34 protein-coding genes, 2 pseudogenes and 1 riboswitch are annotated in these 41,774 nt (G+C 64.4%); of the genes and pseudogenes, 20 read left to right on the top strand and 16 right to left on the bottom strand.

Annotated features, from left to right (window positions below):
* The 3 genes from SMD10_RS13325 to SMD10_RS13315 form a co-directional block, all read left to right on the top strand.
* A partial coding sequence (locus tag SMD10_RS13325; protein WP_331686184.1) for an ISAs1 family transposase occupies positions 1–265 on the top strand: 265 nt, incomplete at its 5' end.
* Between the two features lie 131 nt (positions 266–396).
* Positions 397–1,113 (top strand): GntR family transcriptional regulator, encoded by a 717-nt coding sequence (locus SMD10_RS13320; RefSeq protein ID WP_331686183.1) that lies wholly within the window; start codon positions 397–399, stop codon positions 1,111–1,113.
* 387 nt (positions 1,114–1,500) lie between these two features.
* Entirely contained in the window at positions 1,501–2,412 is a 912-nt protein-coding gene (locus tag SMD10_RS13315; RefSeq protein WP_331686182.1) for a dihydrodipicolinate synthase family protein, read from the top strand.
* Positions 2,413–2,645: 233 nt separating this feature from the next.
* On the opposite strand, the gene SMD10_RS13310 is transcribed toward SMD10_RS13315, so the two are convergent.
* The 5 genes from SMD10_RS13310 to SMD10_RS13290 all read right to left on the bottom strand — a co-directional run bounded on the left by SMD10_RS13310 (position 2,646) and on the right by SMD10_RS13290 (position 9,089).
* Entirely contained in the window at positions 2,646–4,586 is a 1,941-nt protein-coding gene (locus SMD10_RS13310) for a heparinase II/III domain-containing protein (RefSeq protein WP_331686181.1), read from the bottom strand.
* Between the two features lie 278 nt (positions 4,587–4,864).
* Positions 4,865–5,959: an ABC transporter ATP-binding protein gene (locus SMD10_RS13305; RefSeq protein WP_331686180.1), complete on the bottom strand. Its 1,095-nt coding sequence runs from the start codon at positions 5,957–5,959 to the stop codon at positions 4,865–4,867.
* Between the two features lie 25 nt (positions 5,960–5,984).
* The gene (locus SMD10_RS13300; protein ID WP_331686179.1) at positions 5,985–6,824 is read right to left on the bottom strand and encodes a carbohydrate ABC transporter permease; all 840 of its coding nucleotides are present in this window, start codon (positions 6,822–6,824) and stop codon (positions 5,985–5,987) included.
* A gap of 10 nt (positions 6,825–6,834) precedes the next feature.
* The gene (locus tag SMD10_RS13295) at positions 6,835–7,716 is read right to left on the bottom strand and encodes a carbohydrate ABC transporter permease (protein WP_331686178.1); all 882 of its coding nucleotides are present in this window, start codon (positions 7,714–7,716) and stop codon (positions 6,835–6,837) included.
* Between the two features lie 83 nt (positions 7,717–7,799).
* A complete protein-coding gene (locus SMD10_RS13290; protein ID WP_331686177.1) occupies positions 7,800–9,089 on the bottom strand; it encodes an ABC transporter substrate-binding protein in 1,290 nt (429 codons plus the stop codon).
* A 318-nt stretch (positions 9,090–9,407) separates the two neighbouring features.
* Here SMD10_RS13290 and SMD10_RS13285 point away from each other — a divergent pair, with 318 nt between their 5' ends.
* Positions 9,408–10,418: a LacI family DNA-binding transcriptional regulator gene (locus SMD10_RS13285; protein WP_331686176.1), complete on the top strand. Its 1,011-nt coding sequence runs from the start codon at positions 9,408–9,410 to the stop codon at positions 10,416–10,418.
* A gap of 31 nt (positions 10,419–10,449) precedes the next feature.
* Here SMD10_RS13285 and SMD10_RS13280 read toward each other — a convergent pair whose 3' ends face one another.
* The 3 genes from SMD10_RS13280 to SMD10_RS13270 all read right to left on the bottom strand — a co-directional run bounded on the left by SMD10_RS13280 (position 10,450) and on the right by SMD10_RS13270 (position 13,749).
* Complete coding sequence (locus SMD10_RS13280; protein WP_331686175.1) at positions 10,450–11,520, bottom strand: Gfo/Idh/MocA family protein; 1,071 nt, start codon at positions 11,518–11,520, stop codon at positions 10,450–10,452.
* 108 nt (positions 11,521–11,628) lie between these two features.
* Positions 11,629–12,714, bottom strand: coding sequence for a Gfo/Idh/MocA family protein (locus tag SMD10_RS13275; RefSeq protein ID WP_331686174.1), 1,086 nt, complete (start codon positions 12,712–12,714; stop codon positions 11,629–11,631).
* A gap of 24 nt (positions 12,715–12,738) precedes the next feature.
* A complete protein-coding gene (locus tag SMD10_RS13270) occupies positions 12,739–13,749 on the bottom strand; it encodes a Gfo/Idh/MocA family protein (protein WP_331686173.1) in 1,011 nt (336 codons plus the stop codon).
* Between the two features lie 336 nt (positions 13,750–14,085).
* On the opposite strand from SMD10_RS13270, the gene SMD10_RS13265 reads away from it, so the two are divergent.
* The 8 genes and pseudogenes from SMD10_RS13265 to SMD10_RS13235 all read left to right on the top strand — a co-directional run bounded on the left by SMD10_RS13265 (position 14,086) and on the right by SMD10_RS13235 (position 22,039).
* The gene (locus tag SMD10_RS13265) at positions 14,086–15,360 is read left to right on the top strand and encodes an ABC transporter substrate-binding protein (protein ID WP_331686172.1); all 1,275 of its coding nucleotides are present in this window, start codon (positions 14,086–14,088) and stop codon (positions 15,358–15,360) included.
* A 232-nt stretch (positions 15,361–15,592) separates the two neighbouring features.
* On the top strand, positions 15,593–16,873 hold the full coding sequence (locus SMD10_RS13260; RefSeq protein WP_331686171.1) for an ABC transporter substrate-binding protein: 1,281 nt from the start codon (positions 15,593–15,595) through the stop codon (positions 16,871–16,873).
* Between the two features lie 44 nt (positions 16,874–16,917).
* The gene (locus tag SMD10_RS13255) at positions 16,918–17,913 is read left to right on the top strand and encodes a carbohydrate ABC transporter permease (protein WP_331686170.1); all 996 of its coding nucleotides are present in this window, start codon (positions 16,918–16,920) and stop codon (positions 17,911–17,913) included.
* The gene (locus tag SMD10_RS13250) at positions 17,910–19,004 is read left to right on the top strand and encodes a carbohydrate ABC transporter permease (protein WP_331686169.1); all 1,095 of its coding nucleotides are present in this window, start codon (positions 17,910–17,912) and stop codon (positions 19,002–19,004) included. The genes SMD10_RS13255 and SMD10_RS13250 overlap by 4 nt, the downstream gene beginning before the upstream one ends.
* Positions 19,005–19,015: 11 nt before the next feature.
* Positions 19,016–20,104: an ABC transporter ATP-binding protein gene (locus tag SMD10_RS13245; protein WP_331686168.1), complete on the top strand. Its 1,089-nt coding sequence runs from the start codon at positions 19,016–19,018 to the stop codon at positions 20,102–20,104.
* Between the two features lie 209 nt (positions 20,105–20,313).
* A pseudogene (locus SMD10_RS25590) lies at positions 20,314–20,519 on the top strand (ABC transporter substrate-binding protein); the annotation flags it as partial.
* A 132-nt stretch (positions 20,520–20,651) separates the two neighbouring features.
* Positions 20,652–21,212, top strand: a pseudogene (locus SMD10_RS13240) (carbohydrate ABC transporter permease); the annotation flags it as partial.
* Positions 21,209–22,039 (top strand): carbohydrate ABC transporter permease, encoded by an 831-nt coding sequence (locus tag SMD10_RS13235; protein ID WP_331686167.1) that lies wholly within the window; start codon positions 21,209–21,211, stop codon positions 22,037–22,039. The pseudogene SMD10_RS13240 and the gene SMD10_RS13235, both read left to right, overlap by 4 nt.
* 69 nt (positions 22,040–22,108) lie before the next feature.
* Here SMD10_RS13235 and SMD10_RS13230 read toward each other — a convergent pair whose 3' ends face one another.
* The 3 genes from SMD10_RS13230 to SMD10_RS13220 all read right to left on the bottom strand — a co-directional run bounded on the left by SMD10_RS13230 (position 22,109) and on the right by SMD10_RS13220 (position 26,548).
* Positions 22,109–24,511 (bottom strand): glycoside hydrolase family 31 protein, encoded by a 2,403-nt coding sequence (locus tag SMD10_RS13230; protein WP_331686166.1) that lies wholly within the window; start codon positions 24,509–24,511, stop codon positions 22,109–22,111.
* Positions 24,512–24,650: 139 nt separating this feature from the next.
* Positions 24,651–25,949, bottom strand: a complete 1,299-nt coding sequence (locus tag SMD10_RS13225) for a TRAP transporter large permease (protein ID WP_331686165.1) — start codon at positions 25,947–25,949, stop codon at positions 24,651–24,653.
* The gene (locus SMD10_RS13220) at positions 25,949–26,548 is read right to left on the bottom strand and encodes a TRAP transporter small permease (protein WP_331686164.1); all 600 of its coding nucleotides are present in this window, start codon (positions 26,546–26,548) and stop codon (positions 25,949–25,951) included. The genes SMD10_RS13225 and SMD10_RS13220 overlap by 1 nt, the downstream gene beginning before the upstream one ends.
* 148 nt (positions 26,549–26,696) lie before the next feature.
* Between SMD10_RS13220 and SMD10_RS13215 the strand changes: the two genes are divergently transcribed.
* The 4 genes from SMD10_RS13215 to SMD10_RS13200 all read left to right on the top strand — a co-directional run bounded on the left by SMD10_RS13215 (position 26,697) and on the right by SMD10_RS13200 (position 30,643).
* Complete coding sequence (locus tag SMD10_RS13215) at positions 26,697–27,680, top strand: TRAP transporter substrate-binding protein (RefSeq protein ID WP_331686163.1); 984 nt, start codon at positions 26,697–26,699, stop codon at positions 27,678–27,680.
* Positions 27,681–27,836: 156 nt separating this feature from the next.
* Positions 27,837–28,604, top strand: a complete 768-nt coding sequence (locus SMD10_RS13210) for an FCD domain-containing protein (RefSeq protein WP_331686162.1) — start codon at positions 27,837–27,839, stop codon at positions 28,602–28,604.
* Positions 28,605–28,730: 126 nt separating this feature from the next.
* Positions 28,731–29,783 (top strand): mannonate dehydratase, encoded by a 1,053-nt coding sequence (gene uxuA / locus SMD10_RS13205; RefSeq protein ID WP_331686161.1) that lies wholly within the window; start codon positions 28,731–28,733, stop codon positions 29,781–29,783.
* Between the two features lie 8 nt (positions 29,784–29,791).
* Positions 29,792–30,643, top strand: a complete 852-nt coding sequence (locus SMD10_RS13200; RefSeq protein WP_331686160.1) for an SDR family oxidoreductase — start codon at positions 29,792–29,794, stop codon at positions 30,641–30,643.
* Positions 30,644–30,782: 139 nt separating this feature from the next.
* Here the strand turns inward: SMD10_RS13200 and SMD10_RS13195 are convergent, their stop codons facing one another.
* Together SMD10_RS13195 and SMD10_RS13190 are read right to left on the bottom strand one after the other, a co-directional pair.
* A complete protein-coding gene (locus tag SMD10_RS13195) occupies positions 30,783–32,357 on the bottom strand; it encodes an ATP-binding cassette domain-containing protein (protein WP_331686159.1) in 1,575 nt (524 codons plus the stop codon).
* 95 nt (positions 32,358–32,452) lie between these two features.
* Entirely contained in the window at positions 32,453–34,063 is a 1,611-nt protein-coding gene (locus SMD10_RS13190) for an ABC transporter transmembrane domain-containing protein (protein WP_331686158.1), read from the bottom strand.
* Between the two features lie 106 nt (positions 34,064–34,169).
* On the opposite strand from SMD10_RS13190, the gene SMD10_RS13185 reads away from it, so the two are divergent.
* The 4 genes from SMD10_RS13185 to SMD10_RS13170 all read left to right on the top strand — a co-directional run bounded on the left by SMD10_RS13185 (position 34,170) and on the right by SMD10_RS13170 (position 38,533).
* Positions 34,170–35,765 carry a cytochrome ubiquinol oxidase subunit I gene (locus SMD10_RS13185; protein WP_331686157.1) on the top strand — a complete coding sequence of 532 codons (1,596 nt, stop codon included), beginning with the start codon at positions 34,170–34,172 and terminating at the stop codon, positions 35,763–35,765.
* Positions 35,766–35,783: 18 nt separating this feature from the next.
* The gene (cydB, locus tag SMD10_RS13180) at positions 35,784–36,938 is read left to right on the top strand and encodes a cytochrome d ubiquinol oxidase subunit II (protein ID WP_331686156.1); all 1,155 of its coding nucleotides are present in this window, start codon (positions 35,784–35,786) and stop codon (positions 36,936–36,938) included.
* A gap of 72 nt (positions 36,939–37,010) precedes the next feature.
* Positions 37,011–37,142, top strand: a complete 132-nt coding sequence (cydX, locus tag SMD10_RS13175) for a cytochrome bd-I oxidase subunit CydX (protein ID WP_331686155.1) — start codon at positions 37,011–37,013, stop codon at positions 37,140–37,142.
* Positions 37,143–37,350: 208 nt separating this feature from the next.
* Positions 37,351–37,499, top strand: a riboswitch (FMN riboswitch).
* 104 nt (positions 37,500–37,603) lie between these two features.
* A complete protein-coding gene (locus SMD10_RS13170) occupies positions 37,604–38,533 on the top strand; it encodes a DMT family transporter (protein WP_331686154.1) in 930 nt (309 codons plus the stop codon).
* Between the two features lie 58 nt (positions 38,534–38,591).
* Here the strand turns inward: SMD10_RS13170 and SMD10_RS13165 are convergent, their stop codons facing one another.
* The 3 genes from SMD10_RS13165 to SMD10_RS13155 form a co-directional block, all read right to left on the bottom strand.
* Positions 38,592–39,560, bottom strand: a complete 969-nt coding sequence (locus tag SMD10_RS13165) for a 2-hydroxyacid dehydrogenase (RefSeq protein WP_331686153.1) — start codon at positions 39,558–39,560, stop codon at positions 38,592–38,594.
* A 228-nt stretch (positions 39,561–39,788) separates the two neighbouring features.
* A complete protein-coding gene (locus tag SMD10_RS13160; RefSeq protein WP_331686152.1) occupies positions 39,789–40,670 on the bottom strand; it encodes a dihydrodipicolinate synthase family protein in 882 nt (293 codons plus the stop codon).
* Between the two features lie 145 nt (positions 40,671–40,815).
* Entirely contained in the window at positions 40,816–41,526 is a 711-nt protein-coding gene (locus tag SMD10_RS13155; protein ID WP_331686151.1) for a GntR family transcriptional regulator, read from the bottom strand.
* Positions 41,527–41,774: the final 248 nt, after the last annotated feature.

The following is a 41,774-nucleotide window of genomic DNA, read 5'->3' as shown; positions in this document are numbered from 1 at the left end:
GCCGCTGAGCGCCGAGGCCTACCTGGCGGCGGCCCGGGCTCACTGGTCCATCGAGAACAGCCTGCATTGGGTGCTCGACATGACCTTCGACGAGGACCGCGCCCGCAACCGCAAGGACAACGGCCCGGAAAACCTCGCCATTTTGCGAAAGCTCGCCCTCAACATGCTCAAGCGCGCCAGGCCTTCAATCTCCATCCGTCGCAAGCGAAAGCGATCCGGATGGTCCAACGACTTCGCTCGTTCCATCCTCGGCCAAATGCGATAGCCCTGGCGCTGCGCAAGGCACCGATTGCCCCGGCGCGATGTTGGCGCTAGGGCGTCCTTTTCCGGCACCGAGGCCTGTCGACGACCTTGGCCGGCATGATACACCTCGGCCTAACAGCAGCGGGACCGTCGATGCCAACCAGCGAGACCAAGGCAACCCAAGGCGCCAAGACCCGCGGGTCGGGCACCCAGAGCGTCTATGCCAAGCTGCGCCATGAAATCCTGTCCATGCGGCTGGAGCCGGGCAGCCCCCTCGACGAGGTTCGGCTGTCGGAGCGCTTCGGCATGTCGCGTACTCCGGTCCGCGAGGCACTCCTCCGCCTCGCCGCCGATGGACTGGTCGCGACCCTGCCCAATCGCAACACGGTCGTGGCCGCGATCAACTTCGCGGAGTTGCCGACCTATTTCGAGGCGCTGACGCTGATGTACCGGGTCACCACCCGAGGCGCGACCCAGCGCCGGAACCCCGCGATCATGGAGCGGATCCGCAGCCATCAGCGCGATTTCACCGCAGCGGTGGAGGCCAAGGATGCCTACGCCATGATCGAGGCGAACCGGGAGTTCCACGTCGCCATCGCCGAGCTTGCCGGAAATTCCTACTACACCGCCTTCTTCATCCGCCTGCTCGACGAGGGGCGCCGCATCCTGCGCCTCTATTATTCGACCTTCGACGACCGGCTGCCGCGCCAGTATGTCGAGGAGCACGAGAAGATGATCACGGTGATCGAGTCCGGCGACACCGAGGAGGCCGACCGGCTGGCGATCGCCCACGCCGCCCAGATCGTCCGCCAGATCCAGGACTATGTCGCCCGCGACGCCGGCAAGGCGCGCGAACTCACGCTCGGGTAAGCCAGCGAAGCGTCGCCGTTCTTCACCCTCGCGGACAGGCGTCGGAGGGCTCGCGTCGACCGGTCCACGTGGTGCTCCAAGGCCTCGGTGACCGGACAAGGCCGTTGCCGAGCTACGCAGCGGTCTCCCCAACATTTCAGACGGGCGCGAACCGGTCAGTTGCGGCCGCAACCGAGCCCCGGCGTACGCCGGATAGACCGCCCATCTGCTTGGTATGGAGTGTCGCGGTGTATTCGCAGCCAAGACAAGAGGGCGCACCGCGGCGACGCCCGCCTACGTTTATGTCGACAGTTTGGCTACAAAACCGCTATGAAGGGATTCGTGCCTCACCGGCATCCGCGGCGCCGCTCGTGGCCGCACCCTTGAACGTCGAACAGGAGCCCGACAATGACGACAGGATGGCGGGGCGTCTTCCCCGCGGTGACGACCCAGTTCAAAGATGATCTATCGGTCGACTACGACGCCACGCAGAAGGTTCAGGCGGCGCTCGTCGACGATGGCGTTCACGGCCTGATCGTCCTCGGCACCTGCGGTGAGAACAATTCGCTGGATCCCGACGAGAAGCGCACGGTGCTGAAAGGGGCGGTCGAAGTCGCAGCCGGCCGCATTCCGGTGGTGGCCGGAACGTCCGAACTCGACACGCGACGAGCGGTCGCCTATGCGCGGGATGCCGAAAAGATCGGTGTCGACGGGCTGATGGTGCTGCCCGCCATGGTCTACGTTCCCAAGCCGCACGAATTGGTCGCGCATTTCAAGGCGGTGGCGGAGGCGACCGGCCTGCCGATCATGCTCTACAACAACCCGCCGGCCTATCGCGTGAACATCGACGCCGAGGTTCTGCATGAACTGGAGGGCATCGCGAACATCCAGGCGATCAAGGAAAGCGCGCCGGATTCACGCCGCTTCACCGATCTGATCAACACGTTCGGCGATCGTTTCGACATCTTTGCGGGGCTCGACGACGTTGCGCTGGAGGGCCTGATGCTCGGCGCCAAGGGCTGGGTCTCGGGTCTGACCAGCGCCTTTCCCGAGGAGTCGGTCAGTCTCGTGGCGGCCTTCGAACGAGGCGACTGGGAGGAGGCGCGCCGCATCTACCGCTGGTTCATGCCGCTCCTCCACCTCGACGCCGAGCACGACCTCGTACAATCGATCAAGCTCGCCGAAGCGATCACGGGGCGCGGCTCGGAGCGGGTCCGCATGCCGCGCCTGCCGCTGTCGGGCGCACGGCGAGCGGAGGTGACCGCCATGGTCGAGAAGGCCGCCGCGACCCGCCCCGGCCTTACCGGGAAAGCCGCATAAGGAAGAGGCACGGCTGGCGAGCCGGCTGCAACCCTTCGCTGGAAGATGGGATCGAGACGACCCTGCATCCAAAGACCCGCCAATCCGGCGGACCGGACCGTCGCGGCAGCAGGGCGTCTCGGCAGGGGCTTGAATGGACGGCAACCCGTTGAGGGCCCATCGCGCCCGACGATCGACATCGGGCGCGAATTCCACGCGGCAACGGGCCCCGTCCGGCCCATCGCCATCGACCGTCACGGCTCCCGGCGGATCGACAGAGAGAAGGTGCCCCGGCCGACGTCGACGCCCGTGAAGACCAAACGGCGGATCGCAGGGCCCCAGGTCTCGATATGCCGAGTATCGGTGATCTCCACCCGATCGACGCGATCGATTCGAAGGTTTTTCGCCCGGATCGCGACCTTGCCGTCGCCGGCTTGAAGCCGGCAAACGCCGTCATCGCCGATCGAGACGTCGCGATCGGAGACATAGATCGGAAGCTCGAACGTCGTCAGCCCTTCCTCAAGGTCGACGGCATCCTCGATCTCGATCGCGGTGCGAGCATGATCGAACGCGATCCGCCGGCGGACCCTGTTGCCGGCCGGCTCGCTGAAATAGGCCGCGGCCGCATCGAACGACAAGGTGCTTTCCGTCTCGTCCTGGGAGAACCGCACATCCGTGGCATTGGCGCCGACACCGGCCCGCTGAAGGAGGCCGTTGATCCTCGGCACGTTGTGGCCTTCCGAGCTGATGTGCCACATCTCGTATCGGGATTCGCTGAACGTCGCCTTCGAATAGGCGCCTTGCCCTAAGTCGATGATGATCGGCTCGCCGTCCAGATAGACGCTGAAATGGCCGACGTCGTTGTGGGAGTGATGATTGATCCGCGGATCGTTGCTGCCCGCGATGCAGCTGAGCGTCAGCCCCTCGCCCGGCTCCTGGCGCTCGCGGGCGATCATCACCTGCATGTCCTCCAGCCACACGGTCTTGTCGTAGAGCTGGCCGTCGGTGGCCGCCACCTGCGGCGTCCAGAACAGCAGCCGGGCGAGGTGGACGAGGACCTGCCGCGGATGGTTGGTCGCCGAATCGTGCGGCGTCTGGTGGAGTTTGCGCTGCGCCACCCGCTCGACGTCGTTCCAGATCAGATTGGCCAGAGGACCGGCATCGATCTTGGCGGCATATTTGCTCAGCAGCCCGTGGTCGAGGTCGATCTTCAGGCTGCCATCGGCAAAATTGACGAACTTGTTGTCGCCGATGTGAAGCTTGAGGATGTGCTCGCCGAAATTGCGGAACTTTTCGTCGTTCTGGAACCCGAGATCGACCCGAAAACGCGCCTCGACCAGCTCGATGAAGGCGATCAGCCGGCCGGCGCTCACGACCCAGTAGGTCGGCCCTTCGATGCAACTTCCGGTGTCCTCGAGATTGTCGAAAAACCGGTCCATCGGCAGGACGAGTTTTTCCAGGAAGCTGATCAGCCGGCTCTTGTCTTCAATGACGTAGCAGGCGGCCAGCAGGAGGTTGTGCGAACACCAAGCCGCCCAGTTGTTCTTGCCGTGATACCAGCCGTAAAGCTTCGGTCCCTCTAGCTTGGCGAACGTATGGTCTTCGATCTGGCGATGGACGAGATGGTAGAGCGCCGGCGATATCTCCATCAGGACCGGCTTGAGGAGATAGCAGGCTTCGGCAAGGATCGCCGCCGTCTCGCAGTTGAACAGATCCAGATACTCGTCGTCCGGGATCGGCAGCGGATCGTCGGCTTTCCACGGATTGGTCTGCTTGTGCATGACCATCTCGTGCTGGCCCGCGAAATTGTGCGCCGGGACACACCAGTAGACCTCGCCGAGGATCGCCCAGATATAGTCGATGATCTTGTCGAGATAGATACCCCTGTTGGTCAGGCATTCGGCGACCACCAGATGGGAGAACTGCGAGCGGCGGCGGAAGTAGCTTTCCTCGTAGTGCTGACGGTCGCCATTGCGCATGAAGTCCATGTACATGGTGGCCGTCAGGGGATCGATCTCGGCTTCCAGAGACAAGTCGGCGAACCGGAGGATCGCCTCGACCGAGCTCGCCAGCCGCGGGTCCTGCTTGACGGCCTCCCACTGCGCTCGGTCGTCGATGGCGGGGATCGGCTTCCAGTTCTGCGGACTGATATAGCCGTCATAGAGCTGCTCTAGGGAGATCCGGTCTGCAAACATGGTCGTTAACCCGAGTTGTCATCGTTGCCGGACCTGCAGCCCGGAATTCGTCGTCGGTGCGATGCCCTCGGCGTTGGAACACCGTCACGGCGGTGGCGCGATCTCTCGCGGCAGGCAGCCAACCTGCCTCGTGGCGCAAAGACCGGCCTCGCCAGGCGCGGCTCTAGCGGCCAGGCGAACCACCATCCTCGATCGAGGATCGCGCAGGGAATGCACCAAGCACTATGGAGAGGGAGCACCGCCGCCATCGTCGGCGACGGCTGGCCCTTCATTTGCCGTTACGCAGCGTTGGCGCGACGGATTCTTTGTCCTGTCGCGGCGTCGAAGATCAGCACCTTGCTCGCATCCGGAACCGCAACCACCGCCTGATCGATTGTCAGATCGCGCTGTTCCTTGAAAGCCGACGTGATCCTGAAGCCTTGCGCATCGCTGAACACCACCATGTCGGAGCCGGTGTTCTCCACCGAATGGATCGTCGCCCGAATTCCGGCCGTCTCGCTGGCGGTGGCCAGCCGAACATGTTCGGGCCGCACGCCATAGACGATCTTCTGGTCCGGCCTGAGGTCGTATCCGGGATCGAGCCTGAGCGCGCTGCCATCCGCCAGCCGCGCGAAAGCCTCCTGGCCTTCGATCTGGACCGTCGCCGGCAACAGATTGATCGACGGCGTTCCGAGGAAGCCGGCGACGAACGTGTTGACCGGATCCTCGTAGAGTTCGAGCGGCGCTCCGACCTGCTCGACCCGTCCGTCCCGCAACACGACGATCTTCTGTCCGAGCGTCATCGCCTCGATCTGGTCGTGCGTCACATAGATCGACGTGGTCTTCAGCCGGCGGTGAAGGTCGCTGATCTCGCCGCGCACCTGGACACGCAGCTTGGCGTCGAGGTTGGACAGGGGTTCGTCGAACAGGAAGACGGCCGGATTGCGGACGATCGCGCGACCCATGGAGACCCGCTGCCGCTGGCCGCCGGACAGTTCCTTCGGCAGCCGGTCGAGAAGCGGATCCAGTTCGAGCATCTTGGCCGTCGCGTTGACCTTCGCGGCGATCTCCTGCTTCGGCAGACCCGCCAGTTTCAACGCAAATCCCATGTTCTCGCGAACCGTCATCTGCGGATAGAGCGCATAGGTTTGAAACACCATCGCGATGTCGCGATGTTTCGGCGGCAGCGCCGTGACGTTTCGCCCACCGATGGAGACCTCACCCGAGGTCACCTCTTCGAGGCCTGCGATGATCCTGAGCAGCGTCGACTTTCCCGAGCCGCTCGGGCCGACCAGAACGCAGAATTCTCCTTCGTCGACCTGCAACGAGACGTCCTGGATGACCTTGACGTCGCCGAACGACTTGTCGACATTCTTGAGGCTTACCGAGCCCATGATATTCCACCCAATACTTTCGGCATCAGCCCTTGACGGCCCCGGACATCAGACCACGATTGAAGTGCTTCTGGAGTCCCAGATAGACGATGATGCAGGGGATCGTGGCGATGACGGTGAATGCGATGAAGATGTTCTGCTGCATGACCTGATCGACCCGGATGGAGCGAAGAATAACCGGGATCGTGTAGAGATCCTTGTTGTCCACCGCGATCAGCGGCAGCAGGTATTGATCCCAGATCATCAGGAAGCCGAAGATGGTCGTGGTGCCCAGAGCCGGCTTCACCAGCGGCAGGATCACGTTCCAGAAGATCTGGATCTCGCTGGCGCCGTCGACCCTGGCCGCATCCTCCAGATCCCGCGGGACGGCTGCCATGAACTCCGTGAGCAGGAAGACCGAGAAGGCCCAGCCGACGATCGGCAGGATCAGCCCCGCATAGGAGTTGTAGAGCGAGAGGCCGAGAACCGGCAGCTTGGCCTGCAGGATGAGGTAGAGCGGGATCGAGATCACCTCGTCCGGCAACATCATCGTCGACAGGATCGCCAAGCTGACGATCGCCGCACCACGGAATTTCTTGCGGGCCAGGGCGTAGGCGGCGAGCGCGCTCACCATGGTCTGCAGCGCCGTGCCGATCACTACGACGAGCAGCGAGTTGAACAGATAGAGCCAGGCCTTCAGCTGAACCCAGGCATAGACGAAATGGTCGAAGGTCGGCTCGCTCGGCCAGAGCACCAGTTGTCCCGGCTGGACCGTTCCCTTGTTGAAGGCCGTCGCGGCGATACCCCAGAACGGGCCGCAGAAGACGATCAACAGCAGCAGATAGACGCACCAGCGGCCAAGCTTCTGCAAAAATGTTTCCCTCACCGCGACCTCCTCAGAATTTTGCGATGCGGTTCTTGATGAACACGTGCGCGACGGTCAGACAGACCGTGAAGGCGAAGAGCACGAACGAGGCAGCCGCCGCGTAGCCGTAGTCCAGCCGTTCGAATCCGGTCTTGAAGATCTGCGTCATGATCGTTTCGGTGCTGCCCGCCGGACCGCCGCCGGTCGTGGTGTAGACCTCGGTGAAGACCCGGAAGCCGCGGATGAAGGACAGCATGATGACGACGGAGAATGCCGGGATCAGCCCCGGAAGCGTCACGTGCCACAGCTTTCGCCAGGCATTGGCGCCATCGACGTCGGCGGCATCGTAGAGCTCGCGGTTGATGCCGGCCAGGCCCGCGAGAAAGATCACCATGTTATAGGGAACGTTCTTCCAGACCTGCAGCAGGATCACGGTGAACAGCGCCTGATCGGGATCGGACATGAAGCCGAACGGTCCCAGGCCGACGACGCCGAAGATGCTGTTCACCACGCCCGCCGAGGCCGGATAGAACAGGATGCGCCAGATCTCGGCGAGAATGGCCACCGACGTCACCGCAGGGAAGAAGATCGCCGTTCGGATGATCTTGATGTGCGTGGCGGAGCCTTCGAGCAGAAGCGCGACGGCAAACGCCAGGATTCCTCCGGACAGCGTCGAGCCGATAACATAGATCAGCGTGTTGGCCGCCGCCGATTGCAGCGCCGCATCGGTGAAGACCCGTTCGAAGTTCGCAAACCCGACCCATTCGTCCGGCCCCACGAACTTGAGCTTGTAAAAGCTCATGATGAGGCCCTTGATGATCGGTATGAACTTGAACCACGTAAAGAAGAACAATGCCGGAGCCAGGAACAGCCATGGGGTGGCCCATTGCCAGCGGCGCGTACTGACGCCCATTTTCTGCTTCCTCTTGAGGCGTGGGTTGCCGGCCTGGCCAAATGGCAGGCCGGCAACGCCAATCGAGAACCGAGCGATCGCCTTTACTTGGCGAGAACGCCCTGCCTGTCGAGCTCGGCGTTCACCGTCTCATCCATGTCGGCCAGATTGGCGGCGATGTCGGAGGAACAATCGGCGAGAATGCGATTGAAGCCATCGGACGTCATCTGACGGATGGGCGGCCAGTTCGGCACCTGCGGGAAGTAGTGGGCGCTCGTCGCGTAGAGATCGGCGAAAGTGGCCCACCGTTCGTCGTTGCGCACCGCGAGCGTATCGACCTTCTTGTTGATCGAGAGGCGAACCGTGGGGTTGGCGCCCGTGTCGGCGGCCATGCCCAGCGTCTGCCCCTCTTCGGAGATCAGGAATTCGACGAACTTCTTGGCCTCCGGTTCGGCTTCGGTGGTGGCCATGATGAAGGCCGCCTCGCCTTCGGCGAGTTCGCCCTGACCGGCGGGGCCGGCGGGAGGAGCGACCACCTCGATGACGTCAGGTCCCGGCTCCCTGTCGAAAGCCGCGATGTGATACGGCCCCGAACGATAGATACCGGCCTGTCCGGAACTGAAGACCGGCGTCGCGTCGCCGGTGACGGAGGTGATGGCGGCCGGCTGGGCATAGCCTTCGCAGATGAAATTGCGCGCGAACTCGACCGCCTTTTCCACTTCCGGCGTGCCCAGCGACGACACGAACCCGTTTTCCTTGGGCTCGAGGATCTGACCGCCCGCCTGCCAGATCAGGTCGGAGAGGAACCAGGTCGCGTAGCCGCGCGTCGTCGACAGCGGCATGACATAGCCATAGGTGTCGGCCGCGCCGTTTCCGTCCGGATCCTCCTCGGTGAAAGCCTTGGCGAGGGCGAAGAGATCGTCCCAGGTCTTGGGGACGTCGTAGCCCAGCTTCTCGCGCCAGTCCTTGCGAATAAAGACGGCAAAGGCCTGGGCCGAGGTCGGTACGCCGAAATACTTGCCGTCGAAGGCGCGCACGCTGTCCCAGGCAACGTCGTAGATATCGTCGCCGCCGGCGATCGAAGATCGATCGATCTCCTTCAGGATCCCCATCTCCCGCATCTGCCCCATGGTCGTCGCGTCGGTCACGACGACGTCGGGCAGCGAGTCGCCGACCGTGGCGCGCGCCAGGCGCGTTTCGAAGTCGATATTGGCAAGGAACAGGTTTACCTTGATCCCGGTCTCCTCCTCGAACTTCGAGGTGATCGCCTCCAGCGTCGGCTCTTCGGCTTCACCATATCGCATCCAGACGTCGAGCGTATCCGCCGCCTGTGCCGCGGTCGCCAACGCCGAGCTCAGCAGCGCCGCGGTCAAGGTCGTTTTGATTATTCGCATGGTCTTCCTCCAACGTTTCTCCCGCCCCCGCTCGCCGGTCCGCCGACGGCGGCCCAAGGCACGGAACGGGGCGTCCACCGCGATGGACTGGCAGGACTATAGGACCGTCTGACGGCGGATGCAATAAAACGATTAACCTGCGAGCCAGACGAACAAAACCCGCGTCACAGCTGTAAAATTCGGCGTCGAGGCTGCATAAAAACGCCAAAAACGGCATCATTCGTTCGATGGCGCGGCGTTCCGACGCAGATTGCTCCCCCGTGAACCGATAGGGTATAATCGTCAAACGAGTTCAGAGAGGAAATCGTTTACCCCGCAATGATCGTTCGGAAGAGCCCGACCATTCGTGACGTCGCCGCAGCCGCCGGCGTATCGACCGCGACGGTGTCGAAATACATCAACCGTCAGCAGACCTTTTCGACCGCGGTCGAGGCCAAGCTGAAATCTGCGATCGAAGAGCTCGGCTATCGGCAGAACCCGATGGCGCGCAGCATGGTCACGGGAAAGACAGGGTCCATCGGCCTGACGGTCATGGACATCGGCAATCCGCACTATGCCAATCTCGTGAAGGGCGCCAATCGCGTGGCGCTGGCTAAGGACTATAACCTGCTGATCGTCGACCTCGAGGAAAACACGGCCTCGGCGCGGCATCTGCTCGAGGCGCTTCTGCTGCGCACCGATGGTCTTGCGGTCAGCGGGCGCATTCCCCAGGAGGCGACGGAGTGGCTGGCCGAATCAGGCAAGCCCGTCGTCTTCTTTGGCCGGCCGGCCCACGAAGGCGTTGTGTCGGTCGACACGGACAGCCACCTCGCCGCTTCGATGCTGGCCCGCTATCTCGTTCAGCAGGGGTATTCGCGGGCCGCCTATGCGGGCTTCGGCCAAGCGGCGTGGAACCCGGCTCGACTGAAAGGTCTCCAGGAAGTCTTCGACGAGGCCGGGGGAGAGTTGGTCGAATACGACGTCGGCGAGCCCGTCGTTCAGGCCGGAGAGCGAGCGGCTGCCCGCATCCTGCTCGGCCAGTATCGACCCGAAGTCGTCATCGGGTGTAACGATCTGGTGGCGATCGGGCTGATGACGCAGGCCCGGGCGCTCGGACTTCGCATCCCCGAGGACGTCGCCATCGCAGGCTTCGACGACATCCCGCCGAGCCGCTACGTGTCGCCGGCGCTCACGACCGTGGACATGCGCGGCGAGACCACGGGCGAAGCGGTGCTGGCGCAGGTCGTCGCCATGATCGAGGGACGCGAAGTGCCCCACGACCGGCTTCTCGAACCGCTTCTCGTGGTTCGCGATTCGGCAAGACGCCGCAACGGCGACCAGGGGCGTTAGCCGCGGTGCAGCGGATTGCGCCAGGGCCGCCCTACGAACGTGGGCGCCAATCCCGATACTTCGGATGGTCGGAGGCCAACGGCAAGGCCACGTCGAGACCTGTCGCTGCCGAGTGATAGCAGGCGGTCACCAGTTCCAGCGAGTGGCGCGCATCCTGCGTCGTCACCGGCAGCGGGCTGCGCCCGCAAAGCGCGTCGTGCAGCGCGTCCATCTGGCCGAGATAGCGCCGGCCGACCGGCTGGTAATCGGCGAGTTCCGCCTCGATGCGGGCCGCGATCTCCGGATTGGCCGGCAGCACGGTCCACGGCTCGTCGCCCGGCGAATAGCACCCGCCGCCGCTCTCGAAGGTGACGTTTTCGAAGCACAGCCGAAACCGGCTGATCTCGTTCTGCGAGCCGAGGGTCGCGCTGATCGTTACCAGGGCGCCGCTTTCCATCAGAAGCGATCCGGCCGCGCAATCCTCGACCTCGATCGCGTTGACGCGCGTGGCGACCCGCGCGAACACCCGCTCGATCGGCCCCATCAGGAAGGTCAGGAGATCGTGGGCATGGATGGCGTGCGAGGCGAGGACCCCGCCGAACTCGGTCTCCCATTTGCCGCGCCAGGGCACGTCGTAATAGGCGGCAGGACGCTTCCAATGGGTTTCGACGGTGCCGACGAACGGCTTGCCGGCAATCCCCGCATCGATGATCCGCTTGGCTTTTTGAGCGCCGTCGCCGGAACGGTACTGGAAGATCGGCATCAGGAGCCGCCCAGACGCCTTCTCCGCGGCGATCAACGCATCGGTATCGGCGAGCGAAGCCGTCAGCGGCTTCTCGCAAACCACGTGCTTGCCGGCTGCGAGCGCCTTCTCGACCATGGGCCGGTGGGTGGACGGCGGGGTGGCGATGTCGATGACGTCGATATCGGCGCGCCCGAGAAGGTCGTCGAAACGCGTGGTCCGGTCGGCAATCGCGAATTCGTCGCCGACGGCCTCCAGCCGGGCTTCGTCGAGATCGCAGATCGCGGCCAGACGCCAGCGATCCGGCCGCGGCGCGTAGCCCTCGGAAATATGCTTGTGGCCCACATTGAGCCCGACCACTGCGACCGACTGAACCGTCACCGCGCCCTCCTGACTTCGTTCATCGTCGAGAGGCAGCGATGCCGCATCCGCCGGAGGGAACCGGCCGATACGGCATCGCAAGCCATCGTCCTTCGCCTGATGCCCCGCTCAGGCTCTCGCATCGTCCGGCAGCCAGGAGCCGTAATACGGATGATCCTTGGCGATCGGCATTTTGACCGCCCCGCCGGTGCGGTCGGAATAATAGGCGGCCGTCACCAGTTCCATCGCCCTGCGCGCGTCGTCGAGTGTGACCGGAAGCCCGCCGTTTTCGGTGACCGCCTGATGGAAGAGCTGGAACTGGCGCGTGTAGCCGTCTTCGGTCGCCGGAACCTCGGCGAGCGCGTTGTCCACCTCCTCCTGCTGCTCCGGCGTGCCGGCAACGAAGGTCCAGGGATCGCGGCCCATCGTATAGGGTTCCAGGATGCTTTCGGCGACGAGATCGTGGAAGCAGAAGCGCAGCCGCGAGATCTCCTTGCGCGAGCCCAGCGTCATCGAGAGCGTGGCGAGCGAGCCGTTCTGCATCTTGACGGCCACCGCCGTCGTGTCCTCGAAATCGATCTGGGTCACCAGATTGGCGTTGTAGGCGAAGAGTTCGGCGCATGGCCCATGCACATGGTTCAGCATGTCGTGGGCATGGATCGCATGGCCGAGGAAGCCGCCGCCCAAAGCGCCGCCCCACTTGGCGCGCCAGTCGTACGGTGCGTCGTAATAGGCCGGGCCGCGCCACCAGTGGGTCTCGATCGTCGTCATGATCGGCCGGCCGGTCAGGCCGCGCTCCACCAGGTGCTTCAGCTTCCTCAGCCCTGTGCCGTAACGGTACTGAAAGATCGGCATGAGCCTGCGGCCGGTGCTAGCGACGGTCTCCTCCAGCCGATCGATGTCGGCCAGAGAGCCGACCATCGGCTTTTCGCAGATCACGTGTTTGCCGGACTCCAGCGCCCGCTTGGCGAGTGCGAAATGGTTATAGGGCGGGCTGCAGATGTCGATGACGTCGATATCGTCGCGCGCAAACAGCGAGTCGGTATCCTGGGTGTATTCGGTGATCCCATGCTCGCCGGCCAGAGCGCGGCCCCGCTCCTCGTCCAGGGAGCATAGGACCGGAACGTCGAACAGGTCCTTTGTCCATCCGTAGCCGGCCAGATGACGCGCGGCGATGCCGGCGCCGATGACGGCCACTCGCAACTTCTCGGTCATGGCAATGATCCTAGCTTTTCGCGGTCAGCGCGCGCCGATCAGGCCGGCCTTGGCCTGGGCTTCGAGCGACAGCCGGCAGACTTCGTAGACGTGCTCCTGGGTCATCGCGGTTTCCGACCGGTCCTGGACGTCGGCGACGAACTTCTTGAAATAGTCGAGCGGCTCCTTGCTGCAGTCGATGTACCGCATGCCCTTCTGATCGACGATGAACAGGTGGTCCTTGCCTTCGCGACCAGCGATGTCGACGTATTTGCGCAGCTCGATATAGCCTTCGGTGCCGAGGATGGTCAGCCGCCCGTCACCCCAGGTGGGCAGGCCGTCCGGCGTGTACCAGTCGACACGGACGTAGCCGGAGGCATGGTCGCTGCGCAGCATCACTTCGCCGAAATCCTGGAATTCCGCCGATTGCGGCGTCGCGAAATTGCCGACGGAACTGGCGATCACCTCGCCGCTGGTCGAGGCGGTGTAGAACAGGAACTGGTCGATCTGATGCGAGGCGATGTCGACGATGATGCCGCCGAAGGCCTCAAGCTTGAAGAACCAGTCCGGACGCGACGCCGGCGATTTGCGGTGCGGCCCGACGCCGAGCGTCTGGACCACGCGGCCAATCGCACCGTCGGCCACCAGCTTTCCGGCGGCCATCGCCGAAGGTACGCAGAAGCGCTCGGAAAAGCAGATGGAAAAGATCTTGCCGGTTTCCGCGACCGTTTTCTTGACCTCGTCGAGCTGCTCGAACGTGATCAGGCCCGGCTTGTCGACCATCACGTCCTTGCCTTCGCGCATCGCGCGGATCGCCAGGCCCGCCCGGTCGCGCGGAATGGCCGCAATACAGATCACATCGATCGTTTCGTCGGCAAACAATTGCTCGCGATCGATGGCCGGCGCGTCCGGATAGGTCTTCCGGAAGGTGTCCACCAAGCCCGGAACGGACGTCTGCGGACAATATCCGACGAATTGGGCTCCCTCGGCCAGCAGGCCGTTCACGTGCTCGAAAATGTGTCCGTGATCGATCCCGACGGCGGCAAATCTCAACATCCTGAATCCTCCCAGAGCAGGCCTCGGTCTGTCTCGCTCCCCCGAGCCATCCCCAACTCGTACGACAGGCAGACCATTGCTCAGACAAATGAGCTAAGCCAACCATACGGTGCCGTCAAGGCTGCCCTTGGTCGCGGCAAGCCGTCGCAGAAACTCGTCGCTGGCGGCGACCGAGGCGAACGGCCCTGCCCCCGACCAAGTCACACGGAAATGTGTCACATCTATTTGTCTGCGTATTGACAGTTGGGAAGTCTTGGTGACAATTTCCGTACCATACCAGTGGAGGCTGGTGATCTCCGGTTCGTTTCCGCGAACCGGAGTTGGGAGGAAGCCAAGATGAAAATTCAATCGCTTGCCGTCTCGGCAGCGGTTGGGGCCTTTCTGTTAGGTACCTCGACCGCGGACGCTCAGCAGGTTGAAATCTGGTGCGATTCGGAGGACGCCTTCTGCGGCAGCCTCGATCCGGCGCTCCAGCGCTTCAACGAGCAAAACCCCGATACGACGGTCAACCTGCAGCGCGTCAGTTACCAGACGATCCTGGAAAGCATGCCGGTGCAGATTCAATCGGGCGAAGGGCCGGATGGCGCTTTCGTCACCGATCTGGGCGGTCTCAGCGACTTCTATGTCGACCTGACGCCCTATGTCGACGCAGAGCGGTTTCGCGCCGACTACGGCCAGACCCTCGGCTGGCTGCGCGGGCTGCATCAGGACAGCGACGCGATCTACGGCCTGCCGACGGCGCTCACCGTCAACGGTCTCTACGTGGATCTGACCCTGTTCGAGCAGGCCGGCGTGCCGGTCCCCGAGGACGGCGCGACCTGGGAGGAGTGGGCCGAGGCCGCACGGCAGGTGGCGAAGGCCACGGGCACGCCGATCCCGATGGAGATGGATCGGTCCGGCCACCGCTTCGCCAGCCTCGCCATCAGCTACGGGGCGGAGATGGTCGGCGAAGACGGCCGGCCCGTCGTCGACGAGGGGCTGCGCAAGGCGATCGAGCAGTTCGTCGCCTGGCATCGCGACGGCACGATGCCGATGGACCTGTGGGGCGCGGTCGGCGGCGCCACCCACCGCGAGCTGTTCCAGGATTTCCTGAACGCCGAAGCGGTGCTCTATTTCAGCGGCTCCTGGACGCTCAATCGCCTGGATCGGGAGGTCGCCGACCTGTTCGACTGGAAGGTGGCACCGGCTCCATGCGGCCCCTCCTCGTGCACCTTGATGCCTGGCGGCGGCGCGCTCGTGGCCTTCAAGAACTCGAAGCATCCGGAAGTGGTCGGCAAGTTCATCGACTACCTGTCGCAGCCCGAGGTCATGTCCGAAATCCTGGAGAATTCCGTCCAGATTCCGGCGGCCAAGTCCTTGCAGGACAGCGGCCTCGAATATTCGGGGGCCTCGGAAAGGACCCAGCAGGCCCAGGCCACCTTCATCGCCCAGATCCCGAAGATGGCCGATGCCGCCTACCGGTTTCAGGGCTGGCGCTTCGAGCGCGCCATGATGAATTCGCTGACCACACGCATCAGCCAGGTTCTGAACGAGGAACTCGACGTCGACGCCGCTCTCGCCCGCATCGAACAGGACGTCAACCTGGCGATCGACGCCGCCCAGAGCAACTGATCGCGGGCACGGCAACAAAGGTCGCGACCCGGAGGCGGTCGGCCCGTCGCGAAGGAGCCGCCCCGCCGATCGACCGGGTCCGGATGTTCGACAGACACGGTGCGATCGAGAAGCATCTCATGCTGCCGAACGCCTTTACCCAGGCCGCCTGAGGCGGAGCCGTGCCCGAGCAAAGCATCCGACCGCGCGGCGGCAGGCCGTGCGTTCAGCCGGAATCGTTAGGGAGGAAATCATGAGGACTTATGCATCCGCCACATCCGTGGCGATCGGTGCCCTTTTGGCCGCCGGCATCGCAGGAGCCGCCTCGGCGCAGGAGGTCAGGATCTATTGCGACGATACCGGGTTCGGCTGCCAGACGATGCAGCCCGTCGCCGACCGCTTCAATGCGGAGCACCCGGGCATGACGGTCAATCTCGAACTCGTCAACTATCAGAACCTGTTGGAGAGCCTGCCGGTGCAGCTCGCTTCCGGCGAGGGGCCGGACGGGGCCATGATCAGCGATCTCGGCGGGCTCAGCCGCTACTATCTCGATCTCACGCCCTATGTCGACGCCGACCGGTTCAATCACGACTACGAGCGAACCCTGCGCTGGCTGCGCGGCCTCGATCAGGACAGCGACGCCATCAACGGCATGCCGACGCAGCTCACGGTCAACGGCGCCTATGTCAATCTGACATTGTTCGAACAGGCCGGCGTTCCGGTGCCCGAGGAAGGCGCCACCTGGGAGGAGTGGGCCGAAGCCACCCGCAAGGTCGCCGAAGCGACGGGCACCGACTTCGCCATGGAAATGGACCGCTCCGGCCATCGCTTTGCCAGCCTCGCCATCAGCTACGGCGCCGAACTGGTCGGAGACGACGGCCGCCCGGCGATCGACGACGGGTTGCGCAAGGCCGTCGAGCAGTTCGTCGCATGGCACGACGACGGTACCATGCCGATGGATCTCTGGGGCGCGGTCGGCGGCGCCACCCATCGCGAGCTGTTCTCCGACTTCCTCAACGCCGATGTGGTGTTCTACTTCGGCGGATCGTGGACGCTGAACCGGCTGGATAAGGAGATCGGCGACCTGTTCGACTGGGAGGTGGCGCCGGCCCCGTGCGGTCCCTCTTCGTGCACCGTGATGCCCGGCGGCAACGCGCTGGTCGCCTTCAAGAGCTCGCAGCACCCGGAGGTCATCGGCGCCTTCATCGACTACCTGTCGCAGCCGGAAAACCTCACCGAGGTGTTGCAGGCTTCGGTCGAACTGCCGGCGGCGCGCACGCTGCAGGACGAAGGCATCGAGTATCCCGGGGCTTCGAAACAGACCCAGGACGCACTCAAGACCTATACGGCCCAGGTGCCGAAGATGGCGGACGCCGCCTATCGCTTCCAGGGCTGGCGCTACCAGCGCGCGATGATGAACGCGCTGACCACCCGCATCAGCCAGGTGCTGAACCACGAGCTCGACGTCGACGCGGCGCTCGAACGGGTCGCGCAGGACGTGAATCTGGCGATCGACGCGGCCGAGAGCAACTGATCCCGGCCCAGGGCAGCAGAGGACGGCGGCGAGGAGAAGCTGAGATGTCGTTATGGGATCGCCTGGTGGGATGGCTCGGCGCCCTCGCCGTTCTTCCCGCACGCGTCGTAGAGCCGCTGATGAGCGGCCTGCAGCACGTGCTGGGGATCAAACGGATGCCGTGGGTCTTTCTCATCCCCAATCTTACCGCCGTCGTCCTGTTCGCGCTGTCGCCGGTGCTGATCAACGTCTTCTATTCCTTCACCGGCAGCGACCGGCTGTATCCGCAGGATCGGCCGTTCATCGGCACCGCGAACTACGACACGCTGCTCGACTGCGGCAACTATCTCGACCCGTCCACCTGCTCGCGTGATCTGTTCTGGCGGGCGATCGAAAACAGCCTCATCTTCGTGCCGCTGCAGGTGATCTGCATGATCGGCGCCGCCCTCCTGACGGCGCTGTGCCTCAACCGGCGGATCAAGGGGCGCGGCTTCTTTCGCGGCGTCTTCTTCTTTCCGGTCATGCTGTCGCCTGTGGTGGTGGCGACGACCTGGCAATGGATCCTGCAGCGCAACGGCGCGCTCAACGGCCTGCTCGAATGGGCCGGCCTGCAACCGGTGAACTGGCTCGTCTACCCCGATTCCGCGTTCTACTGGTCGGTGTTCGTGACGATCTGGGCCCATATGGGCTTCTATACGATCATCCTTCTGGCCGGGCTGCAGTCGATCCCGCGCGACGTCTACGAGGCCGCCAAGATGGATTCGGCCAGTCCCTGGCGGGTATTCACCCGGGTGACGCTGCCGCTTCTGAAGCCGGTGCTGCTCGTCGTCTTCGTGCTTTGCGTGATCCGCTCGGTCCAGACCTTCGACGAACTGTACAACCTGACCGGCGGCGGTCCCGGCTCGGCGACCACGCTGATGGTCCAGTACATCTACGAGATCGGATTCGCGATCCAGCCGCGCAACTTCGGTCTTGCGGCCGCCGCCTCGCTGCTGCTTGGCATCGTGCTGCTGCTCTTCACCGGCCTGCAACTCCGTCTGTCGAGAGGATCCCAGCAATGAGCGACGCAGGCGCGCTGAACCGACCGATCTCGGTCACCGGTTTCCTCACGGGTCGGCGCAGGGGACCTGGCCGTCCGATGGACTGGACCGACGTCCTGACCTACGCCTATTTGCTCATCGGCCTCCTGGTGATGTTCCTGCCCGTGCTTTGGGTGGTGGTGTCGTCGTTCAAGAACCCCTCGAACCTGGAGGAATTCCCGCCGACCCTGTTGCCCAACGCGTCCGACACCGCGGTGGTCGAGGGCTTCGACGAGCCACTGCCGCTGTTCGACGTGACGATGGAAAACGGCGAGGTCGTGCGGCTCGCCCAGATCCGGCGCGTCGGCCTCAACGCCCAGATGATCGACCCCACCCACCCCGAGGCGGGCAGGATGGTCGTGCGCGCCGCCGCCACACAGCCGGTCCGCCACGTCGATTTCACCATCCGGAATTACGTCAACCTGCTCGCCGCCTCGGGCAGCGACATCTGGCAGTACGTCTACAACAGCCTGTTCATCACGGTCGTGGCGACGGTGGTGACGCTGATCATGAATTCGATGGCCGCCTTCGCCCTGTCGAAATACCGGTTTCGCGGCAGCAACACGGCGCTGATCGCCATCCTGTCGACGCTGATGATCCCGGCGACCGTCGTGCTGGTGCCGACCTATCTCATCGTCGCGAGCCTTGGACTGGTCGGCAACCTGTGGGGCGTCATCCTGCCGACGGTGGCGACGCCCACCGGCGTGTTCCTGCTGCGCCAGTACATGCTGACCATTCCCGACGAGCTGATCGAGGCCGCCCGCATGGACCACGCGAGCGAGTGGCGGATCTTCTGGCGCATCATGCTGCCTCTCTCCGCGCCGGCGCTCGCCGTCGTCGCCATCTTCTCCATCCTGTCGCGCTGGAACGACTTCCTGCTGCCGCTGATCATTCTCAACCGACGCGAAGTGTTCACCCTGCAGTTGGCCCTGGCCTCCTATCAGACGCAATACGAGATCCGCTACGATCTGCTCCTGGCCATGACCACGCTCACCGCCCTGCCGCTCGCCTTCGCGTTCATCTTTCTGCAGCGCTACATCGCCAGCGGCATCGCCTCGACCGGCATCAAATAGGGGGAATCGCAATGGCCGACTTGGCATTGACGGACCTGACGAAATCCTTCGGCGCAGTCGAGGTCATCCCGGAGATGAACCTGCAGATCGAGGACGGCGAATTCGTCGTCTTCGTCGGCCCGTCGGGCTGCGGCAAGTCGACCCTCCTGCGGCTGATCGCCGGGCTGGAAGAAGTCACCTCTGGGACGATCCGCATCGACGATCAGGACGTCGTCCGGATTCCGGCCGCCGACCGGGGCGTGGCGATGGTGTTCCAGTCCTATGCGCTCTATCCGCACATGACAGTGCGGCAGAATCTCAGCTTCGGCCTGGAGAACATCCGCATGCCGAAACAGGAGATCAACCAGCGGGTGGAGAATGCGGCCCGGCTCCTGCAGATCGACATGCTGCTCGAACGCCGGCCGCGCCAGCTGTCGGGCGGTCAGCGCCAGCGCGTGGCGATCGGCCGGGCGATCACCCGCGATCCGAAGATCTTTCTCTTCGACGAGCCGCTCTCCAACCTCGATGCCGAACTGCGGGTGCGCATGCGCCTCGAGATCACCAACCTGCACGAACGCCTCGGCAACACGATGATCTACGTCACCCACGATCAGATCGAGGCCATGACCATGGCCGACAAGATCGTGGTGCTGCGCAGCGGCGTCATCGAGCAGGTCGGGGCCCCGCTCGACCTCTACAACCATCCGCGCAACACCTTCGTCGCCGGCTTCATCGGCTCGCCGCGCATGAACTTCGTCGACGGCATCATCGGATCGGTCACGAGCGATCATTTCAGCTTCCAGGGGCCGCAACTCGAGGCGCTGTCCTTCCCGGCGTCCGATCTGCCACTGGCCAACGGCCAGAAGGCGACGCTCGGCGTTCGCCCCGAGGATCTGGTCGAAGCGCCGGGGGGCGCAGCCGGCTGGCCGGTGACCGTCAACGTCGCCGAGCAGCACGGCGCGAACTGCTATCTCCACTGCGTCCTGCCGGCCGGCGAACCGATCCTGATCCACCAGCCCGGACAGAGCGCAGTGAGCCGCGGCGACGTGCTTCGGGTCGTGCCGCGCGCTGGCCACTGGCATCTGTTCGACGACGAAGGCCTCAACATCGCACGGCGCTGAGCCGTGCCCGGCGGCAACGCGGCGACGCGGCGGGACTGGCGCCGCGCCCGCTCCGGCGGCATCCCGGCCCGATCACCGGGATCGCTCGCCGGGGCCGCGCCATGCGACCGTTTTTGCACGGCGGGTCAGACCGACTGCATCCCGCTCCGCTCCGCCATCGATCCTCGGGCACCGCGCCGCACCCGCACGATCGAGCGGCGACGCACGCGAAGTCACTGATCAAGGACTTCAACGACGAGCACCCGGACATCCGGAACGCCACCACCACGCTGGAATGGGGAAATCCCTTCTAAACCAAGGTCCGGACCGCGGCCGCCGTGGGCCGGGGGCCCGACATCATGACCTACCACTGTCGCGGCTTCCTCTGGCCTTGCAGGAAAGCGTCCTGAGCGAGATCACCGACGCGGACATCGAGCCCGGCAGCGGCTGCTTGGCTCAGCCCCGCCGCGGGCCAAGCGCCGTCCTGGCATCGCGATCCGGCTCCCACGGGACCCGGATCGCCCCTGGGATAGCCTGGGAGGGTCGTCTGCAGGCCTTCGTCCTGATGGTGTTCTTCCTGCCCTACGTGCTGCCGGTCTCGGTGGTCACGCTGATTTGGAGTTGGATGCTCGATTTCCAGTTCGGCATCCTGCAGCCGGTGATCGAGCTGTTCGTCGGCAAGCCGGTCGCCGTCTTCAAGAACCCCTATTGGGTCATGCCGGTGGTGGCCGCCGTCACCATCTGGTGGACCAACGGCTTCAACGTGCTCCTGTTCATCGCCGGGCTGCGCAACATCTCCGCCGAGCTCTATGAGGCGGCGGCGCTGGACGGCGCGACCAGCTGGCAGCGCTTCTGGCGCGTCACCTGGCCGCTGTTGTGGCCGGTGACGGCGCTGGTTCTGACGCTGCAGCTGATCCTGCAGCTCAAGATCTTCGACCAGGTCTACCTGCTCAGCCAGGGCGGCCCGTTCAACTCGTCCTACGTGATGCTGCTCTTCGTCTACCGCGAAGCCTTCCAGCTCAATCACGGCGGTTATGCCTCGGCGATCGCCCTGGTGCTGTTCGTCATCATCATGGCAGCCTCCGTGCTGCAATTCCGACTGCTGCGGATCGGAGGTGGCCGGCGATGAAGCGCAGAAGCAAGCTGCCCGGCCGCGTGCTGACCGTCGTGACGCTGATCTGCGCGGCGCTGTGGTTTTTCCCGCTCTACTGGGCCGCGATCACATCGGTCCGCTCCGACCAGCACGTCGTATCGGAATCGGCCGGCTTGATCCCGGATGAATTCCATCTCGAAGCCTATATCAGCGCCTTCAGGAACACCAACATCCTGCTCTGGTACACGAACTCGGTCGTGACGTCGCTCATCATCACGCTCGTCGTCATCGTGTTCGGGATGATGTGTGCCTATGCGCTGTCGCAGATCGAGTTCCCCGGCCGCCGGCTCCTCTACGGCCTGATCCTCGCGAGCTTCATGATCCCGGCCCAGGCCCTCGTCGTCTCGCAGTTCATCCTGATGGACGATCTCGGCGCCATCAACAGCTGGGCCGGCATCATCCTGCCGCAGCTCATCGTTCCGGTGGTGATCATCGTCTACAAGCAGTTTTTCGACGCCGTCCCGCGTGAGATGCGGGAGGCCGTGGTGCTCGACGGCGGCGGCGAATACACGCTCCTCTTCAAGATCTACCTGCCGCTCAACTGGGGCATCACCACGGCGCTGGCGATCATCACCTTCATCATGGCGTGGAACTCGTTCCTGTGGCCGTTCCTCGTGGTGACCTCGGAGACGATGATGACGATCCCGGTCGGCATCACCCAGGTCAACGACGTGTTCGGCGTCGCCTATGCCCGCCTGATGGCCGTCGCCATGCTGGGCGCGCTGCCGGTGGCCGTGGCCTATCTGATCTTCCAGAAGAAGGTGACGGAAGCGGTGATGATCAGCTCCGGCGTCAAGGGGTAGAGGCGGTCGACCTTGCAGGCGCCAGGCCACATGGGGCGCGGCCTGGCGACGGAATTGTGAGAGCCGAACTCACAGCGCGATTTCGAGAACCCTCGCTTCGGCCGTCCGCCGGTCGGCGGCGAGCGTGCCTCCGGCGATCGAGACGGCCCGCTGCTCCTGAAGCGGTAGCAGGATCGTCAGCCGATCGCCCGCGGGCGGCAGGGCGCCGGCCTTCTCGATCCCGATCGACAGCGACGCAGCCGTCGAAGCCACGCTCAGAGCCCAATGTCCGTAGCGTCCCTGGCGGTAATCCTCGCTCCAGCCGTCGTCTTCGAAGCATTCTGCCGTAAAGCGTCCCTCGTCCTTGATCGGGAAGACGGCAAAGCCGCGCTCGTCGGCCTCGTGGTTGAAGCGCTGTTCGGCGAGATTGAGCGGAATGGCCGAGCCTTCGCGCACCAGCAGCGGCGGACGGTCCCAGGGCGCCGCGACAACGACCTCACGGCCGCCGTCGAAATGCTCGCCGGACCAGAAGTCGTACCAGCCGGCACCCGCCGGTAGGTAGACGCGCCGCTCCCGTTGGCCAGGCTCCACCACGGCCGCGACCAGCAGATCCCGCCCCAGCAGCATCTCGTCGTTTTCCTCGAAGCAGCGCGCATCGTCCGGAAACGCCGCGTAAGTCGGGCGGATCACCGGCTCGTAGGCACTGTGCGACCGCCACAAGAGATCGTAGAAATAAGGCGTCAGACGGCCGCGGAATTTGATCAGCCGGCTGATCGCCGGCGTGATCTCGGGATGCATCCAGGGCTCGTTGACGGTCTTGTCGTCGTTCCACGAATGGATCGAGAAGCGCGGCAGGAAGATGCCGAACTGCACCCAGCGCAGGAACAGCTCGGGCTCGGGCGCCGGACCGGAAAAGCCGCCGATGTCGTGGCCGGTGTTGGAGACGCCGGACATGGCGAGGCCGGTGCCCATGCGAATATTGTACTTCAGCGTCTCCCAGCTCGTGCGGTTGTCGCCCGACCAGGTCTGAACATAGCGCTGCATGCCGACGGCGCCGGCGCGCGAGATCAGGAACGGTCGCTCCTTGGGTGCGAATTCATGCTGGGCCTGATAGGAGGCCCGCATCATCAACAGCGTGTGGAGCGGCCGGCATTCGCGCGCGTCGCGCTCTTCGCCGAAGCCGTCGATCAACGCGTCGTCGCTCCAGATCTCGAACTCGTTGTTGTCGTTCCAGGTCGAGGCGATACCGTAGTCCAGCAGCGCGTCCTTGACCCGATCCTTCCACCAGTCGAGCGTCTTTTCGTTGGTGAAGTCGAGATAGGCGCCGGCCTCATCCCAGAACTGCACCATGGTGGGCGCCCCGTCCTGGTCATGCACGAGCAGCCCCGCCTCGCGGGCCTCATCGAAGCGCGGATGATCCAGCAGCAGGCACGGCTTGATATTGGCACACAGCCGGACGCCGTGGTCGAGATAGTGCTGCACAAAGGCTTTCGGATCGGGGAACTTGTCGGTGTTCCAGTTGAACACGTAGCGCTTGTCGCCGATCGACGTGTAGCCCGACGACAGATGGAACGACTGGCAGGGGATGTCGTGGGTTTCGCAGCCCTCCAGGAACTCGTTCATCCGCTCCTGGGCGTTGGGCGCGTCGGTATAGGTCATCGTCGAGCCGGAATAGCCGAGGCTCCATTTCGGCATGAAGGCGGGCCGGCCCGTCAGCCAGGTGAAGCGCCTCGTGACATCGGCCGGAGCGTCGCCCGCGATGACGTAGTAGTCGAGGTCGCCCGTCTCGGCGACGAAATGGCGGTAGTGGCCGTGATAGTTGTCGAGTTCGCGCCCCATGTCGAAGGTGCACTCGGCCAGCGTATCGTAGAAGATGCCCAGCGGTGCCCGCTCGGCCGTCTTCCAGACCATGTAGAACGGCGTGTGCTTGTAGAGCGGATCGGTGGTACGGGCGTTGTAGCCCATCGCGTCGAGGTTTCGCATGCGATAGGACTGGCCGGCGCGGTTGGCCGACCCCGCCCGCTCGCCCAGACCGAAGAACATCTCGTCTCCGGCACCCTTGAGATAGTGGTAGACCTTGTCGTCCCACCAACCAAAATTATAGGCCTGCGTCTCGCGGTCCGCCGCCATCAGGCGCCACCGGCCACCGGTAAAGCTCTCCCAGCGACAGAAGAAGCCGTCGAGCTTGATCGTCAGGCGCAGACGCGCGGTGGCGACGATGAGATGCCCCTCGGCTTCCGACACCGAGAATTCGGGGCAGGCAAAGCCGGACAGATCGAACCGATCTCGCCCCTGAGTGGCGACGTCCTCCTCGCCAGGCGCGATCGCCCATGTGCGCGGCTGCCGCAAAGCGCCGCCCGGCAGAACCATGACGCGGATGATGTCGTCCTCCAGGACGAAGACATGGACGACATGGCCGGCGTCGGAGCGCAGGGAGAGCTTGGCCTTGTCGCGGCCTTGCATCGAGAAGACGGGAGGATTGGTCAGGGACACGGATAGAGTCCTTTGGTGTTCAAGTGTTTGGATCGGGCCGCGGCCTCGCCGGGGAAGTCAAGGCCTATCGCCGGGACGGATGCCGATCGTCCCTTTAGCGCGAAGGGCGAAGAAGAAGCCTCCTTCGCCCTTTGCCCGCCTAGTAGCCGAGCAGCAGTCGCGGCAGCGCCAGGCTCAACTCCGGAATGTATGTCACCGCGAACAGCAGGACGAAGAGCACCGCGAACATCGGCAGCAGGGGCTTGATGGCCTTGGCGATTGGCACGTTGGCCACCGAGCAGCCGACGAACAGCGCGCTGCCGACCGGCGGCGTGCAAATGCCGATGGACAGGTTGAACGCCATCAGGACGCCGAAATGGACAGGGTCCATGCCGAACTGCGTCACCACCGGCAGGAAGATCGGCGTGAAGATCAGGAGCGCCGGCGTCATGTCCATGAACATGCCGATCACCAGAAGGATCGCGTTGATCACCAGAAGGATGACGATCGGATTGTCGGACAGAGCCAGCAGCGCATCCGCGACGTGCTTGGGGATGTTGTTGTAGGCCATCGCCCAGGACATCGCACCGGAGGCCCCGATCAGAAGCAAGACGATGCAGGTGGTCACGGCCGCATCGAGGATGATCTTCGGCAGCGAGCGGAACGTCACCGTGCGGTAGACGGCCATCGACAGGAACAGCGTGTAGACGACGGCGATCGCCGAGGCCTCGGTGGCGGTGAAGATGCCGCCGACGATGCCGCCCATCACGATGACGATCAGGAGCAGCGGCGGAATGGCGCGCAGCGTCGTGCGAACGACCTCGCCCCAGCTGGCGCGCGGCGCCACCGGATAGCCCCTCCGCTTGGCGATGATGCCTGCCACCACCATGACGCCGAGCCCCATCAGCGCGCCGGGCACGTAGCCCGCGACGAACAGTGCGGCGATCGACGTGCCCCCGGAGATCAACGAATAGACGATGAAGGTATTGCTGGGAGGGATCAGCAGGCCGGTCGGACAAGAGGCGATGTTGACCGCCGCGGCATAGCCCGGATCGTAGCCCTCCTTCTTCTGAAGCGGGCTCATCGTACCGCCGACAGCGGCGCAGGCCGCCACTGCCGAGCCGGAGATCGAGCCGAACAGCATGTTGGCGACGACATTGCAGTGGGCCAATGCGCCCGGCAGCCGTCCAACGATCACCTTGGCGAAGTCGATCAGCTTGGCGGCGATGCCGCCATGGTTCATCAGGCTGCCCGCCAGGATGAAGAAGGGGATGGCGAGCAGCGTGAAGCTGTCGAGCCCGCCGATGAACCGCTGCGCCAGGATCAGCGCGCCCATGTCCGGCGGAAAGTGCAGGAGCACCGTCGACAGCGCCGACAGGCCGATCGCATAGGCGATCGGCAGGCCCAGCAGCATGAAGCCGAAAAAGGTGACGAAGAGGATTGTGACGTCGAGAAGCATCAGATGGCATCCTCGGACAAGGTGGACGATAGGGTCTGGTCCGCCATCGGCGTATCGCCCGGTCGCGGTTCGACGACGGAGCGGTCCTGCGCCAGCCTGATCAGGTGGATGAGGGCGTAGAAGACGATGAAGGCGCCCGAAATCGGCACGGCGAAATAGATCCACCCCATCGGCAGATTGAGCGCCGGTGTGACCTGTCCGGTCTGCAGCGTCCGGGCCGCGAGGCTATAGCCGCCATAGACCATCACGCCGCCCGCAAAGGCGATCACCATGAGCTCCAGCGCCATCAGCAGCGCCCGGCGCGCGATGCCCGACAGGAGCACCGGCAGCAGGTCGATCGAGAGATGGCGCATGCCGCCCGAGGCGTAGGCCGCGCCGATCAGACCGAGCCAGATGAACAGAAACCGTGCCGTTTCCTCGGTCCAGGTCGTGGGATTGTTGAAGATGTAGCGGGATCCGACCTGGATCACCACCACCACGACCAGGCCGGAAAACAGAAGCACGAGAGCGGTCTCGAGAGTTCTGTCGACCAGCCTGATGACCCGGCCGAGAGGGTCCGGCGACAGCGCGTTGCGCGCGATCGGCGTTTCCCTTGTCATAATGCTTCCCTCCGCATTGAAACGGCCCGTAGTGTACAGCCGTCCATAAATTGGTCAACCAAAATTATAAAATGGTTTGACAGATAGGATCCGGTTTGACAATTTGGCCTAGCCTATTTCAACGGGATCCTTAGACGGAGGAAAGAGAATGAAAGCCTTCAGCATGGCGTCGAGCATCTGCCTCGGCCTGGTTCTGGCGGGAGCGATGGTCGGCACAGTCGACGCCCGGACGCTCCGGCTGAGCCACAACCAGGGTGAGGACCATCCGGTCCACAAGTCGATGCAGTGGATGGCCGATCGGGTCAAAGAACTGACCAATGGCGACCTGACCATCGACATCTATCCGAGCGCTCAGCTCGGTACGCAGCGCGAGTCCGTCGAACTGGTGCAGACCGGCGCACTCGATCTCGCCAAGACCAACGCCAGCGAGCTGGAAGCCTTCGATTCGATCTACTCCGTCTTCAACGTGCCTTACGTGTTCGCGGATCGGGATCATTTCTACAAGGTGATTACCGGTCAGCCAGGAAAGGACATCCTGCAGCATTCTCGCGACAAGGGCTTTATTGGCCTTACCTATTACGACGGCGGTGCGCGCAGCTTCTACGCCAACAAGCCCATCAAGACGCCGGCCGATCTGAAAGGCTTGAAGGTTCGCGTGCAGCCGAGCCCTTCGGCCATCAAAATGATCGAGCTGCTCGGCGGCAGCGCCACGCCGCTTCCCTACGGCGAGCTCTACACGGCCCTGCAGCAGGGCGTGGTCGACGCTGCGGAGAACAACGAGACCGCCCTGACCAGTTCGCGTCACGGCGAAGTCGCCAAGATCTTCTCCGAGGACGAGCACACCCGCATTCCCGACGTCCTGGTGATGTCGACTTTCACCTGGGACAGCCTGACGCCCGAGGAGCAGAGCGCGCTTCAGCAGGCGGCCGATGAATCGCTTCAGTTCCACAAGGATCTGTGGGCGAAGGAGATCGATGCAGCCCGGGAGACGGCCAAGACTGAAATGGGCGTCGAGTTCGTGGAGGTCGACAAGGAGCCGTTCCGCGCGGCGACCAAGGCGATTCGCGACGACGTCGCCAGCCAGTCCGAGGACGCGGCCGATCTGCTCAAGGCGATCTCCGACCTCGAATAGGACGGCGGATCGGCGCCATGAAGAGACCGCCGGCCTGTCGGCCGGCGGTGGAGTCGAAAGCCACAGGAGAATGGTTGCTTCGCAGCGATTGGCGAGTGCGCACTTGTCAGACAAGAAAGACTGTTTGATGACGATGGCGTGGCAGGAGGATCGGCGATGAACACGGACCTGAAAACGCAGCGACGCTATCGCGAGATCGCCGAGCGACTGCAGCTCGACATCGCCAGTGGTCGCTATCAGGTGGGCGAACGCCTGCCGCCCGAGCGCGAACTGGCCGAGAGCTTCTCGATCAGCCGCCCGACGATCCGCGAAGCCCTGATCATGCTGGAAATTCTGGGGCTGGTTCAGGTGCGTGTCGGCTCAGGCGTCTACGTCATCAGCCAGACGCCCGGCCTCCCCGGCCAGCGCGACAACCTGGCCGACGATGTCGGGCCGTTCGAATTGCTCCAGGCGCGCCAGCTGATCGAAAGCGAGGTCGCCGCCTTTGCCGCCACTCAGACCACCAAGAACGACATCGGCAGAATGCGCGAGGCCCTGGACATGGAGCGCGCCGACCTCGCGGCCGGCGACACCGACTATCGCAGCGACGAAATGTTCCATCTGCTGATCGCCGAAGCCACGCAGAACACGGTGCTGCTCGATGCGGTGCGGGACCTCTGGGCGCGGCGACAGCGCAGCGCCATGTGGCAGCAGTTGCATGCCCGGATCGTGCTCAGCGAATATCGCCAGCAATGGCTGATCGACCATCAGACGATCCTGGCGGCGCTGCGGGCCCGCAGCCCCCAGGCGGCGCATAACGCCATGTGGAACCATCTCCAGCATGTGCGGGAAACGCTGTTGACCGTCTCCGACGTCGAGGATCCCCAATTCGACGGCTTCCTGTTCGCTTCGCCCGAAACGAAGGTGGCAAATCTGGGTGACTGACCGCACCCGTTCCAGACTTTAGCCTTCGTCCCGCCGGCCCGCCGGGACCAGACGAAGGTTGAGCCGGCTGCACGCCGCAGCTGCTTCTGCCGGTCCCGCCGGACCGGATCTCGAAAGGATATACGCATGAAGATGACGTTCCGCTGGTATGGGGCCGACGATCCGGTGAGCCTTGGCTCGATCCGGCAGATCCCGGGCATGCAGGGCATCGTGACCGCCATCTACGATGTGCCGGTGGGCGAGGTCTGGCCGGCCGATCGCATCGCCGAGCTCAAACGGACGATCGAGGCGGCCGGCTTGAGCTTCGAGGTGGTCGAGTCCGTGCCGGTGCACGAGGACATCAAGCTCGGCAAGCCGAGCCGCGATCGGCTGATCGAGAACTATGGCCAGACCTTGCGCAATCTGGGCGCGGCGGGCGTGAAGGTGGTCTGCTACAACTTCATGCCGGTGTTCGACTGGACGCGCACCGACCTGGCGATGCCGCTGCCCGACGGCTCGAACTGCCTGTCCTTCGATGCGGCGGCGGCCGACGCCATCGATCTGTCCAAGGGCCTCAGCCTGCCCGGCTGGGACGCCAGCTACAAGCCGGACGAGCTCTCGGCGCTGCTCGGCGACTACAAATCGGTCGACGAGAAAACGCTGTTTGAGAACCTCGTCCACTTCCTTCAGGCGATCGTGCCGATCGCCGAGGAGGCGGGCATCCGCATGGCGATCCACCCCGACGATCCGCCGCGGCCGATCTTCGGCTTGCCGCGCATCGTCAAGAACCGGGCCGACCTGGACCGGATTCTCGCCATCGTCGACAGCCCGGCCAATTCGCTGACCTTCTGCACCGGTTCGCTCGGCGCCGATCTGAAGAACGACCTCGTCGCCATGGTGCGCGAGTTCTCCGGACGCGGGCGGATCGCCTTTGCGCATCTCAGAAACGTCAAGACCAGCGAGGCGGGCGATTTCCACGAGACCGCGCACTTGTCCTCGGAAGGCTCGGTCGACATGGGCGAGGTGGTGCGCGCCTATTACGAAACGGATTTCGACGGCTACTTCCGGCCCGACCACGGGCGCATGATCTGGGGCGAGACCGGCAAGCCCGGCTACGGCCTCTACGACCGCGCCCTCGGCGCCGTCTATCTCAACGGCCTGTGGGAAGGCATTGCCAAGACCACGGCGGCCAAGCAGTGAGGGATACCATGGAACTTCCCTTTTCGATCGACCTCGCCGGCAAGACGGTCGTCGTCACCGGCGGCGCCGGGGTTCTCGGCGCAGCCTTCGGCCAGGCGCTTGCCGCGTGCGGCGCCAAGGTCGCGATCCTCGACCTCAACGAGGCGGCGGCCGAAAAGGCCGCCGAGGCGATCCGCCAGGACGGCGGCGAGGCGATCGCGGTGGCCTGCAACGTCCTCGACAAGGCCTCGATGGCCGAGGCCGCAGAGACCGTCTCCGCCCGGCTCGGCCCCTGCGACCTGCTGCTCAACGGGGCCGGCGGCAACCATCCCAAGGGCACCACGACGAAGGAGATGCTGGAGGTCGCCGACCTCGACGATCCGGAGCTTCTCACCTTCTTCGATCTCGATCCGGACGGCGTCAGCTTCGTCTTCAACCTGAACTTCCTGGGGACCCTCCTGCCGACCCAGGCGTTCGCCAGGCAGATGGTGGGGCGCGAGGGCTGCTCGATCATCAACGTCTCGTCGATGAATGCCTTCCGCCCGCTCACCAAGATCCCGGCCTATAGCGGCGCCAAGGCGGCGGTGAGCAACTTCACCCAGTGGCTGGCGGTGCACTTCGCCCCGGTCGGCATCCGGGTCAACGCGATTGCGCCCGGCTTCTTCGTCACCAACCAGAACCGCGGCATGCTGTTCGACGAGCAAGGCGAGCCCAACGACCGCGCCCAAAAGATCGTCGCCCATACGCCGATGCGCCGCTTCGGCGAAGCGGACGAACTGATCGGCGCGCTCCTGTTCCTCGCCAGCGAGCCCGCCTCCAGCTTCGTCAACGGCGTCGTCCTGCCCGTCGACGGCGGCTTCTCCGCCTATTCGGGCGTGTAGCGCCTTTCCGCGAGCCGATGGTCGGGCGCCGATCGAAAAGGCGGCCGGCCGATTTGCATCCCCTGGCCCCGGATGCCGGGCGGTCGATAACTTGTAATGCGCCCGGCCACCAGCAAGGACCGCAGCCGTCGTCGGCGCTTCATGCACCGTGGTCCAAGCGGATGAAGCGGACATCGGCATCAAGACGATCGGCGGAGTGGCTGCTGTAGACCAACATCCGATCGGCGCAATGCCGGCTGATCCGAGCCAGGAGACGTTTTGCCTGGGCTGCATCGAGATGTTCGGTCGGCTCGTCGAGAAGAACGACCGGTTCCTCGGCGAGAAGCGCACGAGCCAGATTCAGCCGCTGCGCCTCGCCGAGCGACAGCCTGTCCTGGGCGATCCAGGCGTCGATCCCACCGGCCTGTTCGACCCGCTCGGTCAATTCGACCGTTTCGAGCGCCTGCCGGATGGTGGATTCGTCCGTTCCCTCGGCGAACAGATTGGCTCGGACCGTATCAAGAAGCACCGTGGCGTCGTGGAGCGCCAGATGGACGAGGTCGCGTCGGTCCGCATCCGCCACGAGTTGGCCATTGACGAGGAGCTCGCCCTCCGCCGGATCGAGCCATCCGGCAATCGTCTTGAGCAGCGTCGTCTTGCCCGTACCGCTGGCGCCGATCAGAACGGTGGGCTCGCCGCGCCGGAGGCGAACCGTCAGCGGCTCTCCGATCGGTCGACCGGTTGCCGTCATCAAATGCAGTCCGACGAGGTTGATATCGGCGACCCTTTTGGCCGTGGCAATCTCTTGCATCCTCCTGGTTGCCGGCACATTGGCCGTCGGCGCCGGGTTCGTCCACCGTGCCAAGGCCTGGCTCGCCTGCCGCGCCTTGGTGCGGCCGACCAGAATGCGGGACAGGCCTGCCGCCGCCTCGGCGTAGGCGAGCCAGCCGAATGCGACGAAAATCGCCGGAAGCAGCTCCTCCCCCCGCGCCCCGGCGGCTCCGACCAGCAACACCGAGAGAAAGGCCACCGGGCCGAACAGGCCAGCGCCCAAGTCGAGGTCGGCAATGGTTCGGCGCTGGCGGATCATGGCCTTTTCCGCGATCCCGAGCGGAGCCATCGCCTCGGCCGCCATCATCCGGCGCCGCCGCTCGGCCGCCAGCGGGATGAGAGACTGGAGCATCGCCCCCAGTCGGGCCGCGCCGTCACGGCGGGATCGTCGCTTTTCCGTCTCCGCATCGCCGAGGATCCGCCCGGCTCGCCGAGCCAATCCCGCGAGGATCGCCACGAGGATCAGGATCGGAACGATCGCCAACGGCACGACAACGAAAGTGACCGCCGCCAGAAGAGCGAAGCCGGCGGCCAGAGTGACGGCAGGGAATCCCACGCGCAGCCGCTCGAAATCGACGTCTTCGACGTCTTCGAGCCAGTCGACCAGACGATCCTCGCGGCCGAGTTGCCATCCGGCCGCGCGCGTTTCCGGCGCCTCGGCCATGGCGCCGAAGATCCGACGCCGTCGATCGACCTGATCGATCAACGCGGCTCGATGGCCGGTCAGCCGCTCGCCATATTTCGACAGGGTACGGGTGATGGCGAACAGGCGCACCAGCGCGCCCGGAACATGAAAGTTGAAGGTCAGGGCGGCCGGTCCGGCGCCGGCCAGCGCAACGGCGGCGAGAAACCAGCCGGAGACGCCCGTCAGCAGCACCGCGGACAACAGTGCCAGGCCGGCCATGACGAAGGCAATCCGCCATCCGCGCGACGAAGCGGCGATTGCCTTCGCCGGCCGCGATCCGCTGGAGCGGGGAGGCGATACGGAGTGCAATTCGGTCATTCCGCGGCCCTCACGGCTTCCATCGGAAGGGGGGCCAGAGCTATTCGGCGATCGGCAAGACGAATGAGCCCCTCGTCATGGGTGGTGACGATCACCAGCCGCGTTCGCGCGGCGTCACGCAGGGCGTGGCGCACGCGTTCGGCGTTTCGCGCGTCCAGCTTGGCCGTCGGTTCATCGCAGAAGGCGGTCCCGCTGCCCAACAGCAAACGCGCGACGGCAACCCGGATGCGCTGGCCGCCCGACAGGTTTTCACCGCCCACAGCGATCGCCGCATCGAGCCTGCCCGGCAGAGCGGCCTCGTCGATCAGGCCGAGCTGGCCGGCGACGCGCCCGGCCTCGTCACGATCGATCGACGGCAGTCCCCATGCCAGCGCGTCCAGGAGCGTGCCTGCCGGCACATAGCTGTCGGTGGCGATCCAGCCGACGTTCGGCGCCTGTGCCGGCATCGGCAGGGCCCCCCTTTCATCGACACCGGCGAGGCGGCGCAGAAGCCGCGTCTTGCCGACCCCGCTCGGCCCGGTGATCGCCACCAATCCTCGGCTCGGCCAGTCGAATCCCGCCAGCGCGCGCTCGATCGCGTCGTCCACAGCGGGCAATGCCGCGTTCGGTTCCCCCGGTTCGAATGCCCAGGTGAGAGCCTGCGCCGCAGCCTCCCCTTCGGCCTTGGCATGGTAGAATTCGGCATAGCGGCGCAGCGGCGCGAAAAACTCCGGCGCGACCAGCAGGATGAACAGGCTCTGCGACAGCGCCAGATGAGCAAAGCCCGGGATCTCCGCCAGTCCTAGATGGCCCAGGCCGAGAAACACCGCCAGCACGGCGATCGCCAGGGACGAGAAGAAGTCGAGAATGCCGGAATTGAGAAACGCGATCGACAGCACGCCCATCGTGCCGCTGGCATAGGCTTGGAGCCGCGAGCCGAGCTTATGCGTCTCGCCGGCCAATGCGTGATTGGCGAGAATCGTCGGCAAGGCGCGGACGCGATCGGCGAACTGCGCGGCCAGACGCTGAAGCGCTTCTTCCTGCATGTCGGCTCGTTCGCGGATGAGACCCCCGACCAGCACGAAGAAGCCGATCATCACCGGCATGGCGAGCAACAGGGCCAGCGCCGCCTCCCAGGAGGCCAGCGCCACCGCGACGATCACGGCCAGCGGCCCGAGCCCCAACATCCGGCTCGCGACCGCATGGCTGACGACCAGCGCCGCCAGCGCCCCGGGGTGGCGTTGGACGCCCGAGACCATGGCGCCACGCGGCAATCCGGCCAGTTGCCCGACAGCGGTTTCGGACAGGGTGGCCTCGACCTGCGACAATATGTCCGACGCCACCACTGCCTCGGCATCGACCGCACGACGATCGGCAAGCCAGTTCAGCGCCAGGCCGACCAGAATCGTCGCGATTCCGGCTGCGGCCGCATCCCATCGCAGATCCTGATGCTGAACGAGAACGCCGGCGAAAACCCCCATGGCCGCAGCAAAGCCGAGCCTCGCGACCGTCGCCAGCGTGCGCAACGCCACGATGGCCGGCAGATGGCCGCCCGCGATCTTGCGGGCACGAGACAGGGCCGGAGGCATGTCCTTCGGGCGCATTTCGGTAGCCGGCTTTTCTGCCACGTGCCGCACCTTGCTCCTTCTGCCGGCGGACTCTGCCTCTTGATGTGGGCCGGAAGCTCGCATTAGAACACCCTAATATCTCCCGACATCAACTCGAGGCATCCCCATGGTCGACCCGCTGCTCGTGGAATTGTCGCGTCTCCAGTTCGCGCTGACGGCGATGTACCATTTTCTCTTCGTGCCTCTGACGCTCGGGCTGTCGATCCTGGTGGCCATGATGGAGACCGTCTACGTCATGACACGCCGCAAGATCTGGCGCGACATGACCAAGTTCTGGGGGCTGCTCTTCGGCATCAATTTCGTCCTCGGCGTGGCCACGGGCATCACCATGGAATTCCAGTTCGGCATGAACTGGGCCTACTATTCGCACTATGTCGGCGACATCTTCGGCGCCCCGCTGGCGATCGAGGGCCTGATGGCCTTCTTCCTCGAGGCGACGCTGGTCGGATTGTTCTTTTTCGGCTGGACCAAGCTGCACCCGGTGACCCACGCCGTCGTCACCTGGGCGATGGCCATGGGCGCCAACCTGTCCGCGCTGTGGATCCTGATCGCCAATGGCTGGATGCAAAATCCGGTCGGCGCCGCCTTCAACCCCGACACGATGCGCATGGAGGTGACGGATTTCGCCGCCGTGCTGCTCAATCCGGTCGCCCAGGCGAAGTTCGTCCACACGGTCGCGGCCGGCTATACCACCGGGGCGGTCTTCGTGCTGGCGGTCTCCGCCTTCTACATCCTGCGCGGCCGCAACCTGGAACTCGCCAAGCGCTCCTTCGTCATCGCCGCGGGCTTCGGCCTCGCCGCCGCACTGTCCGTGGTCGTGCTCGGCGATGAAAGCGGCTACACGCTGACCGAGCATCAGAAGATGAAGCTCGCCGCCATCGAGTCGATGTGGCAGACCGAGGAGCCACCGGCGAGCTTCACGCTGTTCGGCATCCCCGACAGGGACGGTCGCGAAACGCACGCGGCGATCCGCATTCCCTACATGATGGGCCTGATCGGCACCCGGTCGGTGGATGAGACGATGCCCGGCATCGTCGACCTCGTCGATCATGCCAAGCAGAGGATCCAAAATGGTCTGACCGCCTACGACGCGCTCGAGACCATCAAGCAGGACCGGCAGAACGCGCAAGCGCGCGACGTCTTCTCGAAGACGCAGGGCGACCTCGGCTATGCGCTTCTGCTGAAGCGCTATGTCGAGGATCCTCGCACCGCCACCCCCGAGCAGATCGACGAAGCCGCCTGGTCCACGGTTCCGGGCGTGCTGCCGCTGTTCTTCTCGTTCCGGCTGATGGTGGCGATCGGCTTTTTCCTCATCGCCCTCTTCGCTGTCTCGCTGTGGTACACGATGCGCGAGACGCGGGCGCCGCGCTGGCTGTTCCGGATCGCGTTGTGGAGCTGGCCCCTGCCCTGGCTCGGGGTCGAGTTCGGCTGGTTCGTCGCCGAATTCGGGCGCCAGCCATGGATCATCGAAGGCGTCCTGCCGACGTTCTTGGCAACCTCCCAACTCGGCGTCTTCGATCTGGCCCTGACCATCCTCGGCTTCACGCTGCTCTATGGCGGGCTCGCGGTGATCGAGATCAAGCTGATGGTGCGCGCCATCCGAAAGGGTCCCGATCAGGTCGTCGATGATCCCAGCACGCTGCTTCCCGGCTTCGGCGCGTCCGGGCAGGAGCAGACCTTCGCACCACACCCCGCGGAATAACTGGCAAAGGACCGATCGATGTTCGATTTCCTCTTCGACTACGGCGCCTTGCGCCTGATCTGGTGGGTGCTGCTCGGCGTGCTGCTCATCGGTTTCGCGGTCATGGACGGCTTCGACTTGGGGGCGGCGACGCTGTTGCCCTTCGCGGCCAAGACCGATGCCGAGCGGCGAGTGGTGATCAACACCGTGGGGCCGGTCTGGGAAGGCAACCAAGTCTGGTTCATCCTCGGCGGCGGCGCCATCTTCGCCGCCTGGCCGGCGCTCTATGCACTGTCCTTTTCCGGCTTCTACCTGGCGATGTTCCTGATCCTGGCGGCGCTGATCCTGCGTCCGGTCGGCTTCAAGTACCGCTCCAAGCAGCCGGAAGCGCGCTGGCGGCGGAACTGGGACTGGGCGCTGTTCATCGGCGGCGCGGTGCCGGCGCTGATCTTCGGCGTCGCCGTGGGCAACACGCTGCAGGGCGTGCCCTTCCACTTCACCGACGATCTCAGGCCGATCTACGAAGGCAGCCTGTTCGGGCTCCTCAATCCCCTGGCGCTGGTCTGCGGTCTCCTGTCTCTCGCCATGCTGGCGACCCACGGCGCGGCCTGGCTGACCGTCAAGGCCGAGGGCCCGGTGGCGGATCGCGCAGCCTCGTTCGGCTTCCGGTTGGCGCTCGTCACTGCCGTCCTTTTCGTTCTTTGCGGCATCATGATCGCGTTCGGCTGGTTCGGCGGCTACGAGGTGGTGGGCACGATGGCCGCCGACGGTCCGTCCAACCCCCTCTACAAGGAGGTCGCGACCGCGCCGCGGGCCTGGCTCGCCAACTACGGCAGCCATCCGTGGCTGCTGATCGTGCCGCTCCTGGGCATCGCCGGGCCGCTGCTGGCCGCCCTCGGCTTCAAGGCACGGCGCGAAGGCTCGACTTTTCTCGCCTCGGCTGTCGGCATCGCCGGCATCATCGCGACGGTCGGTGTCTCGATGTTTCCGATCATCCTGCCGTCGAGCACCCACCCCGGCCATTCGCTGACCGTCTTCGACGCGTCGTCCAGCGAATCGACCCTGCGCACGATGCTGTTCGCCACGGCGATCTTCCTGCCGATCGTGCTGCTCTACACCGCCTGGGTCTACCGGGTGCTGTGGGGCAAGGTGACAGAAGAGGACATCGATTCCTCCGGCACCGCCGCCTACTGACCCGCCGTCGCTGTGCCGCTCGGCGGCACGGTGCCGACCTTTCGAACGTTTCCGTCCTTTGGGATGACGCCTATGTGGTATTTCGCCTGGATCCTCGGCCTCGGTCTTGCCGCGGCCTTCGGCATTCTCAACGCCCTCTGGTACGAGCTGCGCGTCGTCCGCAGCGAACCGACGCCGGTGGAATCCGAGTTTCCGACCCCCTGAGCCTGGACGGGAAGCCTGGCGGCCAGCGCGCCGGATCGCTTTCGGCTTGCTACGATGGGCGATATCGAGCTCATGACGGGTAAATTTCGGGACCTCGGTGGGCCGGGCCATGTCGCCCGCCGTCGCGCTTCGAGCGAACCGCGCCAATTCATCCGCTTGATCGTCGGCATGTTTCATGCCTAAACACCATGCGCCGGTCTAGAGCCGGCGCAGTTCTCGGGGCGGGGTGAAATTCCCCACCGGCGGTGACAGGCCCAGCCTGGAGCCCGCGAGCGCCGTGCGAGATTCTCGTGCGGGTCAGCAGATTCGGTGTGATTCCGAAGCCGACGGTTAAAGTCCGGATGGAAGAGAACGAGGGAAAGCAGCCCGTCGGGCCGCGCACACTGCGTGTGCGCGCCGGTTCGTCTGTTCGATCCCGCGTCCACCCTGAGGCATTTGGGTCTGTGACGAAAGGATCGAAGATGGACCGAATTGCCTCGTTGTCACGGCATGAGTCTCCCGCGCTACGCGGCGCGGCGTTCATGGTGCTGGCCGGCGTCTCCTACGCCATGGTCAACGTCTTCACGCAATGGATGACGCAGGTGGCAGGCGTGCCGTCCACCGCCGTCGCCTTTTACCAATACTTTTTCGCCCTCGTCTTCGCGGTGCCCTGGCTGTGGCGCGAAGGGCGGGCGGCGCTCGCCACCCGGCATCTCGGGCTGCATATAGTGCGGGCCATTCTGTCGGCGGCCGGCGTTCAGGCCTTCGTCGCCGCCCTCGCCGCAATGCCGATCGCCCAGGTGATCGCCCTGGTGATGACGGCGCCGTTTTTCGTGGTCGCCGGGGCGGGGCTCTTTCTCGGCGAGAGGATCACCGGGGCGCGTCTTTTGACGGTGCTGGTCGGTTTCTGCGGCGCGGTTCTGATCCTCGAACCCTGGTCGGCGGGCTTCTCCCCAAGCGCATTGCTGCCGGTCGCCGCCGCAATCCTCTGGGCCGCCGTCGCGCTGATGACCAAGCGTCTCACGCTCGACGAGAAGCCCGAGACCATCACGGTGTATCTGCTCCTGCTGCTGAGCCCGATCAACGCCGTATGGTTCGGGCTCGACGGGTTCGTCGTTCCGGATCCCGGCAGCCTGATCGCGCTTTTGGGCCTCGGCCTCGTCGCCGGGCTGTCGCAATATGCCGTCTCCCGAGCCTACGCCCTAGCGGATGCGACCTATCTGCAGCCTTTCGACGACCTCAAGCTGCCGCTCAACATCCTGCTTGGATGGCTGGTCTTCGCCTATGCGCCGGGCGAACTGTTCTGGGTCGGCGCACTGCTGATCCTCGGCGCATCGCTCTACAATGCGACGCGCGACAATCGCCGGACGAACGCCCGGCGAGGCACGCGCCAGATTCGGCTCCGATCCTGAAAGGGGACAAGACGCGACGCAGGGTCTTCCCGCGCGGAGATGGTCGAACGACCGGTGATTATTGGCCGCTCGACCTGCCGATCGCCGACACCGGTCTTTCGCCGGACAGCACGCGATGGATGTTGTCCCAGGCGAAGTGGCTGCGCCGGAACCAGCCCTCGTAGGAATGACCTGCCGAGTGCGGCGACAGGACGACGTTCTTGAGCTGCAGCAGAGGATTGTCCACCGCGACGGGCTCCTGATGAAAGACGTCCAGGCCGGCACCGGCGATCCGGGTTTCGCGGAGAGCCTCCGCAAGGACATCTTCATCGACGATCTCGCCGCGGCTGGGATTGATGAGGACCGCGTTGGGCTTCATCAACCCCAGTTCCTCACGGCCGATGAGGCCGAGGCTCTCTTTGGTCAGCGGAAGATGCAGGCTGACGATGTCGGCCGCCTGCAACAGCTCCTTCAACGTCATGCGCCGAGCCTGGAGGTCGTTTTCCATCTCGGAATTCTCGATCGGATCGAAATAGACGATATCGGTCTCGAAGGCCTTCAGGCGGCGAGCGACCTTCCGGCCGATATTGCCCGCTCCCACGATACCGACGGTCTTGCCGGCGACCTCATAAGTGCTGAAGCTGCTGATCGGACTGCGCCATGTACCCGCGCGGACCGACGCGTCGCATTCGTTCAGACGGCGATAGAGCGCCAGCAGCATGGCAACGGTGTGCTCGGCCACAGCCCAGGCATTGGTGCCGCCGTTGGTGGCGACGACGGCGCCGAGCTCCGACGCCAATTTCAGGTCGATCTTGTCGAAACCCGCCGAAAAGAGCTGCAGCAGCCGCAGCGCCCGGCATTGGCTCAGAACGGCATTGGAGATTTCTCCAGGATGCAGGACCACGAATTCTGCATCATGGAGCGCCGCGATCTTCTCCTCCTCGGAGGCCGAAGTCAGCAGGCAGTCGGTTTCGAATCCTGATGGAGCGACGCTGCGAAAGATCTCCGCCACCTCCGGCAGACGCGTGATCATCACCACCTTGTGCATGTCATGATTCCGTTCTTGGGTTGGGCCGGAATGCCATGGCTTCTCGATCCGCCACGCTCCGTCGTTCACGTCGTGAGATTGATGAGGCTGGCGGCTTCGTCTTCGCGCCGCCTTTCGACACAGGATGTCGGCACCCCGTGCGCCGCCAGGAGGTGGGGCCGCCGTCGTCACCAAGATCCGCGGACCGTGCGGGCCACGGACTGGCGAAGAACCTCGGGTTTCAGACAGTCATAGGGCGCCCACGTCGCGGAGAACGGTGGCGATCTCGGCACGGGCCGCCTCGGTCAGCGGCTGTTGCGGCAGCAGCGGCGGACCGACCGGAAATCCCTGCAGTTCGAGCGCGGTCTTGACGCAGGCCGCAAGCGAGTACTTCGCGAAGATCTCGTTCACCCGCCACAGCGGACGTTGCAACTCCATGGCGCGGGACCAGTCCGCGCGTCTGGCCGCGTCGTAAAGGGCGATGCTCTGTTTGGGGATCAGGCAGGCCGGTCCCGCCATCCACCCCACGCCCCCGATCATCATCACGCAGACCGGAATGTGCGCCGACGCCGCGAAGACATCCATTCGACCGCGCGTGCGTTCGATGATCGAAAGGAGTCGGCCGGTGTTGGTGGATGCGTCCTTGATGTAGCGGATGTTCTCGACATGGCTCAGCCGCTCGATGACCGCCAGCGACAAGTCGGAGCGCTGAAACTGCGGATTGGTGTAGATGACCACCGGCCGCCCTTTTGCAGCCCTCGCGATCGCGGTGAAGTAGGCTTCCACACCCTCTTCCCCGATCGGGAAGTAGCTCTCCAGGACAGCCAGAATACCGTCGGCGCCTGCCTCGACCATATGGTCCGTCTGCGCCACGGCGTCATGGGTCGCGGTGGCCGCGACACCGGCGATCACCGGCACCCGCCCCTTGGTGGCGGCAACGACGGTCTCGACCACCTCGCGTTTCTGTGCCCAGTCGAGATAGGCGAACTCGCCGGTGCTTCCGAGCGGCGTCAGGCCATGAACCCCCGCGCCGATCAGATGCTCGACCAGGTCATGCAAGACCTCTTTCATCACCTCGCCGGACGGGCCGATCGGTGAGACGAGGTATGGAAATACGCCGCTGAAGGCCATGCCGGTTCTCCCTGACGGGGCATCGAGCTGATTTGCGGAGGCGGTTCTGCGTCCCGCCTGGCCGAAGACGCCCCTTGCGAGCGGTTGCGACGGGCATCGTCGCTAGGTCGGCCGTAAGGGACTGGCCGGTCGAGCGTTTTGCCGCCTAACGGTCGTCCTGATCCAGATCCGCCTGCATCTTAGCGAAATGAGAACGCAATTTATCGTAGGCTCTCTTTTTGTGACTGAGAATGAGATCATAGACTCCATGGCCGTCCTTCTTTTCGATGAGCGCTATGATTTCATCATGTTCTTGAACCGAATTGATCATTATATCTGGAAACATCTTGAAGACGCTTTTCGTATACAACTGTATCCGATGCAGTTCATTGATGAGCTTGATGATATATTCATTACCGCAGGAATTGACAATAATGCTGTGAAATTCCCGGTTGGCGTCCGAATAATCGATGTAATTGTTGGCTTGCGCGAACCGGGTGCATTTTTCGCGCGCGGCCCGCAGCGCGGCCACCAAGTCCGGCGTTGCGCGTTCCGCCGCCAATTTTGCAGCCAGAGGCTCTAAGACTTCTCGGACCTCCAGCATATCCTGCATTTCCTTGAGCGACAGTTTCTTGACGATCGAGCCTTTATGCGGGCTCATTTCGATCAGATCTTCCGCCGCCAACTCTTTCAGAGCTTCGCGCACAGGAATATCGCTGCTCCCATATAACACAGCCAACTCGCGAATTTTTAAACGCGTATCGGCTTTCAATTCCCCGGACAGAATTCTACTTTTCACGTCAGAATAAATTGTTTCGGCTTTCGTCCTCATCGAAAGTCGAACTGGATTCACGGCAGGGGACGGGAATTGCGACATACGAAATATCTTTCAGCGACTCTGTCGGGAACGCCAATATAGTCGTATTTTCCACGTCGGTGTGAGAATGGCGGATCGGACGGGTGTCATCACCCAAGAGCCTGCCGCATGCGTTGCGCCGATGACACGCGCTGGGATCGCCGCCGAGGCCGCGCGGCCAAAGGTGCTGGCCGGCCATTGTCCCGATCCTCCGCCCCGCGGGACGTCTCTGCCGATGAGCGAAAGCTCGGTGGACCCGCGAGCCCATC

This window comes from Consotaella aegiceratis (genome assembly GCF_036541425.1).
Classification (GTDB): Bacteria; Pseudomonadota; Alphaproteobacteria; order Rhizobiales; family Rhizobiaceae; genus Consotaella; species Consotaella aegiceratis.
This window is presented reverse-complemented; position numbering and strand designations above follow the sequence as displayed.

Bases quoted from the DNA above. Each gene is read 5' to 3' on its own strand.
- SMD10_RS13320 (WP_331686183.1), top strand. From the start codon at position 397: ATGCCAACCAGCGAGACCAAGGCAACCCAAGGCGCCAAGACCCGCGGG.
- SMD10_RS13315 (WP_331686182.1), top strand. From the start codon at position 1,501: ATGACGACAGGATGGCGGGGCGTCTTCCCCGCGGTGACGACCCAGTTC.
- SMD10_RS13310 (WP_331686181.1), bottom strand. From the start codon at position 4,586: ATGTTTGCAGACCGGATCTCCCTAGAGCAGCTCTATGACGGCTATATC.
- SMD10_RS13305 (WP_331686180.1), bottom strand. From the start codon at position 5,959: ATGGGCTCGGTAAGCCTCAAGAATGTCGACAAGTCGTTCGGCGACGTC.
- SMD10_RS13295 (WP_331686178.1), bottom strand. From the start codon at position 7,716: ATGGGCGTCAGTACGCGCCGCTGGCAATGGGCCACCCCATGGCTGTTC.
- SMD10_RS13290 (WP_331686177.1), bottom strand. From the start codon at position 9,089: ATGCGAATAATCAAAACGACCTTGACCGCGGCGCTGCTGAGCTCGGCG.
- SMD10_RS13285 (WP_331686176.1), top strand. From the start codon at position 9,408: ATGATCGTTCGGAAGAGCCCGACCATTCGTGACGTCGCCGCAGCCGCC.
- SMD10_RS13275 (WP_331686174.1), bottom strand. From the start codon at position 12,714: ATGACCGAGAAGTTGCGAGTGGCCGTCATCGGCGCCGGCATCGCCGCG.
- SMD10_RS13270 (WP_331686173.1), bottom strand. From the start codon at position 13,749: ATGTTGAGATTTGCCGCCGTCGGGATCGATCACGGACACATTTTCGAG.
- SMD10_RS13265 (WP_331686172.1), top strand. From the start codon at position 14,086: ATGAAAATTCAATCGCTTGCCGTCTCGGCAGCGGTTGGGGCCTTTCTG.
- SMD10_RS13260 (WP_331686171.1), top strand. From the start codon at position 15,593: ATGAGGACTTATGCATCCGCCACATCCGTGGCGATCGGTGCCCTTTTG.
- SMD10_RS13255 (WP_331686170.1), top strand. From the start codon at position 16,918: ATGTCGTTATGGGATCGCCTGGTGGGATGGCTCGGCGCCCTCGCCGTT.
- SMD10_RS13250 (WP_331686169.1), top strand. From the start codon at position 17,910: ATGAGCGACGCAGGCGCGCTGAACCGACCGATCTCGGTCACCGGTTTC.
- SMD10_RS13245 (WP_331686168.1), top strand. From the start codon at position 19,016: ATGGCCGACTTGGCATTGACGGACCTGACGAAATCCTTCGGCGCAGTC.
- SMD10_RS13235 (WP_331686167.1), top strand. From the start codon at position 21,209: ATGAAGCGCAGAAGCAAGCTGCCCGGCCGCGTGCTGACCGTCGTGACG.
- SMD10_RS13225 (WP_331686165.1), bottom strand. From the start codon at position 25,949: ATGCTTCTCGACGTCACAATCCTCTTCGTCACCTTTTTCGGCTTCATG.
- SMD10_RS13220 (WP_331686164.1), bottom strand. From the start codon at position 26,548: ATGACAAGGGAAACGCCGATCGCGCGCAACGCGCTGTCGCCGGACCCT.
- SMD10_RS13215 (WP_331686163.1), top strand. From the start codon at position 26,697: ATGAAAGCCTTCAGCATGGCGTCGAGCATCTGCCTCGGCCTGGTTCTG.
- SMD10_RS13210 (WP_331686162.1), top strand. From the start codon at position 27,837: ATGAACACGGACCTGAAAACGCAGCGACGCTATCGCGAGATCGCCGAG.
- uxuA (WP_331686161.1), top strand. From the start codon at position 28,731: ATGAAGATGACGTTCCGCTGGTATGGGGCCGACGATCCGGTGAGCCTT.
- SMD10_RS13200 (WP_331686160.1), top strand. From the start codon at position 29,792: ATGGAACTTCCCTTTTCGATCGACCTCGCCGGCAAGACGGTCGTCGTC.
- SMD10_RS13195 (WP_331686159.1), bottom strand. From the start codon at position 32,357: ATGGCCGGCCTGGCACTGTTGTCCGCGGTGCTGCTGACGGGCGTCTCC.
- SMD10_RS13185 (WP_331686157.1), top strand. From the start codon at position 34,170: ATGGTCGACCCGCTGCTCGTGGAATTGTCGCGTCTCCAGTTCGCGCTG.
- cydB (WP_331686156.1), top strand. From the start codon at position 35,784: ATGTTCGATTTCCTCTTCGACTACGGCGCCTTGCGCCTGATCTGGTGG.
- cydX (WP_331686155.1), top strand. From the start codon at position 37,011: ATGTGGTATTTCGCCTGGATCCTCGGCCTCGGTCTTGCCGCGGCCTTC.
- SMD10_RS13170 (WP_331686154.1), top strand. From the start codon at position 37,604: ATGGACCGAATTGCCTCGTTGTCACGGCATGAGTCTCCCGCGCTACGC.
- SMD10_RS13165 (WP_331686153.1), bottom strand. From the start codon at position 39,560: ATGCACAAGGTGGTGATGATCACGCGTCTGCCGGAGGTGGCGGAGATC.
- SMD10_RS13160 (WP_331686152.1), bottom strand. From the start codon at position 40,670: ATGGCCTTCAGCGGCGTATTTCCATACCTCGTCTCACCGATCGGCCCG.
- SMD10_RS13155 (WP_331686151.1), bottom strand. From the start codon at position 41,526: ATGTCGCAATTCCCGTCCCCTGCCGTGAATCCAGTTCGACTTTCGATG.